This is a genomic window from Flavobacterium sp., assembly GCF_035292545.1.
Lineage (GTDB): Bacteria > Bacteroidota > Bacteroidia > Flavobacteriales > Flavobacteriaceae > Flavobacterium.
In genome coordinates this window covers 1-57671 of the sequence record NZ_DATDPV010000032.1, presented here as the reverse complement: position 1 = coordinate 57671, position 57671 = coordinate 1, and the positions used below count along the sequence as shown (strand labels likewise).

At 34.7% G+C, this 57671-nt stretch carries 48 protein-coding genes and 1 tRNA gene (1 of these 49 running past the window's edge); 23 read left to right on the top strand and 26 right to left on the bottom strand.

Translation table 11 applies throughout. The features are described from left to right. From VI621_RS05015 to VI621_RS05000, 4 genes are all read left to right on the top strand, one after another. Positions 1 to 1486, top strand: partial view of a TonB-dependent receptor gene (locus tag VI621_RS05015; RefSeq protein WP_324217286.1) — the 3' portion only. Its footprint begins 1604 nt before the window's first position; 1486 of the gene's 3090 nt are visible here — the last part of the coding sequence; its start codon lies beyond the left edge, outside the window; its stop codon occupies positions 1484 to 1486. Between the two features lie 17 nt (positions 1487 to 1503). Next, entirely contained in the window at positions 1504 to 3057 is a 1554-nt protein-coding gene (locus tag VI621_RS05010) for a RagB/SusD family nutrient uptake outer membrane protein (RefSeq protein ID WP_324217285.1), read from the top strand. A gap of 18 nt (positions 3058 to 3075) precedes the next feature. Continuing rightward, positions 3076 to 4128 carry a SusE domain-containing protein gene (locus tag VI621_RS05005; RefSeq protein ID WP_324217284.1) on the top strand — a complete coding sequence of 351 codons (1053 nt, stop codon included), beginning with the start codon at positions 3076 to 3078 and terminating at the stop codon, positions 4126 to 4128. 61 nt (positions 4129 to 4189) lie between these two features. Continuing rightward, on the top strand, positions 4190 to 7045 hold the full coding sequence (locus VI621_RS05000) for an alpha-amylase family glycosyl hydrolase (RefSeq protein WP_324217283.1): 2856 nt from the start codon (positions 4190 to 4192) through the stop codon (positions 7043 to 7045). 265 nt (positions 7046 to 7310) lie between these two features. Here the strand turns inward: VI621_RS05000 and VI621_RS04995 are convergent. Continuing rightward, a tRNA-Phe gene (locus tag VI621_RS04995) sits at positions 7311 to 7383 on the bottom strand. 98 nt (positions 7384 to 7481) lie between these two features. Here VI621_RS04995 and VI621_RS04990 point away from each other — a divergent pair. From VI621_RS04990 to VI621_RS04960, 7 genes are all read left to right on the top strand, one after another. Next, positions 7482 to 8243, top strand: a complete 762-nt coding sequence (locus VI621_RS04990; RefSeq protein WP_324217282.1) for a type III pantothenate kinase — start codon at positions 7482 to 7484, stop codon at positions 8241 to 8243. Then, the gene (locus tag VI621_RS04985; protein WP_324217281.1) at positions 8236 to 9513 is read left to right on the top strand and encodes a hypothetical protein; all 1278 of its coding nucleotides are present in this window, start codon (positions 8236 to 8238) and stop codon (positions 9511 to 9513) included. The genes VI621_RS04990 and VI621_RS04985 overlap by 8 nt, the downstream gene beginning before the upstream one ends. A gap of 27 nt (positions 9514 to 9540) precedes the next feature. Beyond that, positions 9541 to 10821 (top strand): hypothetical protein, encoded by a 1281-nt coding sequence (locus tag VI621_RS04980; RefSeq protein ID WP_324217280.1) that lies wholly within the window; start codon positions 9541 to 9543, stop codon positions 10819 to 10821. Between the two features lies 1 nt (position 10822). After that, positions 10823 to 11377, top strand: a complete 555-nt coding sequence (gene lptC / locus VI621_RS04975; protein WP_324217279.1) for an LPS export ABC transporter periplasmic protein LptC — start codon at positions 10823 to 10825, stop codon at positions 11375 to 11377. A gap of 19 nt (positions 11378 to 11396) precedes the next feature. Beyond that, positions 11397 to 11591, top strand: coding sequence for a hypothetical protein (locus tag VI621_RS04970; protein ID WP_324217278.1), 195 nt, complete (start codon positions 11397 to 11399; stop codon positions 11589 to 11591). Positions 11592 to 11594: 3 nt separating this feature from the next. Further along, positions 11595 to 12854: a hemolysin family protein gene (locus tag VI621_RS04965; protein ID WP_324217277.1), complete on the top strand. Its 1260-nt coding sequence runs from the start codon at positions 11595 to 11597 to the stop codon at positions 12852 to 12854. A 108-nt stretch (positions 12855 to 12962) separates the two neighbouring features. Further along, entirely contained in the window at positions 12963 to 15059 is a 2097-nt protein-coding gene (locus VI621_RS04960) for a peptidylprolyl isomerase (RefSeq protein WP_324217276.1), read from the top strand. Between the two features lie 52 nt (positions 15060 to 15111). On the opposite strand, the gene VI621_RS04955 is transcribed toward VI621_RS04960, so the two are convergent. After that, positions 15112 to 16026, bottom strand: coding sequence for a GYDIA family GHMP kinase (locus tag VI621_RS04955; RefSeq protein ID WP_324217275.1), 915 nt, complete (start codon positions 16024 to 16026; stop codon positions 15112 to 15114). 16 nt (positions 16027 to 16042) lie between these two features. Continuing rightward, positions 16043 to 17359, bottom strand: a complete 1317-nt coding sequence (locus VI621_RS04950) for a hydroxymethylglutaryl-CoA reductase, degradative (RefSeq protein ID WP_324217274.1) — start codon at positions 17357 to 17359, stop codon at positions 16043 to 16045. A 163-nt stretch (positions 17360 to 17522) separates the two neighbouring features. Here VI621_RS04950 and VI621_RS04945 point away from each other — a divergent pair, with 163 nt between their 5' ends. From VI621_RS04945 to VI621_RS04925, 5 genes are read left to right on the top strand one after another with little or no spacing between them, the layout of a single operon-like run. Next, on the top strand, positions 17523 to 19694 hold the full coding sequence (locus tag VI621_RS04945; RefSeq protein ID WP_324217273.1) for a S9 family peptidase: 2172 nt from the start codon (positions 17523 to 17525) through the stop codon (positions 19692 to 19694). A 9-nt stretch (positions 19695 to 19703) separates the two neighbouring features. Further along, positions 19704 to 21209 (top strand): peptide MFS transporter, encoded by a 1506-nt coding sequence (locus tag VI621_RS04940; RefSeq protein WP_324217272.1) that lies wholly within the window; start codon positions 19704 to 19706, stop codon positions 21207 to 21209. Positions 21210 to 21234: 25 nt separating this feature from the next. Beyond that, a complete protein-coding gene (locus tag VI621_RS04935; RefSeq protein ID WP_324217271.1) occupies positions 21235 to 22752 on the top strand; it encodes a peptide MFS transporter in 1518 nt (505 codons plus the stop codon). 37 nt (positions 22753 to 22789) lie between these two features. Then, positions 22790 to 24595: an oligopeptide:H+ symporter gene (locus tag VI621_RS04930; RefSeq protein WP_324217270.1), complete on the top strand. Its 1806-nt coding sequence runs from the start codon at positions 22790 to 22792 to the stop codon at positions 24593 to 24595. A 48-nt stretch (positions 24596 to 24643) separates the two neighbouring features. Further along, complete coding sequence (locus VI621_RS04925; RefSeq protein WP_324217269.1) at positions 24644 to 25105, top strand: thioredoxin family protein; 462 nt, start codon at positions 24644 to 24646, stop codon at positions 25103 to 25105. Positions 25106 to 25108: 3 nt separating this feature from the next. Here the strand turns inward: VI621_RS04925 and VI621_RS04920 are convergent, their stop codons facing one another. Genes VI621_RS04920 through surE form a run of 5 tightly spaced genes read right to left on the bottom strand, consistent with a single transcriptional unit; the run spans position 25109 to position 29953 of the window. After that, positions 25109 to 27145: a ComEC/Rec2 family competence protein gene (locus VI621_RS04920; protein WP_324217268.1), complete on the bottom strand. Its 2037-nt coding sequence runs from the start codon at positions 27143 to 27145 to the stop codon at positions 25109 to 25111. A gap of 40 nt (positions 27146 to 27185) precedes the next feature. Beyond that, positions 27186 to 27698: a C40 family peptidase gene (locus VI621_RS04915; protein ID WP_324217267.1), complete on the bottom strand. Its 513-nt coding sequence runs from the start codon at positions 27696 to 27698 to the stop codon at positions 27186 to 27188. A gap of 36 nt (positions 27699 to 27734) precedes the next feature. Continuing rightward, positions 27735 to 28847: a lipid-A-disaccharide synthase gene (lpxB, locus tag VI621_RS04910; RefSeq protein ID WP_324217266.1), complete on the bottom strand. Its 1113-nt coding sequence runs from the start codon at positions 28845 to 28847 to the stop codon at positions 27735 to 27737. A 16-nt stretch (positions 28848 to 28863) separates the two neighbouring features. Beyond that, entirely contained in the window at positions 28864 to 29136 is a 273-nt protein-coding gene (locus tag VI621_RS04905) for a hypothetical protein (protein WP_324217265.1), read from the bottom strand. Then, entirely contained in the window at positions 29129 to 29953 is an 825-nt protein-coding gene (gene surE / locus VI621_RS04900) for a 5'/3'-nucleotidase SurE (RefSeq protein ID WP_324217264.1), read from the bottom strand. Before surE ends, VI621_RS04905 begins: the two co-directional genes overlap by 8 nt. A gap of 150 nt (positions 29954 to 30103) precedes the next feature. On the opposite strand from surE, the gene VI621_RS04895 reads away from it, so the two are divergent. Further along, positions 30104 to 32320: a carboxy terminal-processing peptidase gene (locus VI621_RS04895; RefSeq protein WP_324217263.1), complete on the top strand. Its 2217-nt coding sequence runs from the start codon at positions 30104 to 30106 to the stop codon at positions 32318 to 32320. Between the two features lie 314 nt (positions 32321 to 32634). Here the strand turns inward: VI621_RS04895 and VI621_RS04890 are convergent, their stop codons facing one another. Continuing rightward, the gene (locus VI621_RS04890) at positions 32635 to 33186 is read right to left on the bottom strand and encodes a hypothetical protein (RefSeq protein ID WP_324217262.1); all 552 of its coding nucleotides are present in this window, start codon (positions 33184 to 33186) and stop codon (positions 32635 to 32637) included. A gap of 108 nt (positions 33187 to 33294) precedes the next feature. Between VI621_RS04890 and VI621_RS04885 the strand changes: the two genes are divergently transcribed. Further along, complete coding sequence (locus VI621_RS04885; RefSeq protein WP_324217261.1) at positions 33295 to 34158, top strand: DNA/RNA non-specific endonuclease; 864 nt, start codon at positions 33295 to 33297, stop codon at positions 34156 to 34158. 106 nt (positions 34159 to 34264) lie between these two features. Here the strand turns inward: VI621_RS04885 and rodA are convergent, their stop codons facing one another. Genes rodA through purH form a run of 6 tightly spaced genes read right to left on the bottom strand, consistent with a single transcriptional unit; the run spans position 34265 to position 41434 of the window. Continuing rightward, positions 34265 to 35527, bottom strand: a complete 1263-nt coding sequence (gene rodA / locus VI621_RS04880) for a rod shape-determining protein RodA (RefSeq protein WP_324217260.1) — start codon at positions 35525 to 35527, stop codon at positions 34265 to 34267. 49 nt (positions 35528 to 35576) lie between these two features. Then, positions 35577 to 37490 carry a penicillin-binding protein 2 gene (mrdA, locus tag VI621_RS04875; protein WP_324217259.1) on the bottom strand — a complete coding sequence of 638 codons (1914 nt, stop codon included), beginning with the start codon at positions 37488 to 37490 and terminating at the stop codon, positions 35577 to 35579. Next, positions 37487 to 37993 (bottom strand): rod shape-determining protein MreD, encoded by a 507-nt coding sequence (locus VI621_RS04870; protein ID WP_324217258.1) that lies wholly within the window; start codon positions 37991 to 37993, stop codon positions 37487 to 37489. Before VI621_RS04870 ends, mrdA begins: the two co-directional genes overlap by 4 nt. After that, positions 37986 to 38810, bottom strand: coding sequence for a rod shape-determining protein MreC (gene mreC / locus VI621_RS04865; protein WP_324217257.1), 825 nt, complete (start codon positions 38808 to 38810; stop codon positions 37986 to 37988). The genes VI621_RS04870 and mreC overlap by 8 nt, the downstream gene beginning before the upstream one ends. Before the next feature lie 12 nt (positions 38811 to 38822). Beyond that, positions 38823 to 39851 (bottom strand): rod shape-determining protein, encoded by a 1029-nt coding sequence (locus tag VI621_RS04860; RefSeq protein WP_324217256.1) that lies wholly within the window; start codon positions 39849 to 39851, stop codon positions 38823 to 38825. 56 nt (positions 39852 to 39907) lie between these two features. Further along, complete coding sequence (gene purH / locus VI621_RS04855) at positions 39908 to 41434, bottom strand: bifunctional phosphoribosylaminoimidazolecarboxamide formyltransferase/IMP cyclohydrolase (RefSeq protein WP_324217255.1); 1527 nt, start codon at positions 41432 to 41434, stop codon at positions 39908 to 39910. A 174-nt stretch (positions 41435 to 41608) separates the two neighbouring features. Between purH and VI621_RS04850 the strand changes: the two genes are divergently transcribed. Further along, positions 41609 to 42859 (top strand): ABC transporter permease, encoded by a 1251-nt coding sequence (locus VI621_RS04850; RefSeq protein WP_324217254.1) that lies wholly within the window; start codon positions 41609 to 41611, stop codon positions 42857 to 42859. A gap of 70 nt (positions 42860 to 42929) precedes the next feature. Here VI621_RS04850 and accD read toward each other — a convergent pair whose 3' ends face one another. The 3 genes from accD to VI621_RS04835 all read right to left on the bottom strand — a co-directional run bounded on the left by accD (position 42930) and on the right by VI621_RS04835 (position 47518). Beyond that, positions 42930 to 43784 (bottom strand): acetyl-CoA carboxylase, carboxyltransferase subunit beta, encoded by an 855-nt coding sequence (gene accD / locus VI621_RS04845; protein WP_324217253.1) that lies wholly within the window; start codon positions 43782 to 43784, stop codon positions 42930 to 42932. Between the two features lie 79 nt (positions 43785 to 43863). After that, positions 43864 to 44931: a class II fructose-bisphosphate aldolase gene (gene fbaA / locus VI621_RS04840; protein ID WP_324217252.1), complete on the bottom strand. Its 1068-nt coding sequence runs from the start codon at positions 44929 to 44931 to the stop codon at positions 43864 to 43866. Between the two features lie 49 nt (positions 44932 to 44980). Continuing rightward, the gene (locus VI621_RS04835) at positions 44981 to 47518 is read right to left on the bottom strand and encodes a BamA/TamA family outer membrane protein (protein ID WP_324217251.1); all 2538 of its coding nucleotides are present in this window, start codon (positions 47516 to 47518) and stop codon (positions 44981 to 44983) included. Between the two features lie 38 nt (positions 47519 to 47556). On the opposite strand from VI621_RS04835, the gene VI621_RS04830 reads away from it, so the two are divergent. Then, positions 47557 to 48285: an RNA methyltransferase gene (locus tag VI621_RS04830; protein ID WP_324217250.1), complete on the top strand. Its 729-nt coding sequence runs from the start codon at positions 47557 to 47559 to the stop codon at positions 48283 to 48285. 7 nt (positions 48286 to 48292) lie between these two features. Here VI621_RS04830 and VI621_RS04825 read toward each other — a convergent pair whose 3' ends face one another. Together VI621_RS04825 and ubiE are read right to left on the bottom strand one after the other, a co-directional pair. Next, positions 48293 to 48994, bottom strand: coding sequence for a porin family protein (locus VI621_RS04825; RefSeq protein WP_324217249.1), 702 nt, complete (start codon positions 48992 to 48994; stop codon positions 48293 to 48295). A 1-nt stretch (position 48995) separates the two neighbouring features. Beyond that, positions 48996 to 49727, bottom strand: a complete 732-nt coding sequence (ubiE, locus tag VI621_RS04820; RefSeq protein ID WP_324217248.1) for a bifunctional demethylmenaquinone methyltransferase/2-methoxy-6-polyprenyl-1,4-benzoquinol methylase UbiE — start codon at positions 49725 to 49727, stop codon at positions 48996 to 48998. Positions 49728 to 49952: 225 nt separating this feature from the next. On the opposite strand from ubiE, the gene VI621_RS04815 reads away from it, so the two are divergent. Next, complete coding sequence (locus VI621_RS04815; protein ID WP_324217247.1) at positions 49953 to 50267, top strand: hypothetical protein; 315 nt, start codon at positions 49953 to 49955, stop codon at positions 50265 to 50267. 69 nt (positions 50268 to 50336) lie between these two features. On the opposite strand, the gene VI621_RS04810 is transcribed toward VI621_RS04815, so the two are convergent. The 6 genes from VI621_RS04810 to VI621_RS04785 all read right to left on the bottom strand — a co-directional run bounded on the left by VI621_RS04810 (position 50337) and on the right by VI621_RS04785 (position 54726). Further along, on the bottom strand, positions 50337 to 50819 hold the full coding sequence (locus VI621_RS04810; RefSeq protein WP_324217246.1) for a dihydrofolate reductase: 483 nt from the start codon (positions 50817 to 50819) through the stop codon (positions 50337 to 50339). A 68-nt stretch (positions 50820 to 50887) separates the two neighbouring features. After that, positions 50888 to 51220, bottom strand: a complete 333-nt coding sequence (locus tag VI621_RS04805) for a 2TM domain-containing protein (RefSeq protein ID WP_324217245.1) — start codon at positions 51218 to 51220, stop codon at positions 50888 to 50890. A gap of 88 nt (positions 51221 to 51308) precedes the next feature. Next, positions 51309 to 52133, bottom strand: a complete 825-nt coding sequence (locus VI621_RS04800; RefSeq protein ID WP_324217244.1) for a thymidylate synthase — start codon at positions 52131 to 52133, stop codon at positions 51309 to 51311. Positions 52134 to 52210: 77 nt separating this feature from the next. Then, positions 52211 to 52837, bottom strand: coding sequence for a bifunctional nuclease family protein (locus VI621_RS04795; RefSeq protein WP_324217243.1), 627 nt, complete (start codon positions 52835 to 52837; stop codon positions 52211 to 52213). Between the two features lie 116 nt (positions 52838 to 52953). After that, complete coding sequence (locus VI621_RS04790; RefSeq protein ID WP_324217242.1) at positions 52954 to 53922, bottom strand: electron transfer flavoprotein subunit alpha/FixB family protein; 969 nt, start codon at positions 53920 to 53922, stop codon at positions 52954 to 52956. Positions 53923 to 53979: 57 nt separating this feature from the next. Continuing rightward, positions 53980 to 54726 (bottom strand): electron transfer flavoprotein subunit beta/FixA family protein, encoded by a 747-nt coding sequence (locus tag VI621_RS04785; RefSeq protein WP_324217241.1) that lies wholly within the window; start codon positions 54724 to 54726, stop codon positions 53980 to 53982. A gap of 275 nt (positions 54727 to 55001) precedes the next feature. On the opposite strand from VI621_RS04785, the gene VI621_RS04780 reads away from it, so the two are divergent. Together VI621_RS04780 and VI621_RS04775 are read left to right on the top strand one after the other, a co-directional pair. Beyond that, entirely contained in the window at positions 55002 to 55982 is a 981-nt protein-coding gene (locus tag VI621_RS04780; protein WP_324217240.1) for a pyruvate dehydrogenase complex E1 component subunit beta, read from the top strand. 109 nt (positions 55983 to 56091) lie between these two features. Continuing rightward, on the top strand, positions 56092 to 57671 hold a 1580-nt coding region (locus tag VI621_RS04775; protein ID WP_324217239.1), incomplete at its 3' end, for a DUF5686 and carboxypeptidase-like regulatory domain-containing protein.

Here is a 57671-nt window from a genome sequence, read left to right as displayed (position 1 = left end):
ATACACCAAAAACTTAACAGGTTTTGTAACTAAATTTGATGCACAAGGAGGATATTCGTATCAGGATTTTAAAATTGACGGCAATAAAGAAACGTATCGTTATAATACTGATACGGGAATAAGAGAACAATTTTTAGAAAATGAATTAATACCTAACAGTAGATATTATAAACCTATAAATTTGCAAGCTTTTTTCGGAAGAACAAATGTTGATTTGTTAAATAGATATTTGTTTACTTTTACATTTAGAGCTGATGGTTCTTCATTATTTAAAGAAAATAAAAGATGGGGTTATTTCCCGGCAGCAGGTTTTGCCTGGAAAATAAAAGAAGAATCCTTTCTTAAAGATTCTAACTTAATTCAGGACTTGAAACTGAGGTTAGGATGGGGAAAAACCGGTCAACAAAATATAACAAATAGTGTAGGATATTTTCCTTCAAGACCTCTTTTTGGAATAGATAACAGTAATAGTCAATATTTGCCAGGCACTAATTCCTATTCAGCATTGCCTTTTAATCCTGATGTAACTTGGGAAAAGACCAGTACTTTTAATTTAGGATTAGATTTCGAATTTTTCAAAAATGGAATTTTATCTGGTAATTTTGATATTTATCAACGTAAAACAAATGATTTGTTAGCAGTTGTTCCTATGCCACCAGGTCAATATCTTAGAGATCAGTTAATTTCTAACGTTGGTTCTACTGAGAGTAAAGGACTTGAATTGGGATTAAATGTTAAAGCAATTCAAACGGATGAATTTTCTTTAGGCTTCAATAGTAATATTGCTTATAATTATAGTGAAGTTAATGATTTGAAAGGAATTTCGGCAGTGCAAGCTTTAGAAAGCACTTTGCCAACAGGAACTGGAGTTATTTTGGCATACCATGCGGTAGGTCATCAACCTTATTCTGCGTGGGTATTTCAACAGCTATATGACAGTAACGGTCAGCCAATTGTTGGCGCTTACACCGATTTAAATGGCGATAATAAAATCGATAATGATGACCGATATTACAAAGCATTACGCCCAAACTGGACTTATGGATTCGGAACAAATGTCAATTATAAAAATTGGGATTTAACAGCGAATTTCAGAGGTCAAATAGGTGGACAGGTTTATAATACCAGAATTCTTACTGCTGGATTTACCGACAGAGCCACTCAGGGTACTTCGAATGCACTTAATAACGTATTGGATTTTTATGACGGAAGTGCTAATCCACTTTTCACTGATTTCAATGGAAATGCTACTTTTTCTGATTACATGTTAGAAGATGCTACTTTTTTACGTTGTGATAACATTACATTAGGGTACAAGTTTACTAAATTTGTTAAGAAATCATCTTTAAGAGTTTATGGTTCAGTGAATAACGCATTTATTGTGACCGATTATTCTGGTCAGGATCCTGAGAATTTTAACTCAATCGATAACAACTTCTATCCAAGACCAAGAATCTACACTTTTGGTGTAAGTCTTGATTTTTAATTTTATTAATTACTACTATGAAAAATTTAAAATTTAACATTATAGCATTAGGATTATTCATGCTGTTGCTGAGTAGTTGTACTGATGATTTAAATACCGAACCAAAGGTAGAAGTTACATTAGAACAATTATTGGCTAGCGATCCAAACGCCATAACAGGATTATTATCCAAAATGTATGGTGCGTTTGCACTATCCGGCCCAAATGGCCCTGGAAGTTCTGACATTAGTGATGATCCGGGAGAATCTCCTTTTTTAAGAGGAATTATCAATTTACAGGATTTTACTGCAGATGATATGAAAAATCGTTGGGGAGACAATGGATTGGATCAATTGACAACGACTTCCAATTGGGATGCAAACAATAAATTCTTTAGATATTTATACAACAGGGTTTATTATACCGTGCCACAATGTAACAACATCATAAACGTGCTTAACAATGTGGATGTTCCAAATAAAGTGCAGTACCAAAGTGAATTGAGATTCTTACGTTCTTTGGCGTATTATTATATGATTGATTGTTTTGGAAAAGGCGTATTGGTAACTGAAGCTGATTTAGGAAGCGGTGTTCCAAAACCACAATCTTCCAGAGTAGAAATGTTCAATTTCGTAGAAGCGGAACTTTTAGACATTGAAAATACACTTCCGGTGGCTAATGACTATGGTCGTGCTAACAAAGCTGTTGCCAGAATGTTATTGGCAAAATTGTATTTGAATGCTGAAGTTTATACTGGAGAAGCAAGATATGATGATGCTTTGATTTATACTAAAAAGGTTATTGACGAGGGCGGGTATTCCTTGGCTACTAATTTCCAAAGTTTGTTTTCTGGAGACAACAATGTTACAGATGCTAAAAACGAAATTATTTATGCGTTAATCGCTGATCCGTTAGTGAGCCAAAGTTATGGTAACACTACTTATCTTGTAAATGGTAGTTTAAATACCGAAACGATGACACTTAGTACTTATGGCGCCACACAAGGTTGGGGTGGTCACAGAGCTACAAAAGCATGGTATGGTTTGTATGGAAATTTAGCTACATCTACTGATGTTAGAGCACAATCATTCTGGACTGGCGGTCATAGCTATGAAATGAATGATTATAAAAAATGGACTGACGGTTATCCGACCACTAAATTCAGAAATTCAAATTTTACAGGAACTTCAGTTCCAACTGATTTTTCAGGAACTGATTTCCCTTTATTTAGATTAGCAGATGCGTATTTAATGTATGCGGAATGTGTGTCAAGAGGTGCAGCTGGAGGAAATAATACGTTAGCATTACAATATGTTAATGAGGTAAGAACAAGATCTAATGCTACTCCAATTGATTTGAGTCAATTGAATGAGAATTTTATACTTGACGAAAGAGCCAGAGAATTAAACTTCGAAGGTCACAGAAGAACAGATTTGATTCGTTTCGGGAAATTCGCAGGTGGTACTTATTTATGGCCTTGGAAAGGTGGCGTAAAAGAAGGAACTTCAATTCCATCAACTTACAATTTATTCCCAATTCCTTTGACTGCGCTTCAGGCAAATCCAAATTTAACTCAAAACCCAGGTTATTAATATTAAACTTTATTTAAAATGAAAAATATACTAAAAACATCAATTTTTGCCTTTATGCTGATTGCATTAGGCGCATGTACGAACGATAAAGACCCAGTCGCGACAAGTGAAGGCGGGCCAGTACTTCTTACGCCAGAATCTGGATCTGAATTTGTTTTAAATCCAGCAAATGAAGACGATGTAATTGCAACATTGGTATGGGACCATAGTGAATTTGGAGTTCCTACCTCTGGAAGTTATACTGTTGAGATTGCCGAAACCGGAACTAATTTTACAGACCTGATTGTAGCTGGAACTACATCAAATAGATTCTTATCTTGGACCGTTTCAGAATTGAACGGATTACTTGCGGCTCCACGTTTTATGCCTTATGCTCAAACTGAAATTGATGTAAGGATAAAATCTTCACTTGGAACAGCTGAAAATGCTATTGTACAATATTCAAATGTGATAACGATAAAAGTTACACCTTATACTACTGAAAATCCAAGAATCGCAGTGCCAGGAAATCACCAAGGATGGTCACCGGCAACAGCGCCAACTTTGGCTTCTTCAGGTTATGGAGAAACTGATTATGAAGGTTATGTTTGGTTGGATGGAGAATTCAAATTTTTAGCACCAAAACCTGATGGAACTTTTGATTGGGGAACAATGGATTGGGGTGATGACGGAAGTTTTTCAGGTATTTTAACAGAGCAAAATGAATCTAATGCTACTGCAACTGTAGGTTACTATAGAGTTAAAGCAGATACAGATGGACTTACTTATTCAGCTGAACCAACTGTTTGGGGAATTATCGGGGCTGCTACTCCTGGAGGCTGGGATAACAGTACGCCGTTAACTTATAACGCGACGACTCAAACTTGGTCAGCAGATATGACTTTGAGCGCAGGAGAGTTTAAATTTAGAGCAAACAATGCTTGGACAATTGACCTTGGTGGCGATCCTGACGGAGATGGTTCCATGAATTATAGTGGTCCAAATTTATCAGTTGCAACTGGAGGAAACTATCATGTTGTTTTAGATTTAAGTAATCCAAGACAATACACTTACACCGTGACATTAAATTAATTTTATAATATAAAAGAGAGCTTTCCTTAGGGAGAGCTCTTTTTTTTCTAATTATTTATCTATGAAAAAAATATACCTACTAATAGGGTTGATATTTTTCTGCAGTAACATTACTTTTTCACAAGTAACTACAACCCCTTCACCGCCAGAAGCTAATCAGGCAGTGACTATTTATTTTAATAAGGCAACTACAGGGTTGTCAACTTATAATGGTACAATTTACGCACATATAGGCGTGACAGTCAATAATGCGCAGTGGCAGAATGTTCAAGGGACATGGGGTAATAATACAACGCAACCGGCATTAACTTTTGTTTCAGGAACTACTTATAGTTTAACCATTACACCCGATTTGTATACTTATTTTGGAGTTTCTGCTTCAAATTCTTTAACGCAGATTTCTGTAGTTTTTAGATCAGACAGTGGCGCTTCCCAATCACCGGATTACTTTATTAATGTTGGAGCTTTTCAGGCGACCTTAAATTCTCCAGCATTAAATAGTACTACTATCTTAAATTCAGGAAGTAACTTAAACATAACGGCATCTAATACAAATGGAACTGCAAATTATAACCTGCTCGCTAATGGCGTAAGTATTTCTTCCGCTTCCGGAACTTCGTTTGCTTACAATGACACTAATATTACATCAAATAGGAGTTATGATTTACAGATAACTCAAGGTGCAACAACATTCTCAAGAAAATCGTCCGTAGTTATTAATCCCGGAACAATCTCTCAAGCATTGCCTGGTGGTTTAATTGATGGAATTAATTATAATTCTGGGGATGCTACAAAAGCCACGTTGGTTTTAGACGCACCTTTAAAAGATTTTATTTACGTAGCAGGAAGTTTCAATAACTGGAATCCTGATACAAATTATGCCATGAAAAAAGACCCGACTACCGGCAAGTTTTGGTTAGAATTAGCCGGTCTTGTTTCTGGTCAGAATTACACTTATCAATATTGGGTTGTAGATGCCACTCCGATTGCAAATTCACCTTCAGTGGTAAAAACGGCGGATCCGTTTTCGACATTAGTATTGTCTTCTTTTGATGATCCTTATATTTCAGCAACGACATATCCTAACATGCCGGTATATCCAATTGGCCAAGATAGAGAAGTTACGGTTTTAAAAACAGGCCAGACGGCTTACAATTGGCAAGTGACCAACTTTAATAAGCCAAAGAAAGAAGATTTAATAGTTTATGAAGTATTGATCAGAGATTTTGATGCCAACAGGAATTTTCAGGATTTAATTAATAAGATTGATTATTTTAAAAATTTAAAAATCAATGCCATCCAATTAATGCCGGTAATGGAATTTGAAGGAAACGAAAGCTGGGGTTATAATACGGCTTTTCACATGGCTTTGGATAAATTTTATGGAACATCCGATAAGTTCAAGGAATTTGTAGATCTATGCCATCAAAATGGAATTGCGGTAATTCTGGACGTAGCCCTAAATCATGCTTTTGGTCGAAATCCAATGGTAAGAATGTGGATGAAAGATGCAGAGAGTGACGGATGGGGAGATCCAAGTGCGGAGAATCCCTATTTCAATGAATTTGCCAAACACAGTTATAGCGTAGGTTCCGATTTTAATCATACTTCAAGCCTGACAAAAAACTACACCAAACGTGTCATAAAACAATGGGTACAAGAGTATAAAATTGATGGTTTCCGTTGGGATTTAACCAAAGGTTTTACTCAAAATTGTTCCGGTGGCGATGATGCCTGCACGAATGCTTACCAAGCTGACAGGGTTGCTGTTTTGAAAGAATATGCGGATTATTCATGGAGTTTAGATCCTACCCATTATGCTATATTTGAACATTTAGGAACAGATAGTGAAGAGCAGCAATGGGCAAACTATAGGCTTTCTGAAACGCCGAGCAAAGGGATTATGATGTGGGGAGAACTAACCTATCCATACACTCAGTTAATTGAAGGATTTTCAACAGGCGCTGATATTACAAGAATGGGGCACCTGAGCAGAGGATTTACAGCAAAAAGACTAATGGGATATCCTGAGAGTCATGATAAAGAACGATTGATGTATAGCGCCATGACTTATGGAAATGGAGCAGGAACGGCACCGCCATTAAATAATCTGAATAATGCTTTAGGTAGAATGTCCGCTATTGGAGCCACTTCGATTCTTGTTCCGGGACCAAAAATGATTTGGCATTTCGCCGATTTAGGAATGCAGAATTCCATTTATGCCTGTAACAACGGAACGGTAAATACCGAAAGTGATCCAACTGCGGGTGATTGTAAATTAGATACAAAACAACAGCCTCAATGGACAGAGAATTGGTTAGGGATTACCCAAAGAGCTCAAATCTACAACGATTGGGCAAAAATGATTGCTTTGAAAATCAACGAACCTGTTTTTGAAGGGAACTATTCCATCAGTATAGACGGCAGTAATATCAGACAAAGAATTTACATTTATGACGATGCGTTGCCATCAACCCAATTGAAAAATGTGGTAGTTCTTGCTAATTTCTCTGTGGCTGCCCAAAATATCAATCCTAATTTTCCTTATACAGGAACCTGGTATAACTTAATGGATAATTCATCGGTCAATGTGACCAGTACTACGGCAACAATATCGCTTGCTCCGGGACAATTTAAAATTTATGGAAATAAACTGTCTACTTTGAACACGGATGAATTCACAAATATGAATTTCGTCAATTTGGCACCAAATCCATCTCATGAGTTTTTTGGGATTAATGTTGCTACCTCAAAAGTGCAGCTGTTTTCTATAACCGGTCAAATGGTAAAATCTTTTGAAGGGCTTCACAACGAGGAACATAAATATGACTGCAGCGATTTGCCAAGCGGAATTTATATAGCAAAAATCTTCGATACAAACGATCGTGAGAAAACCATGAAGTTAATCAAACAATAAAAATAAAGTTAGTTAGTGTGTTTGTTAAAAAACCATCCCATAAGCGGATGGTTTTTTTTTGCTCTATTTTGTTATTAAAATAAAATATTTACTTGATATTTAAATGAGAAGTTGATGCCATTTCATTAGTTTGATGAATGAATAATTTAATTGTGTTCATTTGAAATCAATAAATTTCAGAAAATGGAGCGGTTGAAACTTTACAAAAAGTTTAATCGGGAAAGGTATATAAACAAAAAACCCGAATATTTCTATTCGGGTTTCGTGGTACCTCCAGGGATCGAACCAGGGACACATGGATTTTCAGTCCATTGCTCTACCATCTGAGCTAAGGTACCTTGCTTGTAGCGGGTGCAAATATAGGATGTTTTTTAATTTATCCAAAACAATTTTTAAAAAAAATCAATTCGTACCTTCGCAAAACAAAATATAAATTATGCTTTTAGCCGTTGATGTTGGAAATACAAGAATTAAAGTAGCTGTCTTTGAGTACGGTATCCTATTGGAACGTTTTGTTTTTCCTGAATTTGAGCTTCAAAAAAATATTGAAATTATTTTAAACAAATATAAAAAAGTGACCGATTTAGTGGTCGCTTCTGTTGGGAATGTCGAAAAAACGGACTTTTTGTTCTTCGAAAAGCAGTTAAAAATCCATTTTATTACACATGAAACGATTTTCCCTTTTCAAAATCGATATAAAACACCGAATACTTTAGGAATCGACAGAATGGTACTTGCCACTGGTGCGGTAATCCAATTTCCCAATAAGAACCGTTTGGTTATCGACGCAGGGACTTGTGTAACGTACGATTTTATTGATTCGGAGGATAATTACCTTGGCGGGGCTATTTCTCCTGGAATCAGGCTTAGATATGAATCGTTACATAATTATACTGCGAAATTGCCGTTATTGACTTTAGAAAATTATGATCAGATTGTAAATCAAACGGAGGAGCAAAGTTTTATCGGAAAGTCTACCTCCGAATCCATTCATTCTGGAGTACTAAACGGGCTTATAAATGAAATCGATGGGTTTATTGATCAATATCAACAACAATATTCAAATTTTATAATAATTTTAACGGGCGGAGACACAGATTTTTTGGCTAAACGATTAAAAAATACCATATTTGCCAATTCAAATTTTCTGCTCGAAAGTTTGGACCAAACATTTCAATATAAAATCAAAAATGATTAAAAAATTCATATTACCTATCTGCTTCCTTTTTTCTTTAGTTTCTTTTGCACAAGAAGGCACTTCATCCCCATATTCTTTTTATGGGATTGGTGATGTAAAATTTAAAGGCACAGCGGAAAACCGCGCAATGGGAGGATTGTCAATTTTTTCGGATAGTATTCACATTAATATACAGAATCCGGCAGCTTATCCTGGTTTGAAGCTGACAACATTTGCCATCGGCGGAACTTATTTAACTACAAAATTAAAAACATCAAGCCAAGAAGAAAAGGCCAGAAGAACCGCTATGGATTATTTAGCTATTGGAATTCCTATGGGGAAATTTGGAGCTGGTTTTGGTTTGATTCCTTATTCTTCGGTGGGTTATAAAATACAAACTGTTCAAAATGGGCCAGCGCCTGATTCTATTCAAACAATCAAAAAATATTCAGGAACTGGCGGATTAAATAAAGCTTTTGTTGGACTTGGATATAAAATCACGCCAAAATTCAGCATTGGAGCGGATTTAAGTTACAATTTTGGAAAGATAGAAACCAGCAGCCTTCGTTTTGTAGAAGAGGTTCAGTATGGATCCAGAGAAAAAAATGTATCGGATATTAGCGGGGTTACTTTTACAACAGGATTAATGTTTCAGTCAAAAATCAGTGATAAACTTTCGATTTTTAGCAGTATGACATTTTCTCCGGAAAGTAATTTGAAATCAAAAAATGCGAGGAAAATAGGAACCATTCAGTATATTGCATCCGGAGCAGAAGTAGTTGTAGATGAAGAAGATATCGAAGTTGAAAATTCAACAATAAAATTACCAGCCAAATTTTCTTTTGGTGCAGGAATTGGAGAGTCGAAAAAATGGATGATCGGAACTGAAATTACCTATCAAAAAAGTAGTAATTCAGGAAATAGATTTAATGATATTATTGGAAATGATATTTATGAAGTGCATTATGAAAATGCGGTTAAATACAATGTCGGCGGTTATTTCATTCCAAACTTTAACTCATTTTCCAATTATTGGAGTAAAGTGACTTATCGAGGTGGTTTGAGATACGAAAACACCGGTTTGGTTTTTGACAATGAGCCTATCAATGATGTAGCAATGACCCTTGGATTGGGATTCCCGATTTCAGGAGTATTTTCAAATATTAATGTTGGTGCTGAATTTGGAAAAAAAGGTACAACTAATGCAAATTTAGTTCAGGAAAATTACGCTAATATCAGCATCGGAATTTCTCTTAATGACAAATGGTTTAAGAAAACACTATACAATTAAACAATATACTTAAAAAGTAATAAAGCCATGAAAACTAAATTAAGTTTTTTATTTATTGCATTCTTTAGTTTTTTTCTTCAAGCGCAAGATGAAACCTGTGCTGAAAAAGTAACGCGATTTAATGAGTTTGTTAAGACAAATAATTTAAAGGAAGCGTATTTACCATGGTCAGAGTCTAGAAAGAAATGTCCGTCTACTGATGAAACAATTTACACATCAGGAGAAAAAATCCTTCACTACAAAATTGACAACGCAGCAAATGCTGGTGAAAAAGAAATCCTTGTTCGTGATTTGCTGAAATTATATGATGAATACGACGCAAATTTTCCAAATAACAATAAAGGAAATGTTGTAAACAAAGCAATGGCTTTGCACAAAAATGGAATTGGAACTTCGGAAGAAATCTATAATTTGCTGGATAATGCTTTCAGAAAAAATCCGGAAAACTTTACTAATCCCAGTGCGTTATATGTTTACTTCGATTTGTTTTATACCCAATATAAAGACGGTAAAAAAGATATTCAGATCGATGATGTTTTCACAAAACATGATGCTGTCATTAACAGAATTGCATCAGCGCCGAAAAACGACTTAAAAACAGTACAAGCCTACAAAAGAGTTTCAGAAGGAATTGATGCTTTGATTTCAGGACTGGCTACATGCGAAAACCTGATTCCGTTTTATCAAAAAAACTTCGAATCTAAAAAAACAGAGGCACTTTGGCTGGAAAACGCAGCGACAAATTTATTGTCAAAAAACTGTACTTCGGATCCTTTATTTGCGAAAATAGCTGCCGAATTACATCAGATAAAGCCAACATCAAAATCGGCTTACAACCTTGGAGTTGTTGCTTTAAAAAGTAAAAACCAAACGAAAGCCATAACCTATTTCGACCAATCGTCAGAATTAAATGTTGATTTAAAGGAAAAAGCGAAAACTTATTATATGACCGCTTCATTGCTAATTACCAGCAATAAGTCCGCGGCAAGAGAATACGCAAGAAAAGCACTCCTTGCTAATCCGTCATTTGGAAAAGCCCATTTGCTCATTGCACAATTATATGTAAACAGTGCTAACGAATGCGGAGAAACCTCTTTTGATAAAAAAGCAGTTTATTTCCTTGCGGCAGAAGCAGCAAAAAAAGCAGGTGAATCTGATTCTTTTTTGAAGGCGACAGCCAACCAACAAGCAGAAGCGTATTTAAAAATGGCGCCTTCTAAAGCAGAAATTAAGGAAGCTAAAAAATCCGGTAAAAGCATCACCTTTAAATGTTGGATAAATGAGTCGGTGATGATTCCAAAATTATAATATGACTTTAAAAAAACATAAAATAATTTATTCGATTGTTGCTATTTTATCGGCGGCAATGTTTTTTTCATGCGAAAGTAATTTTAAAGAAGTTCAAAAAATTAATTTTTCGGAATTTACGCCAAGCGGAGAGGCCGATGATTTTAATTTAAAATATACGGATTCAGGCAGAATAAAATCAATTTTGATTAGTCCGAAAATGCTCGATTACGCAACGGTAGAATTCCCCTTTACCGAATTTCCAAAAGGCATCAATGTCACTATTTTTGATGTTAATGGTAAGAAAACATTCGTGACATCAAACTATGCTATCAGTTTCAAAGGAACCGATGTGATTGATTTACAGGGAAAAGTAACCATCACGAACGAAACGGGACAAAAGATGGAAACCGAACAATTGTATTTCGACCAAAAAAACGAATGGTTTTATACCGAAAAAAAGTTTAAATTTACAGACCCGAAAGGGGTTTCTTATGGAGAGGGAATCGATTTTAGTAAAGATTTCAAAATTGTAAACTCTCAGAAAATTTCAGGAGAAATCGATCAGGCTGAATAATTGTAAAAAAATAGACCACATGAGTTTCCTTAAATATGTACAATACGTTTACCTTATATTTGGAGCCGTTTTCATTTATGATGGATTTTCAAAAATGAATGCTGGCGAAGAATCGCCCTGGATAAGTTTTATACTGGGAGGACTTGCTATTTTTATGTTTTTCTTCAGAAGAAGATTTTCCAAAAAAATCGAAAACAGAAACGAAAAAAAGTAATACATGGAAATTAGTATTATAATTATTTGTTTAATACTATCCGCTTTTTTCTCGGGAATGGAAATTGCTTTCATTTCGTCGAATAAAATTTATCTTGAAATCGAAAAAAAACAAGATAATTTCCTTTCTAAAATCCTGACCAGACTTACCGAAAAACCATCGCAATTTATCGCGACAATGCTTGTTGGGAGCAACGTTGCTCTCGTTGTTTATGGGTTTTTCATGGGTAAAATGGTGATGCATTGGGTGACTTCATTAGGATATCATCTCTCCAATTTATCGGGTTTGTTACTGCAAATCGTACTTTCGGCTTTTTTAGTTTTAATTACATCAGAGTTTTTGCCTAAAGTTTTCTTTCAGATATATGCCAATAGCCTGATTAAATTTTTTGCCATTCCGGCTTATATTTTCTACTTGCTTTTCTATTTTATTTCTACAGTTATCATGTGGATTTCGGATATAATTTTGAAAAATTTTTTCAAAACCGAAGGCAATCAAATACCTTTATTTTTCAGCAAAATTGAGTTGGGAGATTATATTACCGAACAAATGAACTCGGTTGAAAATCAGGAAACAGTAGATTCCGAAATTCAGATTTTTCAAAATGCCTTGGAATTTTCCGGAGTAAAAGCAAGGGACATCATGACGCCAAGAACCGAAATTTCAGCTGTGGAAATTCAGGATTCTGTCAATGATTTGAAAGAAATGTTTATAAATACCGGATATTCTAAAATCTTGGTTTGCCAAAATTCACTGGACGATCTTGTTGGGTACGTGCATTCCTTCGAATTGTTCAAAAAACCGGAATCAATACAATCCGCATTAATACCCGTGGAGTTCGTTCCTGAAACCATTTTTATAAAAGATGTGTTGGATTTGTTAATCAAAAAAAGAAAAAGCATCGCGGTTGTTTTAGACGAACATGGCGGAACTGCAGGGATAATCAGCATCGAAGATATTGTCGAAGAATTATTTGGGGAAATCGAAGACGAACACGATTCGGAAGAAGAGCTCATAGAAAAAGAAATCGAAGTAGGCGTTTTTTTATTTTCAAGCCGATTGGATGTCGAATATCTGAATCAAACCTATAAACTGAATATTCCGGAAAATGATTCTTATGGAACACTTGGCGGTTTTATTGTCGATTTTACCAAAGAAATTCCTCAAAAAGGTGCTCAAATCAGCATTGGAACCTATCATTTCCTAATTGAAGAAGCTACAAATAAGAAAATAGAATTAGTGAAAATGTCAATGAGAAATTAATTTTTAATAAAAAAATGAAATTTCTTGTAAATTATAACTTTACAACTATAATTATTAAATAGATAATTGTATTTTCGCAAACTGAATTTAAAATTAACAACGATAAAAATGGCAGTTTTACAAAAAATTAGACAACGTTCACTTCTTCTGATACTAGTTATTGGTTTTTGTTTATTAGCATTTATAATAGGCGATCTTTTTAATAATGGGGGTTTTAGTCAAACCGCAAAAGACGTAGGAAGCATTAATGGGAAAGATATTTCTTTTGAAGATTTCCGATTAAAAGTAAGTAACGTTGAAAAAAGCGGGCAAGGAATGAGTTCGACTCAAGCTGCAAACAGAGTTTGGGATCAAGAGATTTCTATTGCTTTACTGACCGATGAATTTGAAAAACTTGGAATCCGCGTTGGAGAAAGTCATATTATCGAAGCTTTAAAAGCAGATCAGAATATTGGTCAAAACCCAATGTTTTTGAATGCAGCGGGTATGTTTGATATTGTAAAATTCAAAGAATACTTCAAATCAAATCCTGAGCAAGCTCAATTTATTAAAGACAGAGAAAAAGATGCTGCGCTAAACGCAAAGTTTCAAATCTACAATACTTTAGTTAAATCTGGAATTTATACGACAGAAAGCGAAGGGAAACTGAAATATGAAATGGAAGCAAACAAAGCAAACTTTGATTATGTTTCTGTGTTGTATTCTACGATTAAAGACAGCGACGTAACAGTTTCTGATGCAGAGATTACAGAATACATGAAGAAAAACGAAAAAAGATTTAAAGCTGAAGAATCTCGTGAGATAGAATATGTATTAATTGATGAAAAAGCTTCTCCGGAAGATGAAGCAGAAGTTAAAACAACTATCAATTCATTATTGTCAGGAAGAGTGGTATACAATCAGACTACTGGAAAAAACGATACTTTGCCAGGTTTTAGAGGTGCAACGGATAATATTGAATTCGTAAACGCAAATTCAGATATTCCTTATGACTCTACTTATGTAGCTAAAAAAGATTTGCCAGCTGAACATGCTGAACAATTATTCAATTTGGCGCAAGGGGAAGTTTACGGACCGTATATGTTTGGACAATACTATTGTATTTCTAAATCTTTAGGAAGAAAAGCTGGCGCTAATGCAAAAGCAAGTCACATTTTAATTAGTTATGAAGGAACTCAGGTTCCAAATAAAAAAGAAAAAAGAACCAAAGAAGAAGCTAAAGCTAAAGCAGAAATGTTATTGGCTCAAGTTCAGGCAAATCCTTCAAGTTTCATGATGTTGGCATTAACAAGTTCTGATGATTCATCTGCACAAAAAGGGGGAGATTTAGGATATTTCAGCCAAGGTCAAATGGTGAAACCTTTCAATGACTTTGTATTCAACAACTCAATTGGTAAAATTGGATTGGTAGAAACTGATTTCGGTTTTCATATTATCAATATTACTGACAAACAAGATGCAATCCGTTTAGCGACGATTGCTCAAAAAGTGGAACCATCAGATGCTACTTCGGATGTAATATTCAATAAAGCAGTAAAATTTGAAATGGATGCTAACGAAAAAGATTTCGCAGCAGTAGCCAAAGAAGCTGCCTTAACGGTAAATCCTGCAGTTAAAGTAAAAGTAATGGATGAGAATTTTGGTTCAATTGGAAATCAAAGACAAATCGTTCGTTGGGCTTTCGAAAAAGGAACTAATGTTGGTGACGTAAAACGTTTTGAAGTTGCTAATGTTGGAAATGTAATTGCAAAACTTAAAAAAGTACACGATGTAGGTTTGATGCCAATTTCTGAAGCAAGACCTTCTTTGGAGCCAATGTTGAAAAACAAGAAGAAAGCAGAGAAAATTAAAGCTAAAATGACAGGAACTTCTTTGGAAGCTATTGCAAAAGCAAATAATGCTGCAGTACAACAAGCAGTTGATGTAACTTTAGAAAACCCATCTTTACCAGGAGTTGGACCTGAGCAAAAAGTTGTTGGAGTCGCTTTTGGACTTACAGCAAATAAAGTTTCAGGAGCTATCGAAGGAAATGCAGGAGTTTATGTTGTAAAAACAAAATTGGTTTTTAAAGCACCAGCTTTGAAAAGTCATGCAGATTACATTGCTAAATTGAAATCTCAAAATGCTTCAGCTTCAGGAAGAGTAATTCCAGCTTTGAAAGCAGATGCTAAAATAGAAGATAACAGAGCGCAGTTTAATTACTAATCTCTTTCTTTATGAAATAAAAAAAATCCCGATTTATTCGGGATTTTTTTGTTTACATCAATATCATATCTTCATAAGGAATAATGGTTTCATAACCTTTTTTCTTGAAATAGGCTGTTGGATTTTCTTTAGTGATAACCAAAACAAAATCACCTCCCCAAGCACCAAGGCTTTTTATAACACCTTTGAAATCGGGAAATAAGCTTTCCTTTACCGTTTGCATTTCCAGTATATAACTCAAAATAATTTCATGTTCTTCTAACGCATTGGCAAAAGATTGCAAATTAGTGCTATTCAAAATCGAGTTTGTGATTTTGTTGACAGCCGTAATTGTTTTGCTCAGATTGCTTTTCTTCTTGTGATAGGAAGCGATGGCGCTTTTACTGCTTTGTTTTTTATTCAAATACACAAAATACAAATGCTCTGAAAAATCAGGATTAAAATCTACCGGTTCAATAACCGGCTTTTCATCGACCAATTGATAAATTATCGGGGAATTGTTTTGTGCGCAGGCAATATCATAACCACTGCCTCCAAAACTGTTTTTAAGCAGTTCAAAAGCGTCGATTTTAAGCCATTGTGCAATGTTGTTAATTAGAGTAGAGGACGTGCCTAAACCCCAGGATTTTGGAAAAGTCAGTTGGGTGGTAATAGCATAACCTTCTGCGCTATTGATGAAGTCAGGATTTAAAAGAAAAGCTTCGTGTAATATTTCTATTAAAGTGTCTTTTATGGATTCGCTTTCCAATACCGTTTTATTTGAAATTTCAGAAAAAAGAAGCACTTCCTGAAACCAAATGCTTCCGTCTTTATCATAACTGATCCAATTGATTTCTTTGTTTTTGCCCGTTTCAACAATTAAATTTTGTCCAAATTTTGTGGGTAAAGCTAGTGCTTTTGCACCATCAAGAACCAGATATTCGCCTGTAATTAATAGTTTTCCGTTGCTGTAGAATGTTTTTTTCAAGGTGTAGTTTTCAATATTATTGTCTGATACTTTCAATAAAATCAACCACGGTACTATGTGCTATGGTATTTATTTTGAAATATTTTTTGATTAAAATTCGTTCTTCGTCTGTCGCCTGAAATTGATTCATAATATTGTTCAAATGCATTTTCATGTGACCTTCCTGAATACCGGTGGTGGTTAAGGAACGCAATGCTGCAAAATTTTGAGCCAGACCCGCAACGGCAACAACCTCCATTAGTTCTCTTGCTGAAGGTTTTTCTAGCATTTCCAAAGATAATTTCACCAATGGATGCAAAGAGGTTAAACCGCCAACGGTTCCTAATGATAACGGTATTTCCATCCAGAAACTAAAGATATCATTTTCGATTTTTGCATGCGATAAACTTGAATATTGACCAGATTTTGAAGCATGAGCATGTATTCCGGCCTCGACTGCTCTAAAGTCATTGCCTGTAGCGAGTACTACGGCGTCGATTCCGTTCATGATTCCTTTATTATGAGTTACGGCTCGGTAAGGCTCTACTTCGGCGATCTGAACCGCCTGAACGAATTTTTCGGCAAATTCCAGTGGATTTTCAATATGTTTTTCGGTTAAAGCTTCAATTGGACACGAAACTTCTGCACGAACGATGCAATTTGGGACATAATTGGACAAAATGCTCATTACCACTTCAATCTGTTTTTCGTCATCGGAAAACAAATCATAAGACTGCGCTTCTTCTTTTAAGGTTTTGGCAAATTGTTCCAAACATGAATTAATAAAATTGGCGCCCATCGAATCTTTCGTTTCAAAAGTAACGTGAAGTTGGAAGTAATTCTCGATTAAGTTGGTTTTGTTTCGAAGTTCTATATCCAGAATTCCACCACCGCGTTTTTGCATGTTTTTGGTAATGCTTTCGGTTGCGGTGAAGAATTTATTTTTTGTTTCAACAAAGAATTGTTCCAGTTTTGAAAGTTCCCCTTTAAATATAAAATGAACCTGTCCAATTTTTTCGGTATTCAAAACGGTAGCTTTAAATCCGCCACGAGTGGACCAGAATTTCGCTGATTTTGCCGCAGCCGCCACCACCGAACTTTCCTCAATAGCCATCGGTATGGTTTTGTATTTTCCGTTGATCAAAAAATTCGGGGCAACACCCAATGGAATATAGAAATTGGTTATCGTGTTTTCGATAAATTCATCATGCAGTTGTTGTAATTTTTCGTCCGTATTCCAATATTTTTTCACCAAGGAAATGGCTTCTGTAGCGTCTGAAAAATATTCGTTGGCAATCCAGTTGATTTTTTCTTCTTTGGATAATTTTGAAAATCCGGCAATAGCGTTGTTCATTCCTTAATAAATTAAAATAATTTGCTGCAAAGATACGTTTTCGGGGATTCTAATGACAAAAAGATGTCGAAATGAAATGCAATAAAAACGCATTTAACACAAAAAAATGCGGTCAATTGATAAATTTTCACTAAAATTGGAAGTTTTTTCACCTACTTACTTTATGAAACATATCAAAAAAATAGCGTTTTTGTTCTTACTGGCTTCATTGTCAGTTGTTGGACAGCAAAAAATAACGGTTGAGGAGATTTTTACAGGCGCTTTTCGTACCAAAGGAATGGACGAATTGCAGTCTATGAAGAACACAAACCAATATACGGTTTTAAATTCGGACAGAGCAACAAGAAGTATGCAAATTGATTTGTATGATTTTGCCACGCTCAAAAAAATATCTACTTTAATTGACACGAAAAATCACAAAGAATTACAAGGTATCGACAGTTATACTTTTAGTGCAAACGAAAAAGTGATTTTGATTGCTAATAACAGCGAACAAATTTATCGTCATTCCTTTGTTGCCGATTACTATTTATACAATTTAGAAAGCAAGCAATTGACCAAATTGTTTGATTATAAAATACAGGAGCCTACTTTTTCTCCTGATGGAACCCAAATTGCTTTCGCCAAAGAAAACAATTTGTTCATTTATAATTTAGCATCAAAAATTACGAACCAAATTACGACAGACGGAAAGAAAAATCATGTAATTAATGGAATTACGGATTGGGTTTACGAAGAAGAATTTGCCTTTGTAAGAGCATTCGACTGGAATAAAGCCGGAGATAAATTGGCTTACATCAAATTTGATGAAAGCGCAGTACCTGAATTTTCGATGAGTATTTTTGATAAAGACTTGTATCCAACAGTTCAAACTTTTAAATATCCAAAAGCAGGGGAGAAAAACGCTATTGTATCTTTACAATTGTATGATGTAAAAGCCAATTCCACTAAAGAAATCAATTTAGGAAACTACAATGATTTTTATATTCCAAGATTAGAATGGACCAATGACACTAATATATTAAGCGTTCAGGTCATCAACAGACACCAGGACAATTTGGATTTGATTTTTGTAAATGGAACTACCGGAAATGCAAAAGTGGTTTTAAACGAAAAAGATAAGGCTTACGTTGATATTACAGATAATTTGACGTTTCTAAAAGACAACAGTTTTATTTGGACCAGCGAAAAAGACGGATTCAATCATATCTATTTGTATGATAAAAACGGAAAATTAAAAAATCAAGTGACCAAAGGAAAATGGGAAGTGACTTCTTATTATGGTTTTGATGAAAAAACGGGTAATGTCTTTTATCAATCAACAGAAAGCGGTTCCATCAATAGAAGTATATACAGAACAAGTCTTAACGGTAAAAATAAAGTGCGTTTGTCTCAATTTACCGGAACAAATAAAGCAACTTTAAGTCCGAATTTTCAATTTTATATCAACTCATTCTCCAGCGCATCAGAACCAACAAGTTATACCTTGCATGAAGCAAAAGCTGGAAAGCAAGTGCAATCCATTGTAAAAAATGACGCATTAGCAGAAAAACTGAAAGCCTACAATTTACCTCAAAAAGAATTTTTTGTTTTGAAAACTGAAAAAGGAAACGAGTTGAATGCCTGGATCATCAAGCCAAAAGATTTTGATGCTTCAAAAAAATATCCGGTTTTCATGTACCAATATTCAGGTCCGGGATCGCAACAAGTGAACAACGACTGGAATGGTTCGGATGATTATTGGTTCATGATGTTGTCGCAACAAGGTTATATTATAGCTTGCGTTGACGGTCGTGGAACGGGTTTTAAAGGAGCCGATTTCAAGAAAGTAACTCAAAAAGAATTGGGTAAATACGAACTGGAAGATCAGATTGATGCTGCGAAAATTCTTGGAAGTTATTCGTATGTAGATAAATCCAGAATTGGTATTTTTGGCTGGAGTTTTGGAGGATATATGTCTTCAAATTGTCTTTTCAAAGGGAATGATATTTTTAAAATGGCCATTGCAGTGGCACCGGTAACCAACTGGCGTTTTTATGACAGCATTTATACCGAAAGATACATGCAGACTCCTCAGGAAAATCCAAGTGGTTATGATGATAATTCACCAATTAATTATGTTGATAAATTGAAAGGAAAATTCCTTTTGATTCACGGAAGTGCGGATGATAATGTGCATGTTCAGAATTCAATGCAAATGATGGAAGCTTTAATTCAAGCCAATAAACAATTTGATTCCCAAATATATCCGGATAAAAATCACGGAATTTACGGTGGAAAAACCAGAATACAATTGTATACAAAAATGACCAACTTTATTAAAGAAAATTTATAATAGCTACAAATGAATAACAGTACTGCACCAACTCTAGAAGAAATTCAGAATTTCCAAGGGAAATATCCAAAACAATTATGGTATTTGTTTTTAGTAGAAATGTGGGAGCGTTTCTGTTTCTATGGAATGCGAGGCGTTTTGACCATTTTCATGGCGGATCAAATTCTGGGTTTGGCATTATCTGATAAGGACGCTAACTTAAAATATGGTGCGATTCAGGCATTTGTTTATGCTTTTACTTTTATCGGAGGTATTTTTGCCGATAAAATTTTGGGTTTCAAAAAGTCACTTCTTTTTGGTGCAAGCGTAATGATTCTTGGGAATTTAATTATTGCCTTTTCACCACAAGTCTATTTTTATTTAGGGATTACACTGTCGATTATCGGTACCGGTTTTTTCAAGCCGAATATTTCCTCGATGGTTGGAGAATTATACAAAGAAGGTGACAGTCGTAGAGATGCAGGCTTTGGATTGTTTTATTCAGGAATCAACATTGGAGCCTTACTTGGTGGAGCCGTTTGCGTTTATTTAGGTACGCATCCTGATTACGGATGGAGTTATGCTTTTTTATCTGCCGCAGTGGTAATGGTGTTTGGGTTGGTAACTTTTATATTGACCAAAAAATCATTGGGTCCGATTGGGGATACTCCGCTTCCACATATAGCTTCCTCGAAAAGAACTACTATGGAAATTACCGTTTATGCTTGTTCTTTACTGAGCATACCGTTGATTTTTGTGATGATAAAAAACACCGATTACACGGATTATTTCATGTATGCCATCGGACCGTTGGCGATTTTGTATTTCTTTTATGAAACCTTTAAAGTGAAAGACATAAAAGCACAGAAAAAATTAATGGCTGCCTTTGTATTTATTCTTTTTTCAGTTGTATTTTGGGCATTTTTTGAGCAAAGCGGTGGGTCATTGGCACTTTTTGCAAAAAATAATCTAAGTAATAATTTACTGTTTTTCGAAATAAATCCAAATATTGTCAACAATACTTCCAATTCATTATTTGTAATTATTTTTAGTCCGATATTAGGATTGTTATGGTTGGCTATGGCGAAGAAGAAAATTGAACCGAACACGGTTATAAAATTTGGAGTTGGGTTTTTGTTTCTGGCCGCAGCTTTCTATGTTTTCTATTACACCAGATTTTTTGCAAATGTAGAAGGAATCACTTCTTTAAATATTTTCACGTTAGCTTACCTGATCATTACATTTGGGGAACTTTGTTTGTCGCCAATCGGATTATCGATTATGACCAAATTATCTCCAAAAAGATTGTCGGGAATGATGATGGGAATGTGGTTTTTAGCGAGTGCATACGGTCAATATGCAGCGGGTTTATTAGGAGCCGGTATGTCATCACCTGATGAAAATGCTTCTTTAGTTACCAAACTGCAGGGATACACAGATGGATATTATCAATTGGCAATATATGCCTTAATTGCAGGGGTTCTGTTGATTGTAGTTTCGCCTTTGATCAAAAAATTAATGCAAGAAGTTAAATAAATAACGCGGATAATTAACTCGAAATATGTCAAATACCACAGCTGAAGCTCATTACAAATCGAATTTATTCGGACATCCCATTGGGTTGTACATATTGTTTTTTACAGAAATGTGGGAGCGATTTTCTTATTATGGAATGAGAGCATTATTGGTGTTGTACATGACGACGTCAACAATTGGCGACGATGCGAGAGGGGCAGGATTGGGATGGACAAGTCAGGAGGCATTAGCTTTATACGGATGGTACACGATGTTAGTCTATGTAATGTCAATTCCCGGAGGCATGATAGCCGATAAGCTTTTAGGTCAAAAAAAGGCTGTGTTAATAGGAGCGATAATTCTTTGTATCGGTCACGGCATTTTAGTGGTTACTGATACTTGGGCATTTTATACAGGTTTAGCATTAGTGATACTTGGTGTAGGTTTGTTAAAACCGAATATTTCCACCATGGTTGGAGGTTTATATGCCCAAGGCGATATACGAAGAGATAAAGGATTTAGTATTTTCTATATCGGAATTAATACCGGCTCGTTGCTGGCTACCATGGTTATTGGCTTTGTTGTTGTAAAATGGGGATGGCATGCTGGATTTGGTTTAGCAGGAATTGCAATGGTTTTAGGACTGTTAGTCTATATTTGGGGACAAAAATATTTAACGCATGTAGGTAATTTTGAAGTCCAAGAAGCAAATATAGAGGATGAAACTTCTTACGGTAGTCTATTTAGAGAACTCCTAAAAACTAAAACACAATTGATGATTACCGCAGGATTATGCTTATTGTCTATTTTAGGATGGTATAATTTAGGTTGGGCTTATGGTCTGTTATTTTTCTTTTTGACAATTATCGCGGCCCTGATGATGATGATTTACAAAGAGTTGTCTTCCCAACAGGATAAAGATCGTTTTGTAGTATTGTTGTTGTCTTTTATTATGGTCATCATATTTTGGGGCGCATTTGAGCAAGCAGGAGGACTGATGAATTTATATACAGATACCAAAACCGACAGAATGCTTTTAGGATGGGAAATCCCAACAGTTATGTTTTTAAGTTTAAATGCAGGTTTTATTATACTTTTCGCAACACCAGTAGCTATCTTTTGGGCGAAACGTAAGTTAAAAGGGAAAGAAGCTTCTTCAATTTTTAAAATGGCAATGGGTATTATGATCATGGGTTTTGGATTTTTATTCATGGTTTTTGCGGCTATGCAATTTGAAAAATCAGGATCATCAAGCATGATATGGTTGGCTCTGGCCTATTTATTTCATACTATCGGGGAATTATGTCTTTCTCCAGTAGCACTTTCATTTATCACAAAATTATCTCCTGTAAAATACGCGTCGTTAATGATGGGAGTGTATTTTGCAGCTTCAGGATTAGGGAATAAAGTAGCAGGAATAATCGGCGAGTCTGCCAGTAATTTAGGAGAGTACACCGTATTTTTAGGAATATTAATTTTCACCCTTCTGATCGGAACATTATTTACCTTAGCATTGAAACCATTAAAACGCCTTACTCACGGAGCAGAGGATAACGAAAAATAATATTTTAAAAATAAACACAATCAAATAATTAATTCATATGAGTCAAAATACAACAGACCAATTTTTTAAAAATACCGTTTTAGGACATCCAGCGGGATTATTCGTTTTGTTTTTCACAGAAATGTGGGAACGATTTTCATTCTACGGAATGCGGTCTTTATTAATATTATTTTTAACGGCATCTTTTGTAGACGGCGGTTGGGAATGGACTCGTGAAAACGCATCAGCTTTATTCGGTTCTTATGTGGGATTGGTTTATTTATCAACCATGTTAGGGGGGTATTTTGCAGATAAAGTTATTGGCTTCCGATGGGCCGTTGTTGTTGGTGCTGTCTTGATGACACTTGGACATGCTTCTATGGCTGTTGAAACCGAGTTTTCTATTTATTTGGGATTGGTTTTATTGGTTTTTGGAAATGGATTTTTCAAGCCAAATATGACTTCCATAATTTCAGAAATGTACAAAGACCGTCCAGAGAAAAAAGACGGAGCATATACTTTATTCTATATGGGAGTAAATGCAGGGGCATTCTTCGGAATTTTACTTTGTGGCTATTTAGGAGAAAAAGTTGGGTGGAGTTATGGTTTTGGTTTAGCCGGGATTTTTATGTTCTTCGGAATGTTACAGTTTTGGTTGTCTAAAAATATCTTTGGAGACATTGGTTTAAAACCAAGTAAAGAAAGCAAAGCCAAAGCAGAAGCTTTGGATACCGATAAAAGGAATCCTTTTACCCCTTGGCAACTTGGAATGATTGCTTTGTCTGCAACTTTAGGATTGTTATGGATTTTAAATGATCCCGCATCAAAAATATCCGGAGGGAAGATAAATGTTTTTGGTTTTCTGGGTGAAAACGGAAATTCTATTGCGATAGTTACAGCTTTGGTATTATTTATTATTTTGCTGGTGTATCGTTTCACACAATATTCCCAAATTACAAGAGAAAAATTAATTGCGGTTACCTTCTTTGCTTTTTTAACTATTTTCTTTTGGGCCATTTTTGAGCAATCACCAAACAGTTTAACCATTTTTGCGAGCGATTATACTGACAGGGTGCTGGAAGGAAACTGGAGCGTAGTGTTTTTAGTGATTAATTCTATGATTACTATTTTGCCTTTGGTTATTATCACTTGGGTATTGACATTAATGTTTAAACAAACGTTCAAGGATTATGCAATAGCAAATATTATTTTAAGTTTCAGTTTTGTTATTATCTGGACTATTGCAATTTGGATGCTAGCCAAAGATTATTACACCGCTGGATATTTGACATTATCTGATGAAACTTTGGCCTTATTAAAAATCGATAAAGTTACAACTGCATTAACAGAAGTTCCTGCGACTTGGTTCTCAACTTTGAATTCATTGTTTATAATTTCATTGGCTCCATTATTTTCTAAATGGTGGGAAAGTAAATACAATCCTTCTGCCAATTTAAAATACGGAATCGGAATGGGATTACTTGCTCTTGGAATGGCTTGTGTTGCTTTTGGTGCCAGTGGAATCGAAGCAGGTGCAAAAACAGCTTCAGTAAGCATGATTTGGTTAATATTAGTTTATCTTTTCCATACAATGGCTGAATTGTGTATCTCTCCGGTTGGATTATCTTACGTAAGTAAATTAGTTCCGGCCAGAATGATTGCCTTTATGTTTGGTGTTTGGTATTTAGCTGTAGCAATTGGTATGAAAGGTGCCGGTATGTTTGGTGAAAACATTGATAAAATAGCAAACGAGCACGGATTGAGTTATTTCTTTTGGATTTTAACAACAATTTCAATTTTGGTTGCAATATTCTCTATTTTAATGGGACCAGTAATTAAGAAATTAATGCATGGGGTTAGATAAATTTTCGGCATCATTTTTGAAAAAGAATAATTTAAAAAATAATAACTTATGAAGAAGATATTTATAACATTATTGATTGTACTTGGCTCTTTCGCAGTGGAAGCACAAGAATTGGTTTGGCAAACTGATGTGACTAAAGCTTTGGAAATTTCTAAGAAAACCAAAAAACCATTACTGTTGTTTTTCACAGGCAGTGATTGGTGTGGCTGGTGCATACGTTTGCAAAAAGAAGTGTTGAAAACACCGGAATTTGCAGCTTGGGCAAAAGACAATGTGGTTCTTGTAGAATTAGATTTTCCGAGAAGAACACCATTGACTCCTGAATTACAAAAACAAAATAATGAGTTAGTACAATTATTCGAAGTTAGAGGTTATCCAACTGTTTGGTTGGTTAATGCGGCTACGAAAGATGGCAAAACTAATTTTGAAAAACTGGGAAGCACCGGTTATGTAGCAGGTGGACCAACAGCATGGCTTAATGTTGCAAATAGTATTCTTAAGAATAAATAATTTTTAATTCAATCTGTAAAATCCCTTTTCACCGGTAGCGTGAAAAGGGATTTTCTCTTTTGTGCATGTTGCTTTCCAACAGGCTACATAGGTTTTGTAATTGGATGCATCAACAACAACCATTTTTGGCTTGAAAGTTTGAAATAATCGTTCTAAATTTATTTTTGGAGATTGTGTGATAACCAAAATATCCGGTTTGATATCGTTTGGATAAATACCCAAACTGTCCAGAATTAGGATTCTCTTGTTTTTGAATAAAGCCGTGTTTTGTGTTTTTTTGCGGTTCTTTATTTTACTGAAATTGGCAACCAAGTAAGATTTTAACGTCAGGTTTTCAGCTAATTTTTTCTTAATGCTGTCATTGCAAAAAGTTGTGATGTTTTCACCGTTTCGGTCTGTAATCAGCGTGTTTTTCTTTACATTAAAGACAATCCACTCTTCTTGGTTTTGATTGTCCCAGCGTGTTCCAAAATATGATATTTGGAAAATAATTAAGGCTACTAATGTTAAAGCCATTTTATTGAAATTCGGATTTTTAAACCAAATAATTACCGCGAATAGCAAAGTGTACAAACTTAATAACATGGGCCAATTGAAAGGAATGTCCTGAATGATAAATTGTTCAAGCGAGGCAACCCAATTGATCATTTTGTTTAAAATATAGATACTCCAGTCCATTAGTTTTAGCGGAATTTCCGGCACATAATCGAGTACTGCTAAAACCATTACTAAAATACCCAAAGCCATAATCACACTCAGAAATGGGATGATGACTAAATTGGTGACAAAAAACAAACCCGGAAATTGATGAAAATAATAAATACTTAACGGGAAAGCTCCGATTTGAGCTGCAAAGGAAACGGTCAAAATGTCCCAAAAGTATTTTGTGATTTTGTTTTTTGGATGCCAAAGATTGGATAATAAAGGTTGTAACCAAAGGATAAAAAACAAAGCGATATAACTCAATTGAAAACCAACATCAAACAAAAAGGAAGGTTGAAATAGCAAAATCAGCAAAATCGAAACTAATAAAGTATGGAAAATATTGGTACTTCTTTTTAAATGCATGCCAACAGCAACAAACGAAAACATAGTGACTGAACGTACAACGGATGGTGAAAGTCCCGCAATCACGGCAAAACTCCAAAGAGAAATTATAATAGTAACTAACCGTATTCCATTGCCAAGTTCATTCTTTGGTAAAGGTTTGAGTAAAAAAGTAATAAACAGCAATATAAAACCGACATGCAATCCTGAAACAGATAAAATGTGAATGGCTCCAGCAAATTGATAATCCCTTAAAACCTCCGGAGAAATATCTTGTTGCTGGCCTAAAATTAATGCCGCAACAACAGGTAATCCCTCCTTGCTGAAATTACTTTTTTTAAGATTGGTGATGATTTTATTTCGAATAAAATCTGAATAATACCAAATGTTTTTGTCAATTTTCGGGCTGATTTTTGTCTCGTAAATTTCAGCATATGTTTGAGCCAATATAGATTTATTCGTTAAGTATTTTCCATAATCAAACTGGTCCGGATTGTTGGGTTTTTTATGTTTGAAAATGGCGCCTTTGATTTGTAAATTGGAACCAATAAATAACTTTTCATTTCCTTTATTTTTATGAAAATTAACCAATATTTTGCCAGTGCTTGCTTTGTCATCCAATCGTTTGACAATTGCAATATAGCGGTCATTGAAAGCAGTGCTTTTCAGCTTTTCCCGTAAAACAATTTCGATTAGATGTTCTTTTTCAACATTAGAAATCTGGTGCGTATAATTGCTTTCCTGATAAGAATCAGTATGAACTACATGTGTGGTTATTCCAATGCAAAAAGATAAGAAATAGGATGTAAGTCCAAAATGAATTTTTTGTTTAAAATCTTTTTTTGAAAAAAAATAGGTCAGACAAAATCCTGAAAATGAAGTAAATAGTATCGCAAGCGCTAATTTAGGATTAGGATTTATATAAAATGAAAACAAAATGCCTAAAACAAACCAAATAGTAATTCTCGTTAAGGGAAATTCAAGTACTTTCATTGCTCTAAAGTACTAAATTTTAACAGGATATTACATGTTATTATAAAATTCTATTGGCTTGAACAAAACTTTTAGCATAGTAACCTTGCTTGGTCGAAGAAATGACCACACCTTTCGAAGTCGATGAATGAATAAATTTTATTTCATCTGATAAAACTTCTATAACCATTCCAACGTGGTTAATGACACTTCTTCCATTGGTTTTGAAGAAAATTAAATCGCCTTTTTGGATTTTGTCAGGATTGATTTTTTTACCCACTTTTGCCATTTCACTTGAAGATCGTGGTAATGTAATGTCAAATTGTTTGAAAGTTGCATACATCAATCCGGAGCAATCAAAGCCTTTTTTTGTCGTTCCGCCACTGCGATAGTTTACACCAAGATTATCTGAAGCGGAGTTAATCAATTGTTCTATAAGATGACTTTTTGTACTTTTCGAAACTTTATAATGACCACTTTTTTTGGTTTCCGTTTTTGAAGTTACGATACCTGAAGTTGACTTACAACTGGAAAAAAAAGTCAGGACAATAAGCAAGTAAAAGAGGTGTTTCAAAAGAAATGTTTTAGAGAATTTAAAATTAAAACGAAATTAAGAGATGTTTCGTATAATTAATTTCGCCGTTTTTTCACTTGCTCCGCTACCGCCTAATTTGGTTTCTAAAATTTCATATTGTTCTAAAACCTGATTTCTATGAGAAGGATCCAATAATTTTTGCAACTCGATTTTAATATTTTTCGAATTACAATCGTCCTGAATCAATTCGGTCACTACTTCTTTGTCCATAATTAAATTGACCAAAGAAATGTATTTCAAAGTGACAATTCGTTTCGCAATTTGATAAGAAACCCAACTTCCTTTATAGCAAACCACTTCTGGAACTTTAAATAAAGCGGTTTCGAGTGTTGCCGTTCCGGAAGTGACTAAAGCAGCATAAGAAATGCTCAATAAATCATAGGTTTTATTTGAGATAAAATGCACGTTTTTGTTTTTCAAAAATTGGGCATAAAACGAAAACTCCTGACTCGGAGCACCAGCAATCACAAATTGATAATCAGGAAAATCAGTCACAACGCTTAACATCACCGAAAGCATTTTGGTGATTTCCTGTTTTCGGCTTCCCGGAAGAATGGCGATAATTGGTTTTTCGTCCAGATTATTTTCTTTTCGAAAAGTGGACTCATTAATGTTCATTCGGTTCTGAATCGCATCAATTAATGGATGACCAACAAATTCCACAGGAAAATTATGTTTCTTTTCATAAAACTCTTTTTCAAAAGGCAAAATCACATACATTTTGTCGATATCGCGTTTGATATCAGTTATGCGATTTTCTTTCCAAGCCCAAATTTGAGGTGAAATATAATAGTGTGTTTTTATGCCGAGTTCTTTTGCCCATTTGGCAATTCGCATATTAAAACCTGGATAATCAATAAAAATAATCACATCAGGTTGAAAAGCAAGTATGTCTTTTTTACATATTTTAATGTTATTCAAAATTGTTTTCAAATTAAAAATAACTTCGATAAATCCCATAAAAGCCAATTCCTTGTAATGTTTCACCAGAATTCCGCCAACATTTTGCATCAAGTCGCCACCCCAAAACCGGATATCTGCGTTAGGATCTTCTTTATACAATGCTTTCATTAAATTCGAACCATGTAAATCGCCTGAAGCTTCGCCTGCTATGATGTAGTATTTCATTTTTTTAATTCAAAAATTACACAAATAAAGTAATAATGGTCAAAATAATCATGGCTAAAATTACTCCCCGAGCCATTAATTCTTTATTGATTTTTAATAAACCAAAGAAGATTATCAAGTTTAAAATCGCACCAAGGGTAATGATTTTTCCCAAATTACCTTTTGCTTTCATGACCTGAATTCCGTCCCAAAAAGTATATTCGGTGAACACTTCAATGAAAATATAACTCCCGATAACTGAAGCGACAATGCCAATTATAAATCCGTACAATAAATCGATTTTATTCATTTAAATTCCAGGTATTAAGGTGTTGTATAGTGTGATGTGCTGTTAAATCGAACTGAACCGGAACCACCGAAATGTACCCGTGTTCCAATGCCCATTCGTCAGTGTCTTCTCCTTTGTCCTGATTGACAAATTCGCCGGTCAGCCAATAATAATCTTTGCCTTGTGGTGTTTTTCGTTTGTCGAATTTCTCCATCCACATTGCTTTTGCCTGACGACAAATTTTTATTCCTTTGATTTCTTTCTCTTTCAATTTAGGAAAATTCACATTCAGAACAACCCCTTCCGACAATCCATTTTCAAGCACTTGCAAGGTAATGATTCTGATAAAAGATTTAATTGTTTCAAAATCAGCATTCCAATCAGAATCACATAGTGAAAACCCTATGGCAGGAATTCCTTCGATTCCGGCTTCGACTGCGGCACTCATAGTTCCTGAATAAATTACGTTTATAGAAGAATTAGAGCCGTGATTTACACCAGAAACACATAAATCGGGTTTTTTATGCAGGATTTCATTTACAGCTAATTTTACGCAGTCAACTGGAGTTCCTGAACAACTGTATTCTGAAATTGCTGCATTTTCAACAGAAATTTTATTAATATATAAAGTGTCGTTTATTGTAATGGCGTGACCCATGGCGCTCTGCGGTTTATCAGGAGCAACGACAACAACATTGCCAATTTCTGCCATAACTGAAATCAAGGCACGGATTCCCGGAGCCAGGATACCGTCATCGTTGGTAACCAATATTAAAGGCTTTGTTGTATTTCCAGAAGATTCTTCAGTACTGTCAGGACTAATTACATTAGTTTTCAATAGCCATTTTTTTTAAAATTAAAACAAAAATTTTGAGCTGCAAAAATAATCAATTTTACAAGGAAGACGCTATTTTTGTATCTTTAACAAAAAATTAGGCAAGCTATTAAATCTTGGCATAATTTTTTCTGTAATTTAGATTAAAAATTAATGAATGCAATATTGAATTTTATGAAAAGGAATTATAAAGTATTATTGGTCATTGTTGCCCTATCGGTAGCCTTTTGGAGTTTTATTCCAAGAGAGAAAAATGATCCTGAAAAAGACAAATTATTACTGGAATTATTGACTTTCGTTGTAGAACGAGGACATTATGATCCAGCCGCGATTGATGATAAATTTTCAAAAGGAATTTATAAGGATTATATGGAAGCTTTAGATCCATCTAAAAGATTCTTTTTGCAATCTGATATTGATGAATTTTCAAAATTCGAAACACAATTGGATGACCAAATCAAAAATAAAGATTTGTCTTTTTTTGATTTGACTTACAACCGATTAATGAAAAGAATTACGGAAAGTAAAGCTTATTATAAAATAATTCTGGAAAAACCTTTTGATTACAAGGTGGAAGAAGATTTTAATACCGATTATGAGAAGTTACCCTATTCTACTACAGTTGCCGAGTTACATGAAAGATGGAGAAAACAAATTAAATTATCCACACTTTCTTCACTAACCGATAAACTAAAATATGAGGAAGATAAAAAGAAAGGCATAATTAATAAAACTTCAAAAGAGGAAACGGCTTTTGATTCCGCTAAAAGTGAGAAAAGCGACCCAAAAACTTTCGAAGAATTAGAAAAAGAAACCAGAGAAAGTTCATTGAAATCATTGGATGAATATTTTGGATTTATTGACGATTTGAATAGAGATGACTGGTTTTCAGTATATATTAACTCGATTGCGTCGAGATTTGACCCGCATACTTCTTATTTTGCTCCGGAAGAAAAAGAGCGTTTCGATGTTAGTATGTCCGGAAAATTAGAAGGAATTGGCGCCAGACTGCAAAAGAAAAATGATTTCACTGAGATTACTGAATTGATTTCAGGAGGACCAGCTTGGAGAGGCAAAGAATTGGAACCTGGTGATATCGTCTTAAAAGTTGCACAAGGTAATAAAGAAGCAGTTGATGTTATTGGTATGCGTTTAGATGATGTGGTAAAGAAAATTAAAGGTCCAAAAGGCACAGAAGTTAGACTTACCGTTAAAAAAGCCGATGGTACGATTAAAGTAATTAGCATCATTAGAGATGAAATTGAAATCGAAGAAACTTATTTAAAATCCAGTATTGTTGAGAAAAACGGATTGAAATATGGCGTTATTTATTTGCCTAAATTCTATATCAATTTTGAAAACACTGACAGCAGAGATGCAGGAAAAGATATGGCGATTGAAGTTGAACGCTTAAAAAATGAAGGCGTAAAAGGAATTATTCTCGATGTTCGTGATGATGGTGGTGGATCTTTGAAAACAGTTGTTGATATTGCAGGTTTATTTATTGAACAAGGACCAATTGTGCAAATAAAATCGGCAGCAGGTAAAAAAGAAGTTTTGTACGATAGAGATAAAAAAGTACAATGGGATGGCCCTTTAGTTATAATGGTAAATAGTTTTTCAGCTTCAGCTTCAGAGATTTTGGCTGCAGCTATTCAGGACTATAAAAGAGGGATTATTATTGGTAGCAAACAAACTTACGGTAAAGGAACAGTTCAAAACGTGATTGATTTGAATCAATTTGTTCGTAGCAGCAGTATGGGAGATCTTGGTGCTTTGAAAACAACAACCCAAAAGTTTTATAGAATTAATGGTGGTTCGACTCAATTGGAAGGCGTGAGAAGTGATGTGGCTATGCCGGATCGATATTCTTATGTAAAAATGGGAGAGCGTGATATTGATAATGCCATGCCATGGGACAAAATTGATGCTGCGGAATATGCAACTTGGAAAAAGCAAAATAATTTTGACTTAGCCATTGCCAATAGCAATAAAAGAATGACTCAAAACAAGCAATTTCAATTGATTGATGAAAATGCAAAATGGATAAACCAGAGAAGCGAAGTGAATGTGTATAGCTTGAAATTAGATAAGTTTCTAGCGGAGCAAAATGCACTTGAAGAAACGGCTAAAAAGTACAAGTCGATTGTTGATTATCAGAATCAGTTAAAGTTTACTTCATTGCCATACGAAAGCAATGCTATGAAAACCGACGTTACTTTAAAAGAAAAAAGAGAGAGATGGCACGAAAGCTTATCTAAAGATATTTATGTGGAAGAAGCAATAAATGTACTTGATGATTTGCAATCAAAAGTGGCAGTAAAAGGGACTATTAATTTAAAGAAAAAAGAGAAATTAGTTAAATCCTAATTGGCTAAATAATATTAAGGAGTATTTTACTCATTACTGATAGCGCTTCAGAAATTCAAAAGAGTTTCTGGAGCGTTTTCAGTTTTTGGGTTATCATTATTTTGATTTGTTAGCTGTTTTAGCCTATGCTGATAAACTGAAAGTATTTACAAAATCATGAAGTTTTGTTATTCTGGACAAGTCATATTTGAAAAGCATAACAGGCTTAGCGCTTTTGTATTGATTTTGGGTTTATGATGATTTAAACAGATTATATAGTGCATTAGATATGGAGAAATATAGTCAAAAAAAAACCACCCGAAGGTGGTTTGTAATTATCTGGCTCTGTTTAATCTCTTTGCATCTTGTTCAACATCTTGTTCGAGCCTTTTTATTTTAATTTGAAGCTTGCTGATTTTGATATTTTCTTTTTCTATTTGAATGGCTGAAAGTTTTCCTTTAGATTTTTTTCTTTCAAACTTTGCCGTATTTTTCGACAAATCTTTTTGTGTTTTTTCCAGTTTGTTTTTGGTTTTTCTTAAAGATTTTTCGCGAGATTCAATTTTATTTTGTTGTTTTTCAAACTTTCTCTTTTCTTTTTCTAATCTTTTTTGGTCTTTTTCCAGATTTTTTTGATCTTTCTCTCTTTTCTCCGCTTCTTTAAGCGCTTGTTTTTCAGATTTCAGCTTGTCTTTTAATGATTTTTCGGCTTCTACTCGAGCTTGAGCCTCCATTTTTTGGTTCTCTAAATAAAGAGCCGAATTTGCTGATTTAATTGAATCCGTTGCTAAAGTTGTTTCAATAGCTGCTTCAGTTCCTATCTCCTGTGCAAAAAAAGTTTGGAAACTGGCAAGTAAAACAGCGGTAAGAATTAGTTTTATTTTCATGTTTTTTTATTTAAGGTTATTACAACCTGATATATCGTTGTTTTATATCTTTACAAATTTAGCAATTATCATACCTAAAATCATTATTATTTTTATATTAAAACAAATATGAATTATAGAAAGCCATTATTGGCACTCACTTTATTGCTTTTTTTGGTTCTTGCGATTCATTGCAGAAAAGCGAGTATTGAAAATTTAAGTGATAGTTTTTCAAGGGAAAATGAAGTTTTAAATGTGATTAACCAAGATGATCATTCTTTAAGTGATTCGACTAATTCTACTATTTCAAATGAAAATTTTGTTATTTATTTTTTGCCGACTTCTACCACAAAGCAAATTGTAGTCCATGAGAATTATATTCTTTCGTATGTTGAAAAACACGAACAAGCGGAATGGGTTGCCTATGAATTGAAAAAGAGCTACACCAGTAATAATTTCAAAAGACCTTTTTTTATAGTAGACCCGAAAGTAAAAACACAGTCAGCTGATTGGAGAAATTATAAAAAATCAGGGTATGATAAAGGGCATCTTTGTGCCGCTGCTGATATGAAATTTTCGAAAAAGGCTTTTGATGATACTTTTTACACTTCTAATATTTCTCCGCAATTACATGCTTTTAATGATGGAGTCTGGAACAGATTAGAGCAAAAAACACGTTATTGGGCTGCAAAATATGATGGTGTTTATGTAGTGACCGGTGGAGTTTTGAAGGGTGATCTGAAAACAATAGGTAAAGAGCAGGTCGCTGTTCCAAAGTATTTTTATAAAATTTTATTGGACAAGTCTAATGGTGAATATAAGATGATTGCTTTTCTTGTTCCGCATCAGGAAAGTGAAAAACCCTTATATGAATTTGTGGTTTCTGTGGATGAAGTGGAGAAAAGAACCGGAATCGACTTTTTTCCTAAACTGGACGACAATGTTGAAAATCAATTAGAGAAAACCAGCAATTATAAAGATTGGAGTTTTTAATTCGGATTGCCAGAATTTCAGTGGTGGTTTAGCCCAGATTGAAGTGGAAGTCCTTTTCCTTTTTTAAGGAAAAGATTGAAACGTAAAGCTGGAAACAGCTCCAAAATTACCACTCATTTACTTTATTAGCATCCATTTTCAGGAATATAAAAAGCAAAATCGTGAATCCCCAAAGCCCTGAACCGCCATAGGAAAAGAACGGCAGCGGCACTCCAATAGTTGGAAAAATTCCTAAAACCATCGAAACATTTACAAAAAAGTGAATGAATAAGACGCCTGCTACACAATAGCCATAGACTCGGCTGAACTTGGTTTTTTGCCTTTCGGAAAGATAAATCACTCTCAAAATCAAACCGACAAATAAAGCAATTACTGCGAACGAACCTAAAAAGCCCCATTCTTCCCCAACAGTTGTAAAGATATAATCGGTGTGTTGTTCCGGTACGAATCCGCCTTTTGTTTGGGTTCCTTCAAGGAATCCTTTTCCAAGCCAGCCTCCGGAACCTATAGCGATTTCAGATTGATTGGTGTTGTATCCGATGCCTTTCAGATCGACTTCTTTTCCTAAGAGGATATTGAAACGGTCTCTGTGGTGTTGTTTGAAAACATTGTCGAAAACATAATCCACGGAAAATACGAATCCCGAGATTAAAACTAATATTATTCCGCTTGCAATAATATTTCTATTGATTTTTCGACTTTTTAGATAGATTAGCGCAATGACTATAAAGGATATCAATATTACGTATTGCGGCTCTATCACTAAAGTCAAAACGAATAGAAAGATAGCGATAAAACCACTCCAAATATACCAGGCAGGCAATCCTTCGCGGTATAAAACAATAATAAAAATGGTGTAAATTAAAGCACTTCCGGGATCGGGTTGTGGCAGAATGAGTATAACTGGCAAAAATATAATCAGTAAGGCCTGGATTTGTTTGTTTACATCTTTTAGATTTACCTGAACATCACTTAGATATTTGGCTAAAGCCAAAGCTGTTGCCGCTTTTGCGAATTCAGAGGGTTGTAAAGTAAATCCCCCGATAGCATACCAACAGCGCTGTCCGGCAATGGTTTTTCCGAAAAAGAATAATCCGACTAAAAGGAGCAAAGCCACTCCGAATATGATACTCGAATATTTCTCATAAAACTTCCCGTCAACCGCAAGTACAATGAAGATTAAAGGAATTGTAAAGAAAATGAACATCATCTGCTTTCCGTAAGTTTGACTGAAATCAAAAAGAGAAGCGTCTTCTACGGTAGAAGATAAAGAGGAAGAATAGATGTTAAGCCAACCCAATACCACTAGAATGATATAGATAAATACGCTTATCCAATCTAAGTTGCTCGATACACTTTGGTTCTTCATTTGTAATGGGATTGCTTTAAAATTATTGGTTACTGAATTTTTAGCTGATTTAATCTTCGGCTTTTTCTTCAGAAGTGGTATCTTGGAATTTGATTACAGGTTTAATTTTTAATAAAGAATCGATACTTCTCTTGGTGTATTTTTGGTATTCACTTTGCAGACTTCCTTCTAGCATTCTTTTTTCTAAGTCAACTCTTGTAATTTTCTTTTTCAAATATTTTTCAATCATCAAACTTGTTATTGGTCCGGCCCAACGCGATCCCCAATAACCGTTTTCTACAAATACTACGATTGCAATTTTCGGGTTGTCTTTCGGCGCAAAGGCAACAAATATAGAGTGATCCTGAAGTTTTACTCTTTTTCCATTTATTTTAGTGTAATTCTCGGCCGTTCCGGTTTTCCCACAAATATCGATGCCTTCTACTCGTAAAGCACTTGCGGTTCCTAAATTATAAACATCAAACAAGCCATTAACCACAGGTTCAAAATGTTTTTTGTCAATAGTGGTCACATGTTTGGTGGTGAATTTTTTATCGATTGTTTCGCCTTCAATTTTCTTAATGATGTGAGGCGTATAATAATAGCCGCGATTGGCTACTGCTGCCATCATATTGGCTAATTGAATTGGAGTCATCAAAACTTCTCCCTGGCCAATAGCATTCGATACGATTGCGGTACTTCGCCAGCCGCCATTAGGATATATTTTTTTATAGGTTTTGGAGGAAGGTGCATTTCCTTTTCTTCCGGTAGGCAAATCGTAACCCATAAATTGACCTAACCCAAAACTTTTTAAATGGTTACTCCAAACATCAACTCCTTCAGCAGGTTTTGCATACTTGTTTATGGTTTTCATATAAACACTCGCAAAATAGGTGTTACAGGAATTATAAATTCCATTGTGTAGCTGAACTGCTCCACCTGGACAGTGACATTTCATGAATCGGCCTCTTGCATAACTAAATCCATTACGGCAATAGAAAGGAGTTTGCTCATCCACAACACCTTCCTGAAGGGCAATAAGTCCGGTTAGAATTTTAAATGGTGAACCTGGCGGATATTCCGCTAATAAACCTCTGTCGTAAAGTGGTTTGGAAACGGAATCGTTATAAAGTTTTGTATAATTCTTAGAGCGTTGTCTTCCCACTAATATGGCCGGATCATAAGAAGGAGCGGTAACGAGTGCTAATATTTCACCGGTACTTGGTTCAATGGCAACAATTCCGCCTCTTTTATTAATCATTAATTCTTCGCCATACTTTTGAAGTTCTAAATCTATGGTAAGATTAATGTCTTCGCCTTGTACAGCAATGGTGTCGAATTTTCCATTTTTATAGGAACCAATTTCCCGATTGTATTTGTCTTTTTGGATATATTTTACCCCTTTTATTCCGCGTAAAAAATCTTCATAACTTTCTTCTACCCCTTGTCTTCCTATTAAATCGCCACTATTGTAGTAAGGATTTTTCGCTACTAATTTCTCATTTACTTGGGTGATAAAACCAAAAATATTGGCTCCGAAGTTGACCTGATAATCACGAAGAGAACGTTTTTGAATATAAAAACCTTCAAATTTTCGTATTTTTTCCTGAAAAGCTGCGTATTCCATTTTATTTAACTGCGGTAAAAAAACCGAAGGTAATCTTGGACTGTAAATAGTGGCTTTAATCATTGTTTTTATGAAATCCTCTTTCGTGATATTCAATAACTTACAAAATTCTAAAGTGTCGATGTTTTTTATTTCACGAGGAATAACCATAATATCATACGATGGCTGATTTGCCACTAAAAGCTTTCCGCTACGGTCATAAATATAACCTCTCTCAGGATAATCATATTGAATTTTGATGGCGTTATTCTCTGATTTTAATTTAAAAGAATCATTGATTACCTGTAGATAAAAAAGCCTTATCAAAAGCAAAATACTTGCAATGATAATTAATGAAGGAAGCAGTAATTTTCTCATCTTCGGTTTGGCTTAAAAATATAAATTAAGACGATGCAGACTATTATTGTAAAAATAGTACTCAATAATGTTCTAAGCAAGATATCCCAAAGAAAATTCAATTGGAATACTTCCAATAAAAACAACGTCAAATGATGAATGACAACTGAAATTAAGATAAACGAAAATCGTTGCGTATTCAAAACATCATTCAGTCTTACGGTTTGGTACTCATAACTTAATCCGAATGAAAATTTAAATATATACGGTCTGTAATATGCTAATACCAAACAAGAAGCGGTATGTACGCCGCCTGAATTAGAAAACAAATCCATTATAATTCCCAAACAGAAACTGGCTAATAACAGCCCCGATTTGTTTCCATTTACAGGAAAAAGTATAATAAAAAGGATATATGGAAAAGGATTTATGTAGCCAAGAAAATCAATATTATTGAAAATAACAATCTGAGCCGCAAGCAACAATATAAAACGGGCAATATTGATTAATACAGCGCTATTCATCTTTTGTCACTTTCTCTAGATTAATAATTTCTTCGCGGTCTTTACTTTTAATAATATAAACATGACCTAAATTAGTCATGTCATTAAAAAGCCTGACATTTAAAGTGTAATAATTGGTTTCGTTATCAACATAAATTTTGTCGATAGTTCCAATGTTTATGTTTTCAGGAAAAATTACCGATTGCCCACCAGTTACGATGGTATCTCCTTTTCTAACCGAAGCCAATCTTGGGACATCTATCAACTGAACAAATCCAGTACTTTTTCCATCCCAAATTAAAGAACCAAAATGATTTGTTTTTTTAATCTTCGCATTAATCTGAGATCGTTTATTCAAAACACTGATTATGGTAGCGTAATTTTTTGAAGTTCGATCAACAATACCAACAATTCCAGTGCTGTTTACGACTCCCATGTCTGGTTTTACACCATCTTTTTCGCCACTATTTATCGTAAGATAATTTTCGTAAACGTTATAAGAGTTATGAATGACTTTAGAAACGATAATGTTAACCTTGCTAACGCCTTTCAGGCTGTCAATTTTGGGAATGACAGTCGAATCTTTAATATTGAATAAAAGGCTTTTTAATTTTGCATTTTCATTAGCTAATATTTCATTTTGAGTTTTTAAATTCAAATATTCACTAACGTTGTTTATTCTTTCATAAACACCGCCAGTTAAAAAATTAGCAGAGCTAATCACCTTGCTGCGATGAAAGGAATGGGATTGAATAGTAAGCATTAATGAAATACCCAAAAGCAGCAAAAACAGTAACTTATTACTGTTTTTAAAAATAAAATTAAAAATTTGCTGCATGAATTATGCTAATTATTTTATTAAAATGCTTTTAAATTTCACGATGTTTTTAAGTGCCATTCCGGTTCCACGAACTACAGCTCTTAATGGATCTTCGGCAATATAAACAGGTAAATCTGTTTTTTGAGAAATTCTTTTATCTAAACCTCTTAACATTGATCCTCCACCAGCAAGATAAATTCCGGTATTGTAAATATCAGCAGCTAATTCCGGTGGTGTTTGAGATAATGTTTCCATTACCGCATCTTCAATCCTTTGAATCGATTTGTCTAATGCTTTAGCGATTTCTCTATAAGAAACATCTACTTGTTTTGGTTTACCGGTCAATAAATCACGACCTTGAACTGACATGTCTTCTGGTGGTGTTTCTAAATCTTCCAAAGCGGCTCCAATAGTAATTTTTATTTTTTCTGCAGTACTTTCTCCAACATATAAATTGTGCTGGGTACGCATGTAATATATAATATCATTTGTAAAAACGTCACCCGCAATTTTCACAGATTTGTCGCAAACAATTCCTCCAAGAGCAATTACGGCAATTTCGGTAGTTCCACCACCAATATCCACAATCATGTTTCCTTTTGGTTGCATAATGTCGATACCGATACCAATCGCTGCTGCCATTGGTTCGTGAATCAAATACACTTCTTTTCCGTTTACTCTTTCACAAGATTCTTTTACGGCACGCATTTCCACTTCGGTAATACCGGAAGGAATACAAACCACCATACGAAGGGCAGGAGTGAACATTCTTTTCTTTAATGCCGGTATGCTTTTGATAAACAAGCTGATCATTTTTTCCGAAGCATCAAAATCGGCAATAACCCCATCTTTTAAAGGCCTAATGGTTTTAATGTTTTCATGTGTTTTACCCTGCATCATACTTGCTTCTTTTCCTACAGCAATTATTTTACCAGATATCCTGTCACGAGCAACTATTGATGGACTATCAATAACAACTTTGTCATTGTGAATGATTAGTGTATTAGCGGTACCAAGGTCTATCGCAATATCCTCGGTCATGAAATCAAAAAATCCCATAAGTTTTTTAAGGGTTTAATTATGTTATAAAAATTTAACGTACAAAGTTAATCAAATTAATGTTTGAAATGACGCGTTCCAGTAAATACCATTGCAACTTTATTTTCATTGCAATAATTAATACTCAATTCATCTTTTATGGAACCTCCAGGCTGAATAACAGCTGTAATTCCGGCGTTTTTTGCAATCTCCACACAATCAGGGAAAGGGAAAAATGCATCACTTGCCATCACGGCGCCATGTAAATCAAAACCAAACGTATTAGCTTTTTCAATAGCTTGCTTCAAAGCATCTACTCTTGAAGTTTGTCCTGTTCCGGAAGCGATTAATGTTTTATTTTTTGCAAAAACAATCGTATTCGATTTTGTGTTCTTACAAATTTTTGAAGCAAACAACAAATCTTCAATTTCTTGGGAAGTAGGGGCTGTTGTAGTAACGGTTTTTAGGTCTTCTTTATTGTCTGTTCTAGTATTTTTATCCTGAACTAAAATTCCGTTTAAGCAGGTTCTTACCTGTTTTTGAGGTAATTCCACTTCTTTTTGAACTAAAATAATTCTGTTTTTCTTTTCAGATAAAATAGAAATTGCAGCTGCGTCATAACTTGGAGCAATTACCACTTCACAAAATAATAGGTTTATTTCTTTTGCGGTTTCTTCATCAATATTAGCATTTGCAATCAAAACACCACCAAAAGCAGAAGTCGGGTCGCCAGCCAAAGCATCAAGATAAGCTTGTTTCATCGTGCTTCTTGTTGCAAGACCACAAGCATTATTGTGTTTCAGAATAGCAAAAGTAGGATCTTCATTTTTAAACTCTAAAATCAAATTTACTGAGGCATCCACATCTAATAAATTGTTATAAGACAATTCTTTTCCGTGCAATTTGGTAAACATCGCATCAAAATCACCAAAGAAAAATCCTTTTTGATGTGGGTTTTCGCCATATCTCAATATTTGTCCGTTGGCAATGCTTTCTTTATAATAAGTTTCGTCGGTATTAAAATAATTGAAAATCGCCGTATCGTAATGTGATGAAACATGAAAAGCTTTCGTGGCAAATAATTTTCTGTTTTCTAAGGTAGTTGAGCCATTTTGATTGGTAATCAAATCTAAAAGCATACCATATTGATTAACCGAAGCAACGATTACGGTATCTTTGAAATTTTTTGCGGCAGCGCGAATTAATGAAATCCCGCCAATATCTATTTTTTCGATAATATCAGATTCCGAAGCACCTGAAGCCACCGTTTTTTCAAAAGGATATAAATCAACAATCACTAAATCAATTTGTGGAATATTGAATTCTTCCATTTGCTGCACATCGCTTTCATTATCCTGACGGTTTAAAATACCGCCAAAGATTTTAGGGTGCAATGTTTTTACACGACCGCCAAGGATAGAAGGGTAAGAAGTTACATCTTCAACCGCAACTACAGGAATTCCTATGTTTTTGATGAAATCTTCGGTTCCGCCTGTTGAGTAAAGTGTTACATTTTGCTCGTGTAGTTTACGAACAATCGGTTCCAAACCTTCTTTTGAAAAGACTGAAATTAACGCAGATTGAATTGTTTTTGTTGTGTTCATTGTGTAGTTGTGTTTAAAGTTGCAAAAGTAGTTCTTAATGTGAAATATTCCCAATTTGAAAATAAGATAATTCAATAAATTTCAACACTATAGTTACTTACTATCCAGGAACAAATTTTTATTAGGTTTTTGAAAAAAAAATATAGAATTTTACGCAACTTATATTTTATTCTTATGGTAGTTTACCTACGTTTACTGAAAGAGAGTTTTAGTTTTGCCATGAATGCGTTACGCAATAATAAATTGCGAACCTTACTTTCGCTATTAGGCGTAACTATTGGGATTTTTTCGATTATTGCTGTGCTTGCCGCTGTAGATTCTTTGGACAGAAAAATCAAAAAAGATTTGAGCAGTTTGGATAAAAATACTATTTATTTAATGCGTTTTTCTTTTGGGCCATCAGAAATCCCGCAATGGAAAAGAGAACAATTTCCGGATGTCAAATATGATGAATATGAATATTTAAAAAACGCTTTGAACAATACGGAGCAGTTGTGTTTCCAAATGTTTACGAACAATCAATCCATAAAATTCGATGCGAAAACAGTAAGTGACGTAAGCGTGGTTCCGGCTTCGTACGAACTTATAGACATACAAGGCCTTGAGTTTGACGAGGGTCGATTTTATAATGAGTCAGAATCCAATTCAGGAACACCTGTAATTGTTTTGGGTTACGAAATTGCAAAAGGTCTTTTTGAAGATAGCGATCCCATAGGGAAGACTGTTCGTTTGTATGGACAAAAGTTGACCGTTGTGGGTATTTTAAAAAAACAGGGAGCAGGAATGTTTGGGGATAGTAATGATACTTCCGCTTTTTTGCCGGTTAATTTTATAAGACGTTTGTATGGTGATAATAATGAAATGATGACACCGGTTATTCTTATAAAACCGGAAAAAGGGATTGATATGGAGGCTTTTAAAGCCGAATTGGCTCAAAAATTAAGAAGCTATCGTGGAATGAAAACTGGCGAAATCGATAATTTTTTCATTAATGTTTTATCTGGATTTACTGATTTGATTGATGGAATTATCAGTCAAATGAATATGGTCGGATGGATTATCAGCGGTTTTTCATTGCTTGTGGGCGGTTTTGGGATTGCCAATATCATGTTTGTTTCGGTAAAAGAGCGAACCAATTTAATTGGAATTCAAAAATCATTAGGCGCCAAAAACAGATTTATCTTATTTCAATTTTTGTTTGAGGCCGTTATATTGTCTGTTTTTGGGGGAATTATTGGATTGTTTTTAGTTTGGATTATTTCAATTATTCTAACGAATGTATTGGAGTTCGAATTTGTTTTAGGAATTGGAAATGTCCTTTTAGGAACAGGTTTGGCCGCTTTAATCGGGTTAGTTTCCGGGATTTTACCTGCTATTTCCGCTTCCAGATTAGATCCTGTGGAAGCCATTAGAACGGGAATGTAATCTTTCAATAAATGAAATTTTTCCTTTAAAAAAAGCCATAAAAAAATCCCGACGAATCGGGATTTTTTATTTATCTGACAGGCTGATCTAAAATCAAATCCAGGTATAAATTTATTTTGTCTTTCAGCTCTTTTCTAGGAGTGATAAAATCGAGGAAACCATGTTCTAAAACAAATTCCGCGGTTTGGAAACCTTCCGGCAAGTCTTTTCCGGTAGTGTCTTTTACCACTCGGGGCCCTGCAAAACCAATTAAGGCGCCGGGTTCAGAAATGTTTACATCACCAAGCATTGCGTAAGATGCCGTTGTTCCTCCGGTTGTCGGATCGGTACAAAGCGAAATATATGGGATTTTTGCTTCCGCCAATTGCGCTAATTTTACAGACGTTTTTGCCAATTGCATTAATGAATAAGCGGCTTCCATCATTCTGGCTCCACCAGATTTGGATATCATCACAAAAGGAATGTTGTTTTTTATGGAATAATCAATGCCACGGGCAATTTTTTCTCCCACAACCGCTCCCATAGAACCGCCAATAAAAGCGAAATCCATGCAACAAACCACTAAATCGTTTCCTTTGGATTTTCCAACACCTGTACGAACCGCATCTTTCAATTTGGTTTTTTCCATGGCATCTCTCAAACGATCCGAATATTTTTTGGTATCCACAAAATGCAAGGGATCTTTTGATGTCATTTTGGCATCCAGTTCCTTAAATTCATTGTCGTCAAATAATATTTCGAAATATTCTTTACTTCCAATTCTAACATGAAAACCATCCTCCGGGCTAACCCAAAGGTTTCTGGCCAACTCATCTGCATCAATAATTTTTCCTGTTGGGGATTTATACCACAATCCTTTAGGAACATCTTTCTTGTCCTCTGTTGCGGTGGTAATTCCTTTTTCTGTTCTTTTAAACCAAGACATATTTTTTAGTTATAAGTTAGAGTTATGAGTAATAAGTTATGATTGTTTCGAGAACAATTAATGACTTATAACTCATAATTTACAATGTGTTTACGTTATTCAAATCTGCGAAAGCTTTTGCTAATCGGGTATTAAAAGTCAATTCGCCTTCACGAACCCATCTTCTTGGGTCATAATATTTTTTGTTAGGCAATTCAGCACCTTCCGGATTTCCAATTTGAGTTTTTAAATAGTCGATGTTTTTAACAATATAATCGCGAACACCTTCTGTGAAAGCAAACTGCAAATCGGTATCAATATTCATTTTGATTACGCCATAACCAATGGCTTCTCTGATTTCTTCTATTGTAGATCCTGAACCTCCGTGAAAAACAAAATCAACAGGATTAGGTCCTGTATTGAATTTTTGTTGCACATACTCTTGAGAATTTTTTAATATTTTCGGAGTCAATTTTACATTTCCTGGTTTGTAAACACCATGAACATTTCCGAAAGCTGCTGCAATGGTAAAACGAGGGCTTATTTTTAGCAATTCCTCATACGCATAAGCAACTTCGTCGGGCTGTGTGTATAATTTTGAACTGTCTACATCCGAGTTGTCTACACCATCTTCCTCCCCACCTGTAATTCCAAGCTCGATTTCCAAGGTCATGCCCATTTTGCTCATTCTCTTTAGATATCCTTTACAAAGTTCAATATTTTCTTCTATTGGCTCTTCCGATAAATCAATCATGTGAGAACTATAAAGTGGTTTTCCGGTTTCGGCAAAATGTTTTTCGCTGGCATCAAGTAAACCATCAATCCATGGTAATAATTTTTTTGCACAATGATCGGTATGAAGAATTACGGTTGCGCCATAAGCTTCGGCCAAAGTGTGAATGTGTTTTGCTCCGGCGATACCGCCTAAAATTGCGGCTTTCTCATTTTCATTAGACAAGCCTTTACCGGCGTTAAAGATACAACCTCCATTAGAAAACTGAATGATAACAGGGGCATTAAGTTTTGCCGCAGTTTCCATAACACCATTTACAGTGCTGGAACCCGTAACATTTATGGCAGGAAGCGCAAATCCTTTTTCTTTAGCATATCTAAAAATTTCCTGAACCTGATCTCCAGTTGCAACGCCTGGTTTTATATTGTGAGCCATTGTGTCTTTATTTAAAAGTTAGAGGATACAAAAATAATAATTTATAAAATTAGAACGGATAATTAATTCCAATATTTAAGACAGAGTGGCCAAAATTATATTCTCGGAACCATCTCTTGCCAACTTCCTCCGCGGGATTATAGGTTTTGAATCCAAAATCAAGTCTCACAACAAAAAAGTTGAAATCATATCGAAAACCAAAACCGGAGCCAATAGCACTATTTTCTAAAGATTTTAAACCAGAAAAAACCGATTTTTCATCTTCAACATTGTCAAAAACATTCCAAATATTTCCTGCATCGACAAAAACTGCCCCGTTCAGAGAACCAAAAAGATTGAATCGAAGTTCGGTACTAAGCGCAAGTTTCAGGTTGGCTTCGTTGAAATCATTGATTGCACCACTGCTTCCCGGGCCTAAGCCATAGGATGTCCAGGCTCTATTGTCATTGGAACCACCGGCAAAATAACTTCTGGAAAAAGGAATATTGTCCGAATTTCCATATGGAATTGCAATGCCAACGAAGCTTCGCATGGCGAGTATCTTTTTTCGTTTTAAATCCCAATGTCTGATAAACTCGAATTCGGTTTTTACGTATTGAGAATATTCGACATCAAAGATAGTTTTGTTGCCATTTTCATTTTTTTCCTGTTTTGAAATAACTGCAAGGAGCGATAAAAAGTTACCTGCGGATTCAACTTTGGTTTTGAAACTATAGAAATCATTATCAGTCAAATCGGTTTTTGACGTTTTAGTGTACCCGTAACTTGACGCGAAAATCAAGTTGTTTTCGGTTAATCGTCGTCTTCTTTCTTCAATACTTTTGATAGTTCTGAAATCATCGACACTATATGAACTTGGATCTGATAACACATCGTTGGTAAAACCCATAGTTCCTTCTTCTATAATTAGATTATTATTGATGGTGTCAAAATAGTCTGGATTCACGACGTAGTTATGTGCCAATGTGTTCAATACACTATAGGAAGATTGATATACATTAAAGTAATTCCCTGTATTTACATTTTTTACATATTGAATATTGAAAAGATCAAAACGGGCAGTTATGTTTCTTTTAGGATTCCAATTATAACTCATCGAACTGGTGAAATTCTCTTTGTCAAGACCGATATTCTTTTGTTTCGCATAACCAACACCCAAAATGGTAGACGGAATCATGTTTTTAGGAATGATTTTTTCGGTTTTGAAAGGGAAAAAAATTCTCGGAAAATTCAATTTCATATCGAAACCATATTCTGAGACATTAAAAAAGTTGTCATTTGGATTGGCTAAAGCTTTTGAGGAACCAATATTTCCTCTTGCGGCAATTTCTAAAGTTTCCGCACCTCTAAAAATATTCCGTATCGAGAGAGAGGTATTTCCTGAAATCCCAAAATCCTGAATGGCCGAATGTGTAAAATCCAGAGCGGCGCCCAGACTGTATTTTTTTCTTGGCGTTAGATGAATATTAGCAATGAGCGAATTTGTAATAGTATCTCTAGTGTCGATACTATACTGAATCGAAGGATAATTGAAAACCCTCAGATTGCTTAAATATCTTGAAGTTAAAGTGGTTCTGAAATCTGCAAACACACTTCCTTTAGTGATAAAAACGGCATCGGTAATGGCTCTTGGTCTGTATTTATTTTTTGCAGAACTGTATATATTAAAATTTTTATAGGTCGTACTGTCGGTGGTTTTGGCTTTAATATCAGTATAAATATTTACTTCGCTAATTTTATAAATTTTAAAAGGAACAGTATTGGTAGTGTCACCTTCTCTAAAAGAATAATCTTCAATAATTAAATCTATGTTAGCTTTATTTGCCGTGTTCAGCGTATCAATATTATAATTGATAAAGTTTTGCTGAAAATGAAAAACCCCGTTGTTTCTGAAATTTGTGGTGATTCGGCTTCTCTCGGCATCCAAATCATCTTTTTTGTATTGATTTCCTGTTTTCAGAAAGGTCAGATGTTTTTTTGTTTTGTATATCGAATCTAAAGCGGGTGTGCTAATTTTTGTATTTATTGTATCAAGAAAAAACGGATTTCCAGTTATAACTGAATATTTGATTTCTCCTTTTTTTGCACTTAATGAATCTATTCTGTAAGCTACCTTGTTGCTAAAATAACCTCTGTTGAAATAATATGATTTTAATCGAAGCGCTGATTTTTTAGTACTTTTTTCATCAATAATCACAGGAGGTTCTCCTGTTTTTTTAAGGAAATTATGAATCCCGGCATACCAAAAAGATTTGCCTAATCGATCGACTTGTTTTTTGGATAACCATTTCGCTTTTCGTTTATACTTCTCTGGGTTTTTGATGAATTTTGCTTTGTATATAGAATCTGGATTTTTTTTAGCCAGATTATATAAATTCAATCGCAATCGGTATCCAAAAATGGAACTATTGGGTTTTTGATACAATTGATCAGCAACATCGTCGTCTTTTTCTTTTTTTTCATTCACAAAAATTCTATTCTTTGTGAGAAGTTGTTTCCCGTCCGGAACTCTTTTTACAGCGTTACATGCAGAGATAATTATTCCAATTAGAATAAATAATGATATTTTTGTAGCTACGTTTCTCAAGTGTTGTGGAATATTTAATTCAAAAGTACATTATTTCTATGGTTACAAAAAACCAAATAAAACTAATAACGAGTTTACAGCAAAAAAAATATCGCCAAGCACATCAATTATTTTTCGCCGAAGGTGTAAAAGGGATTCAGGAGTTGTTGCAATCTAATTTTGAACTGGAACATTTGTATGCAACTGAAATGCTTTTTAATGAAGTTGATCCTGCGAAAAAAACGATTATCAGCGAGAGTGATTTAAAGAAAATTAGTGCTTTAGCAACAGCTAATAATTGTTTGGCTGTTTTTAAAATTCCAAAAGAAAAACCGATTACAGAAAATGGATTAATAGTTGCGCTTGATGATATTCGCGATCCTGGAAATCTGGGAACGATTATGAGATTATGCGATTGGTTTGGAATTTCACAATTAGTATGTTCCGAACAAACCGTGGATATTTATAATCCAAAAGTAGTCCAGGCGACCATGGGTTCCATAGCAAGAGTAAATGTAAATTATGTCGATTTAGAAACTTTTATTCAGAAAACCACATTGCCAGTTTTTGGGACTTTTATGGATGGAAAAAATATTTATGCAGAAGTTTTACCCAAAGAAGGAATCATTGTCATGGGTAATGAAGGCAACGGAATTTCTCAAAGTATTGAAAAATTGATAAAAAACAGATTGACCATTCCAAGATTTGGTGATTTGCAACAAACCGAAAGTTTAAACGTAGCAACGGCAACAGCTATTATTTTGAGTGAATTTAGAAGAGGAAATTAATTTCCCTTTAATGAAAGGTAAAATTAATTAAGACCGCTCTCGTTTTCATAGACTCAATATTTGAAGTCCATGGACTATTTGGGTCATTGTCCCGAATGAGTTCATCTTTTAGTCCGAATACGCCTCTGATTGATGGGGAAAACTTGAAATATTCAAAATAAAAATCAACACCAAAACCCAATTCATAATTGCTGGTCCACTGTTTCACTCTAAATCGTTGTTCCAGATTATCGTCTTTTGATTTTGAATTACTGCCTAAATTAAGTGTTGTCGAAACTCCACCAACCAGAAAAGGTCTAACATTTCCAGTTCTAAGCGAGGTAAATTTCAATAATAATGGAAAATGAATATAAGTCGACCGGACTTCTCTAGAGGCATCGAGTTCACTCACAAAATTAGGGAAGGTAAGATTTCTTTGAGTATAATATAATCCGGGCTCAAATCGTAGATTTATATATTCGTGAAGACGTAAGTCACCTACCAAACCGACATTAAATCCTGTGGTGGTTTCTACTAAAACATCTTTTTGGGTAACGCTTTTATAATCAATCTTAAAGTCATAGGAATTAAATCCCAGAAAATAACCCCAATAGACTCTGTCTTTATCAAAATTTTCGAGATTGATAAGCGGATCTTTACTAAACATACCCTTTTGAGCCTGTCCGTTTAGTGCCAATGAGAACAAAATAAAAACAAACAATTTCTTCATACTATTTTTTTGAAGCCGAATAAATGGTAGCCACACCAAATGTTTGTGGTTTTGCTACAACATCTATAAACCCAATTTTTCTCAAAATATTGTTTAACGCTTCACCATATGGAAAAACAGAGGCTGATTCCGATAAATATTGGTACGCAGAATTGTCTTTCGAAAATAATTTTCCGATTAAGGGCAGAATGTTTTCCGAGTAGAATTTATAGCCTTGTTTAAAAGGTGTTTTCTCCGGAACCGAAGTTTCCAAAATCACAAAAATCCCATTAGGTTTCAAAACACGAAGGATTTCTGATAATCCTTTTTCTAAATTTTCAAAATTACGCACACCAAAAGCAACCGTAATCGCATCGAAAGTATTGTCTTCAAAAGGCATATTTTCCGAATCGGCCAAAATCATTTCTATTTTATCAGCAAGTTTTTTGGCTTCGATTTTTTTTCTTCCTACTTCGAGCATTCCTGCTGAAATGTCTAATCCAATAATTTTTTCGGCATTGGTTTCAGTCATTAAAATTGCCAAATCGCCTGTTCCGGTTGCGATGTCAAGGATTGTTTTCGGATTTGTATCGGCTACTAATTGTAAAACTTTTTTCCGCCATTTAACATCTATTCCAAATGAAATTACTCGATTTAGACCGTCGTAGTTTCCTGAAATCGTGTCGAACATTTGTGCAACTTGTTCTTTTTTTCCTAGGGATGAATTTTTATATGGCGTAATTTTTTCTGACATCTGATTTAATTTGCACAAATATAAACAAAGTATAAATTAGTTTGTGTGTTATAATTCATGAGTTTGAAATGCATGCTAATTATTCATTTGAAAACCCTTCATATCCCTAAATTTAGCGTGGCATCCCTAAATTTAGGGATATGAAAAATCACTATAAATGGGGATTGTATGCCTCGTTTTTATTGTAGAATTTTACAATGTTAAAAACTAATAAATATGGTTATTATGTTATCAAGAGCTAAAACTGAATTTAAATGGGTGCTGTTAGCACTGTTTTTTTCATTTATTCTTGTTAATATTTTTAATAGCAACTTTTTTTCGAGTGATGCTGGGAATATGGTAACGCAAACCCCCTTGGGGTTAAATTTGGTTTTGGAAATTTTGGTTTTTTTTGTCTTTAGTACCTTTGTGGTATTTGGTATTAAAGGTTTTTTTGAGATGTATTCTCAAAAAAGTGCCAATGTTATCATCTTCATTTCTGGAGTAATTTTAGCAACGGTAATTTTTATTTTAAGTTATCAGATTTTGTTTCAAGATTAGGCCATTTCTTCTTATATTGTCTTTTATTAGTTTTAAACATCCTGAATTTTCAGGATGTTTTTTTTATAACTATTTCCTAATGTAAGTCTGGTAACTAAAATCAAATTGGTGTTTTTCATCTTTTGGATGAAATTCCTCTGATACTAAATCCCATTCTCCTATATTGATTTCAGGAAAAAAGGCATCTGCTTCAAAAGTATCATGAACGCGGGTAAGTTCTATTTTGTCAGCAAAAGGGAGACTAATGTTATAAATTTCGCCACCGCCAATGATGAAAACAGCTTCGGTTTTTGGGCAAATTTCAATAGCTGATTCCATGCTGTTTACAACGGTACATCCTTCGGGTTGATAATCTTCTTGCCGAGAAATAACAATATGGGTTCGATTGGGTAAAGGTTTTGGGAAACTCTCAAAGGTTTTTCTTCCCATTATGATATGATGGCCCGAAGTAAGTTGTTTGAAACGCTTGAAATCATCCGGCAAATGCCAAACCAATTCATTGTTTTTTCCAAGCGCGTTGTTTTCGGCTGCGGCCGCAATTAGTATTATCATTTTTTATTTAATTCCGAGGATTTGGAATACATTTTTTTTTTTTTAAATAAGAAAGTAGAAGCAAGGATTTATAAGGTGCTTTTCTCGAAAACCTGTTTTTCTAACTCCTTAATTTTTATTTCTTGTTTAATGACAAGTTTGTCTATTTGACTTCTTTCCCAGTTTTTATTCATAAAACGATCCGTGATATACACCTTTATGAAATGAAGAATAAAAAAGAAAAACCAAGCTGTAGAAGCCCAAAGAAACCAATTGTTTGGTTCTCCAACTTCAATTAATTTATTAGCAATAAACATAAATAAACTCCCAACTAAAAATAAGACAAAATGAAAATAAAGCATTTTTTTTTGCTTTATACGTCTTCTGGCATATTCATATATTTCGTGAGGTGTATTTTCCATAAAGTTTTTAATTTAGCTAAAGATAGGAAAATTGTTTTAAAAATGTTAAAACAATGGTTTTAAAACAATAACATTATTTTTTGTTAAACTAAACCGCTACAGTTCCTTTAATGTGAGCATGTGGTTCATAACCTTCTAATGTGAAATCATCAAAAGTGAAATCGAAAATGTTTTTTACTGCAGGATTTAAAATCATTTTTGGTAATGATTTAGGCGCACGAGATAGCTGTAATTCTAATTGTTCAAAATGGTTGTTGTAGATATGCGCATCCCCAAAAGTATGAATGAATTCGCCCACTTGCAAATCGCAAACTTGTGCAATCATCATTGTAAACAACGCATAGGAGGCAATGTTAAAGGGAACGCCCAGGAAAATATCAGCACTTCGCTGGTATAATTGGCAGGATAATTTTCCGTCTGCAACATAAAACTGAAAGAAAGCGTGACAAGGAGGCAAAGCGGCTTTCCCGTTGGCCACATTTTCTGAAAATGATTTTGTGGTATCAGGCAAAACACTTGGATTCCATGCCGAAACCAACATTCTGCGGCTGTTAGGGTTGTTTTTTAAGGTGTCGATTAATTCGGTAATCTGGTCAATTTCCTCCCCGTTCCAATTTCTCCATTGGTAACCGTAAACAGGACCTAAATCGCCTTTATCATCTGCCCAAGCATCCCAAATTTTAACGCCATTTTCATTTAAATAAGCAATATTAGTGTCGCCTTTTAAGAACCAAAGCAATTCGTAAACAATAGATTTTAAATGCAGCTTTTTAGTGGTTACCATCGGAAAACCGTCATTCAAATCAAAACGCATCTGGTAGCCAAAAACGCTTTTTGTTCCTGTTCCTGTCCGGTCTCCTTTTTGAACGCCGCTGTCTAAAACGTGTTTAACTAAATCTAAATATTGCTTCATTTATGATAATTCGTAAATTTAATAATTCGGTTTTTTGTTAAAATGATTAAACAAGTAACCTAATTAACGAATAAACCCTACGGTTCTCTTTTTGATATTTCGTCTCTAATTTTGGCGGCTTTTTCGTAATCTTCATGCTCCACTGCAGCATCAAGAAGCTCCATCAATTCTGACATGCTGTTTTTGGTGTAGGTTTCTCCGGATTGATTGGTTTCTTCCATCCCGAAAGTTTCAGGATTAGAAAGCACGTCATCAATTTCCTGAGAACCTTTATCGATTTCTAACGGATTCGCTTTTAAAAAGATTCCGGCTTTGTCAAGGATATTTTTATAGGTGAATATAGGCGCGTTAAATCGTAAGGCCAAAGCAATCGCATCCGAAGTTCGGGCGTCGATAATTTCTTCAATTTTATCTCTTTCGCAAATAATACTGGAGTAAAAAACACCATCAACCAGTTTGTGGATAATGACTTGTTTGACTACGATATCAAAACGATCGGCGAAATTTTTGAACAAATCGTGCGTCAAGGGACGAGGCGGCTTTATTTCTTTTTCTAAAGCAATAGCAATAGATTGCGCCTCAAAAGCACCAATGACAATGGGTAATTTTCTGTCGCCATCGACCTCATTCAAAATCAGCGCATAAGCACCATTTTGAGTTTGACTGTACGAAATTCCTTTTATGGTTAATTTTACTAAGCTCATAGTTGCAAAAGTACAAAGTATGTATACAAGGTACAAAACTTTATCGATAAATGTTAAAAAAAAACGCTGTCCAATTCGATTGAATTGGACAGCGTTATATATTTAATTAAAAAGGACTAAGAATTGCTAGCCTTAAATGCTTTTAATTTCTCAATTAATTTAGGAACAATTTCAAAAGCATCGCCAACCACACCATAATCAGCCACCTTAAAGAAAGGTGCTTCAGGATCTGTATTGATAACTACTTTTACTTTCGAAGAGTTGATTCCGGCAATGTGCTGAATCGCTCCGGAGATTCCCACAGCAATATATAAATTTGCCGCAACTGGTTTTCCGGTTTGTCCAACGTGTTCTCCGTGAGGTCTCCATCCTAAATCTGAAACTGGTTTTGAACAAGCAGTCGCTGCTCCAAGAACAGAAGCTAATTCTTCGATCATTGCCCAATTTTCAGGTCCTTTCATTCCACGTCCTGCTGATACCACGATATCAGCATCGGCAATCGTTACTTTTCCTGATGCTTTTTCTACTGATTCCACTTTTACGCCAAAATCATTCTCTCCAATAGTTGGATTGAAATCTTCCTGAGTTAAAGTTGATCCGTTTTCAAAAACACCGTAAGAGTTTTTAGCTAAGCTTAATACTTTTACTTCAGTTGAAATTTCAGTAATGTTGAAGGCTTTGTTCGAAAAAGCATTTCTTTTTACCTGAAAAGGAGATGTGCTCACCGGCAATCCAACTACATTTGAAGCAAAACCTGCCTCAAGTGCCACGGCTACTAATGGAGCCAAGTATAAACTGTCAGTAGTAGAAGACAGTAAAACTAATTTCACGTTTTCTTTTTGAGCCGCTTGTTTGATTACATCAGCGTATGCTTTTGCCGTAAAACCGGATAATTTATCGTTGTTTACTTTTAGAACTTTATCGACACCGTATTTTGATAAATCAGAAGCATCTCCTGCATTTACAGTTACCGCTGTAACGGTTGTTCCTAATGATTCTGCTACTTTTTTTGCATAAGAAGCCAATTCGAAAGCTACTTTCTTGAATTTTCCTTCTGCTGATTCTGCATATATTAATATAGACATGATTTTTTTTAATTTAAAGATTGAAAAATTTAATAATTTAAAGATTTGAAATCCGGATTAAATTACTTTCGCTTCGGTGTGTAATAAATTGATTAACTCGTCCAGATTGTCAGCGCTAATTAATTTCACTGCTGATTTTGGAGCTGGTTTTTCAAATTTCACCGCTTTAGTTTCTGAATTAGCAGCTATTGGCTCAAGAATCGTCAAGACTTTAGTTCTTGCCGTCATAATTCCTCTCATGTTTGGAATTCTCAAATCTTTTTCTTCCACCAATCCTTTTTGACCACCAATAATTAATGGTAAAGTTGTGCTAACGGTTTCTTTTCCACCATCGATTTCTCTTGCTGCTTTTGCAGCAGTTCCATCAACGGTCAGGCTAACGCAAGAATTAAGGAAGTTGTATCCTAAAAGTCCGGCTAACATTCCCGGAACCATTCCACCATTGTAATCCAATGATTCTTTTCCGGCAATGATTAAATCATAACCGCCTGTTTTGATTACTTCGGCCAATTGTTGCGCCACAAAATAACCATCCGTTGGTGTGGCATTGATACGAATTGCTTCGTTAGCGCCAATAGCCAAAGCTTTTCTCAAAGTTGGTTCAGTGTCTGGGCCTCCAACATTCACAACAGTAACCGTCGCGCCTTGTTGCTCTTGAAACCAAATCGCTCTGGTTAAACCAAACTCGTCATTAGGATTAATTACAAACTGTACACCATTGGTATCAAATTGGGAATCACCATTGGTAAAATTAATTTTTGAAGTAGTATCAGGAACGTGACTGATGCAAACTAATATTTTCATTTTTGTATAATTTAAAGGTAAATTTTCAGGGCACTAAATTAGTAATTTATTTTTACAAAAAAAGCTATGCATGCATAATATATTTTATTTTTCACGACATTTTTAGCCCGGATAGCAGCGGCATCCTTCCTGTGGCTTCTTTTGCCACAGGAAGATATAGCGGATTCCGAAGCTTCGGGAGGAACAGCTTCTTATTATTTTAAACCAATTTATGCTTTTAAGTGATTTAAAATAATTATTTTTGCTTTTCAAAATACAGAGATACATAAAAAGATATGAGAACGATACAATTTAGAGAGGCAATTTGCGAAGCGATGAGTGAAGAAATGCGTCGTGATGAGTCCGTATATTTAATGGGTGAAGAAGTGGCGGAATACAACGGTGCTTACAAAGCTTCTAAAGGAATGCTGGACGAATTCGGACCAAAAAGAGTCATTGACACGCCAATCGCAGAACTTGGTTTTGCAGGAATTGCTGTTGGTTCTGCCATGAACGGCTGCCGACCAATTGTAGAGTATATGACATTCAACTTTTCTTTGGTTGGAATCGATCAAATTATCAATAACGCAGCAAAAATGCGTCAAATGTCAGCGGGGCAATTCCCGATGCCAATGGTTTTTAGAGGCCCAACGGCTTCTGCGGGACAATTGGGAGCAACACACTCGCAAGCTTTCGAAAACTGGTTTGCTAACACACCTGGTTTGAAAGTGGTGGTGCCATCAACAGTTTACGATGCAAAAGGATTGTTGAAAGCGGCTATCCGTGATAATGACCCTGTTATTTTCATGGAATCAGAACAAATGTATGGTGATAAAGGAGAAGTTCCGGAGGGAGATTATATCATTCCGCTTGGAGTTGCCGATATCAAGCGTGCAGGAACTGATGTGACGATTGTTTCTTTTGGTAAAATTATCAAAGAAGCACATCACGCAGCGGAAGAATTAGCCAAAGAAGGAATTTCCTGTGAAATTATTGATTTGAGAACCGTTCGTCCAATGGATTATGAAACGATTTTGACTTCAGTAAGAAAAACAAACAGATTGGTAGTTCTTGAGGAAGCCTGGCCTTTTGCCAGTGTAGCTTCTGAAATTACGTATGTCGTTCAGGAACGCGCTTTTGATTTCCTGGATGCACCAATTCAAAGAATTACTACTGCTGACACGCCAGCGCCTTATTCGCCAACTTTATTGAAAGAGTGGTTGCCTAACGCAAATGATGTCATCAAAGCGGTTAAAAAAGTGATGTATAAAAAATAGATTTGTCTGATTAACGGAGAAATTCAACAATCGATAAATCAAACAATCTAATTACTATATTTGAAACTTCATCATAAACTTAAATTTGATGAAGTTTTTTTTTTGACTTATGAAAAAGAAAATATTTTTAGGATTACTATTGATGCTGACCAATTTTATTTTGGCACAAACCAAAGTGAGCGGTATTGTTGTAGACAATGAAAACAATCCTGTTCCGTTCGCAAATGTCATCTTTAAAGGCTCGCAAGAAGGAATTGTGACCAATGAAGACGGCCGTTTCTATATTGAATCCCAAAAAACATATACGGCAATAATTGTTTCTTTTGCTGGTTTTGAAACCAAAGAAGTTCCTCTGCCCAAAGCGGTTAATTACGATTTTACGGTTAAAATAAGTGACGGGGAAAAACTGAAAGAAGTTGTTATTTTTGCAGGGAAAACCTCTAAAAAGAGCAATCCTGCGTTGGATATTTTGAGAAAAATCTGGGAAAGAAAACGCAAAAATGGTTTGAAGATGTTCAATCAATACCAAATGGAGAAGTATGAAAAAGTGGAATTTGACATCAATACCATCGATAGTGCTTACATGAAAAGTAAGCTTTTCAAAGGGATGGAATTCATTTTCAAACAGGTTGATACTTCAGAAGTCACCGGAAAAACTTATTTACCCATTTTCATCAATGAAGCGCTTTCCAATGTATATGGAGACAACGTAAAAGGGAAAGTCAAAGAGATTTTGAAAGCTAATAAAAATTCTGGTTTTAATTCCAATCAACAAATCATTGCTTTTGTAAAAGACCTTTATAATGAATACGATATTTATGATAACTATCTTAAATTCTACGATAAAAGTTTTACCAGTCCATTGTCCAAAACAGGAATTGATGTCTATAATTATGTGCTGAGAGACAGTTCATTCATAGATAAAAAATGGTGTTATAATATTGTTTTTTATCCAAGACGTAAAAACGAACTGACTTTCAAAGGGGATTTTTGGGTAAATGACACCACGTTTGCTATCAAAAATATTAATATGGCAGTGACTAAAAGTGCCAATATCAACTGGGTAAAAGACATTTATATAGAACAGGAATTTGAGGTATTGAATGATTCGGTTTTTCTGCTAAAAAGAGATTATATGATGTCCGATTTTGCTTTTAACAAAAAAGAAAAATCAAGAGGATTATATGGAAAGAGAACCACTCTTTTTCAAAATCATCAGTTTAATATCAAAAGACCGGATAATTTCTACAAAGCGGAAGTTAATAATCAGGATGCTACTGTTTACGAACGTTCAAAAGAATTTTGGGAAGAAAACCGATTTGAAGCGCTGAACAAAGACGAGGCTGGCGTTTATAAAATGCTGGACACGTTGCAAACCAATAAAAAGTTCAGGCAGATTTTCGACTTAGTGACTATTTTAGGAAGTGGCTACATTCCAAAAGGACATTTTGATTATGGACCGATATTTTCAACCATTGGATACAATGAGGTCGAAGGGCTCCGATTGCGTACCGGAGGAAGAACTTATTTTGGAATGAATGACCTTTGGCGTGTGCAAGGGTATACTGCTTATGGATTTAAAGATGATAAATTCAAATACGGATTTTCGGGAAAATGGCTGATTGACCTAAAAAGCAGAATCATGATTTCCGGAGGAAATCGAAGAGATATCGAACAAATTGGCGCAGC

Coding starts and splice junctions, on each gene's coding strand:
- VI621_RS05010 (WP_324217285.1), top strand. CDS start 1,504: ATGAAAAATTTAAAATTTAACATTATAGCATTAGGATTATTCATGCTG.
- VI621_RS05005 (WP_324217284.1), top strand. CDS start 3,076: ATGAAAAATATACTAAAAACATCAATTTTTGCCTTTATGCTGATTGCA.
- VI621_RS05000 (WP_324217283.1), top strand. CDS start 4,190: ATGAAAAAAATATACCTACTAATAGGGTTGATATTTTTCTGCAGTAAC.
- VI621_RS04990 (WP_324217282.1), top strand. CDS start 7,482: ATGCTTTTAGCCGTTGATGTTGGAAATACAAGAATTAAAGTAGCTGTC.
- VI621_RS04985 (WP_324217281.1), top strand. CDS start 8,236: ATGATTAAAAAATTCATATTACCTATCTGCTTCCTTTTTTCTTTAGTT.
- VI621_RS04980 (WP_324217280.1), top strand. CDS start 9,541: ATGAAAACTAAATTAAGTTTTTTATTTATTGCATTCTTTAGTTTTTTT.
- lptC (WP_324217279.1), top strand. CDS start 10,823: ATGACTTTAAAAAAACATAAAATAATTTATTCGATTGTTGCTATTTTA.
- VI621_RS04970 (WP_324217278.1), top strand. CDS start 11,397: ATGAGTTTCCTTAAATATGTACAATACGTTTACCTTATATTTGGAGCC.
- VI621_RS04965 (WP_324217277.1), top strand. CDS start 11,595: ATGGAAATTAGTATTATAATTATTTGTTTAATACTATCCGCTTTTTTC.
- VI621_RS04960 (WP_324217276.1), top strand. CDS start 12,963: ATGGCAGTTTTACAAAAAATTAGACAACGTTCACTTCTTCTGATACTA.
- VI621_RS04950 (WP_324217274.1), bottom strand. CDS start 17,359: ATGAACAACGCTATTGCCGGATTTTCAAAATTATCCAAAGAAGAAAAA.
- VI621_RS04945 (WP_324217273.1), top strand. CDS start 17,523: ATGAAACATATCAAAAAAATAGCGTTTTTGTTCTTACTGGCTTCATTG.
- VI621_RS04940 (WP_324217272.1), top strand. CDS start 19,704: ATGAATAACAGTACTGCACCAACTCTAGAAGAAATTCAGAATTTCCAA.
- VI621_RS04935 (WP_324217271.1), top strand. CDS start 21,235: ATGTCAAATACCACAGCTGAAGCTCATTACAAATCGAATTTATTCGGA.
- VI621_RS04930 (WP_324217270.1), top strand. CDS start 22,790: ATGAGTCAAAATACAACAGACCAATTTTTTAAAAATACCGTTTTAGGA.
- VI621_RS04925 (WP_324217269.1), top strand. CDS start 24,644: ATGAAGAAGATATTTATAACATTATTGATTGTACTTGGCTCTTTCGCA.
- VI621_RS04920 (WP_324217268.1), bottom strand. CDS start 27,145: ATGAAAGTACTTGAATTTCCCTTAACGAGAATTACTATTTGGTTTGTT.
- lpxB (WP_324217266.1), bottom strand. CDS start 28,847: ATGAAATACTACATCATAGCAGGCGAAGCTTCAGGCGATTTACATGGT.
- VI621_RS04905 (WP_324217265.1), bottom strand. CDS start 29,136: ATGAATAAAATCGATTTATTGTACGGATTTATAATTGGCATTGTCGCT.
- VI621_RS04895 (WP_324217263.1), top strand. CDS start 30,104: ATGAATGCAATATTGAATTTTATGAAAAGGAATTATAAAGTATTATTG.
- VI621_RS04890 (WP_324217262.1), bottom strand. CDS start 33,186: ATGAAAATAAAACTAATTCTTACCGCTGTTTTACTTGCCAGTTTCCAA.
- VI621_RS04885 (WP_324217261.1), top strand. CDS start 33,295: ATGAATTATAGAAAGCCATTATTGGCACTCACTTTATTGCTTTTTTTG.
- rodA (WP_324217260.1), bottom strand. CDS start 35,527: ATGAAGAACCAAAGTGTATCGAGCAACTTAGATTGGATAAGCGTATTT.
- mrdA (WP_324217259.1), bottom strand. CDS start 37,490: ATGAGAAAATTACTGCTTCCTTCATTAATTATCATTGCAAGTATTTTG.
- VI621_RS04870 (WP_324217258.1), bottom strand. CDS start 37,993: ATGAATAGCGCTGTATTAATCAATATTGCCCGTTTTATATTGTTGCTT.
- mreC (WP_324217257.1), bottom strand. CDS start 38,810: ATGCAGCAAATTTTTAATTTTATTTTTAAAAACAGTAATAAGTTACTG.
- VI621_RS04860 (WP_324217256.1), bottom strand. CDS start 39,851: ATGGGATTTTTTGATTTCATGACCGAGGATATTGCGATAGACCTTGGT.
- purH (WP_324217255.1), bottom strand. CDS start 41,434: ATGAACACAACAAAAACAATTCAATCTGCGTTAATTTCAGTCTTTTCA.
- VI621_RS04850 (WP_324217254.1), top strand. CDS start 41,609: ATGGTAGTTTACCTACGTTTACTGAAAGAGAGTTTTAGTTTTGCCATG.
- accD (WP_324217253.1), bottom strand. CDS start 43,784: ATGTCTTGGTTTAAAAGAACAGAAAAAGGAATTACCACCGCAACAGAG.
- fbaA (WP_324217252.1), bottom strand. CDS start 44,931: ATGGCTCACAATATAAAACCAGGCGTTGCAACTGGAGATCAGGTTCAG.
- VI621_RS04830 (WP_324217250.1), top strand. CDS start 47,557: ATGGTTACAAAAAACCAAATAAAACTAATAACGAGTTTACAGCAAAAA.
- VI621_RS04825 (WP_324217249.1), bottom strand. CDS start 48,994: ATGAAGAAATTGTTTGTTTTTATTTTGTTCTCATTGGCACTAAACGGA.
- ubiE (WP_324217248.1), bottom strand. CDS start 49,727: ATGTCAGAAAAAATTACGCCATATAAAAATTCATCCCTAGGAAAAAAA.
- VI621_RS04815 (WP_324217247.1), top strand. CDS start 49,953: ATGTTATCAAGAGCTAAAACTGAATTTAAATGGGTGCTGTTAGCACTG.
- VI621_RS04810 (WP_324217246.1), bottom strand. CDS start 50,819: ATGATAATACTAATTGCGGCCGCAGCCGAAAACAACGCGCTTGGAAAA.
- VI621_RS04805 (WP_324217245.1), bottom strand. CDS start 51,220: ATGGAAAATACACCTCACGAAATATATGAATATGCCAGAAGACGTATA.
- VI621_RS04800 (WP_324217244.1), bottom strand. CDS start 52,133: ATGAAGCAATATTTAGATTTAGTTAAACACGTTTTAGACAGCGGCGTT.
- VI621_RS04795 (WP_324217243.1), bottom strand. CDS start 52,837: ATGAGCTTAGTAAAATTAACCATAAAAGGAATTTCGTACAGTCAAACT.
- VI621_RS04790 (WP_324217242.1), bottom strand. CDS start 53,922: ATGTCTATATTAATATATGCAGAATCAGCAGAAGGAAAATTCAAGAAA.
- VI621_RS04785 (WP_324217241.1), bottom strand. CDS start 54,726: ATGAAAATATTAGTTTGCATCAGTCACGTTCCTGATACTACTTCAAAA.
- VI621_RS04780 (WP_324217240.1), top strand. CDS start 55,002: ATGAGAACGATACAATTTAGAGAGGCAATTTGCGAAGCGATGAGTGAA.